Origin of the sequence: Nostoc sp. DedQUE09, assembly GCF_034530915.1 — a bacterium.
GTDB lineage: Bacteria > Cyanobacteriota > Cyanobacteriia > Cyanobacteriales > Nostocaceae > Nostoc.
The window spans coordinates 1-57671 of the sequence record NZ_JAVRCE010000029.1 but is presented as its reverse complement, the minus strand read 5'-3'; the positions used below and the strand labels follow the sequence as shown (position 1 = coordinate 57671).

General features: G+C 40.8%; 41 protein-coding genes and 1 tRNA gene. 27 read left to right on the top strand and 15 right to left on the bottom strand.

The window, feature by feature from the left end; genetic code table 11:
- Positions 1-40: 40 nt before the first annotated feature.
- The 3 genes from RMY27_RS19040 to RMY27_RS19030 form a co-directional block, all read right to left on the bottom strand.
- On the bottom strand, positions 41-829 hold the full coding sequence (locus RMY27_RS19040; RefSeq protein WP_322665843.1) for a Nif3-like dinuclear metal center hexameric protein: 789 nt from the start codon (positions 827-829) through the stop codon (positions 41-43).
- A gap of 32 nt (positions 830-861) precedes the next feature.
- Positions 862-1611, bottom strand: coding sequence for a hypothetical protein (locus RMY27_RS19035; protein ID WP_322665841.1), 750 nt, complete (start codon positions 1609-1611; stop codon positions 862-864).
- Between the two features lie 291 nt (positions 1612-1902).
- Positions 1903-2316 (bottom strand): secondary thiamine-phosphate synthase enzyme YjbQ, encoded by a 414-nt coding sequence (locus RMY27_RS19030; protein ID WP_322665839.1) that lies wholly within the window; start codon positions 2314-2316, stop codon positions 1903-1905.
- A 435-nt stretch (positions 2317-2751) separates the two neighbouring features.
- Here RMY27_RS19030 and RMY27_RS19025 point away from each other — a divergent pair, with 435 nt between their 5' ends.
- Positions 2752-3498, top strand: a complete 747-nt coding sequence (locus tag RMY27_RS19025) for a class I SAM-dependent methyltransferase (protein WP_322665837.1) — start codon at positions 2752-2754, stop codon at positions 3496-3498.
- Between the two features lie 367 nt (positions 3499-3865).
- Here RMY27_RS19025 and RMY27_RS19020 read toward each other — a convergent pair whose 3' ends face one another.
- From RMY27_RS19020 to RMY27_RS19010, 3 genes are all read right to left on the bottom strand, one after another.
- Complete coding sequence (locus RMY27_RS19020; RefSeq protein ID WP_322665835.1) at positions 3866-4951, bottom strand: glycosyl transferase; 1086 nt, start codon at positions 4949-4951, stop codon at positions 3866-3868.
- Positions 4952-5030: 79 nt separating this feature from the next.
- Positions 5031-6218 carry an aminotransferase class V-fold PLP-dependent enzyme gene (locus tag RMY27_RS19015; protein WP_322665833.1) on the bottom strand — a complete coding sequence of 396 codons (1188 nt, stop codon included), beginning with the start codon at positions 6216-6218 and terminating at the stop codon, positions 5031-5033.
- A 352-nt stretch (positions 6219-6570) separates the two neighbouring features.
- Complete coding sequence (locus tag RMY27_RS19010; RefSeq protein WP_322665831.1) at positions 6571-6717, bottom strand: hypothetical protein; 147 nt, start codon at positions 6715-6717, stop codon at positions 6571-6573.
- Between the two features lie 118 nt (positions 6718-6835).
- On the opposite strand from RMY27_RS19010, the gene RMY27_RS19005 reads away from it, so the two are divergent.
- The 8 genes from RMY27_RS19005 to ftsH2 all read left to right on the top strand — a co-directional run bounded on the left by RMY27_RS19005 (position 6836) and on the right by ftsH2 (position 18064).
- Complete coding sequence (locus RMY27_RS19005) at positions 6836-8296, top strand: TM0106 family RecB-like putative nuclease (RefSeq protein WP_322665829.1); 1461 nt, start codon at positions 6836-6838, stop codon at positions 8294-8296.
- Positions 8297-8518: 222 nt separating this feature from the next.
- On the top strand, positions 8519-9703 hold the full coding sequence (locus RMY27_RS19000; protein ID WP_322665827.1) for an esterase-like activity of phytase family protein: 1185 nt from the start codon (positions 8519-8521) through the stop codon (positions 9701-9703).
- 306 nt (positions 9704-10009) lie between these two features.
- Positions 10010-11632, top strand: a complete 1623-nt coding sequence (locus tag RMY27_RS18995; RefSeq protein WP_322665825.1) for a serine/threonine-protein kinase — start codon at positions 10010-10012, stop codon at positions 11630-11632.
- A gap of 113 nt (positions 11633-11745) precedes the next feature.
- Positions 11746-13272: a serine/threonine-protein kinase gene (locus tag RMY27_RS18990; protein WP_322665823.1), complete on the top strand. Its 1527-nt coding sequence runs from the start codon at positions 11746-11748 to the stop codon at positions 13270-13272.
- A gap of 110 nt (positions 13273-13382) precedes the next feature.
- Positions 13383-13456 (top strand) — tRNA-Asp (locus tag RMY27_RS18985).
- A gap of 133 nt (positions 13457-13589) precedes the next feature.
- Positions 13590-15035, top strand: coding sequence for a glutamate--tRNA ligase (gene gltX, locus RMY27_RS18980; protein WP_322665821.1), 1446 nt, complete (start codon positions 13590-13592; stop codon positions 15033-15035).
- 223 nt (positions 15036-15258) lie between these two features.
- On the top strand, positions 15259-15753 hold the full coding sequence (locus RMY27_RS18975; protein WP_322665820.1) for a hypothetical protein: 495 nt from the start codon (positions 15259-15261) through the stop codon (positions 15751-15753).
- Between the two features lie 424 nt (positions 15754-16177).
- The gene (gene ftsH2 / locus RMY27_RS18970) at positions 16178-18064 is read left to right on the top strand and encodes an ATP-dependent zinc metalloprotease FtsH2 (protein ID WP_322665818.1); all 1887 of its coding nucleotides are present in this window, start codon (positions 16178-16180) and stop codon (positions 18062-18064) included.
- A 151-nt stretch (positions 18065-18215) separates the two neighbouring features.
- Here ftsH2 and rnc read toward each other — a convergent pair whose 3' ends face one another.
- The 4 genes from rnc to RMY27_RS18950 all read right to left on the bottom strand — a co-directional run bounded on the left by rnc (position 18216) and on the right by RMY27_RS18950 (position 21788).
- On the bottom strand, positions 18216-18902 hold the full coding sequence (gene rnc, locus RMY27_RS18965) for a ribonuclease III (protein WP_322665816.1): 687 nt from the start codon (positions 18900-18902) through the stop codon (positions 18216-18218).
- Positions 18903-19144: 242 nt separating this feature from the next.
- A protein-coding gene (locus RMY27_RS18960; RefSeq protein ID WP_416212354.1) for an IS5 family transposase occupies positions 19145-19905 on the bottom strand; the annotation gives its coding sequence in 2 pieces (ribosomal slippage) (positions 19145-19569 and positions 19569-19905; 762 coding nt in all).
- A gap of 34 nt (positions 19906-19939) precedes the next feature.
- Complete coding sequence (locus RMY27_RS18955) at positions 19940-20668, bottom strand: NYN domain-containing protein (RefSeq protein WP_322665812.1); 729 nt, start codon at positions 20666-20668, stop codon at positions 19940-19942.
- A 511-nt stretch (positions 20669-21179) separates the two neighbouring features.
- On the bottom strand, positions 21180-21788 hold the full coding sequence (locus RMY27_RS18950; protein WP_322665810.1) for a hypothetical protein: 609 nt from the start codon (positions 21786-21788) through the stop codon (positions 21180-21182).
- Between the two features lie 98 nt (positions 21789-21886).
- Here RMY27_RS18950 and bchD point away from each other — a divergent pair, with 98 nt between their 5' ends.
- On the top strand, positions 21887-23920 hold the full coding sequence (bchD, locus tag RMY27_RS18945) for a magnesium chelatase ATPase subunit D (protein WP_322665808.1): 2034 nt from the start codon (positions 21887-21889) through the stop codon (positions 23918-23920).
- A 50-nt stretch (positions 23921-23970) separates the two neighbouring features.
- Here the strand turns inward: bchD and RMY27_RS18940 are convergent, their stop codons facing one another.
- The gene (locus tag RMY27_RS18940; RefSeq protein WP_322665806.1) at positions 23971-24756 is read right to left on the bottom strand and encodes an RNA polymerase sigma factor SigF; all 786 of its coding nucleotides are present in this window, start codon (positions 24754-24756) and stop codon (positions 23971-23973) included.
- Positions 24757-25360: 604 nt separating this feature from the next.
- On the opposite strand from RMY27_RS18940, the gene RMY27_RS18935 reads away from it, so the two are divergent.
- From RMY27_RS18935 to RMY27_RS18885, 11 genes are all read left to right on the top strand, one after another.
- The gene (locus RMY27_RS18935) at positions 25361-26668 is read left to right on the top strand and encodes a Fis family transcriptional regulator (protein ID WP_322665804.1); all 1308 of its coding nucleotides are present in this window, start codon (positions 25361-25363) and stop codon (positions 26666-26668) included.
- Positions 26668-30144, top strand: coding sequence for a hypothetical protein (locus RMY27_RS18930; RefSeq protein ID WP_322665802.1), 3477 nt, complete (start codon positions 26668-26670; stop codon positions 30142-30144). Before RMY27_RS18935 ends, RMY27_RS18930 begins: the two co-directional genes overlap by 1 nt.
- The gene (locus RMY27_RS18925) at positions 30137-32911 is read left to right on the top strand and encodes a pPIWI_RE module domain-containing protein (RefSeq protein ID WP_322665800.1); all 2775 of its coding nucleotides are present in this window, start codon (positions 30137-30139) and stop codon (positions 32909-32911) included. The genes RMY27_RS18930 and RMY27_RS18925 overlap by 8 nt, the downstream gene beginning before the upstream one ends.
- 108 nt (positions 32912-33019) lie before the next feature.
- Positions 33020-33748, top strand: coding sequence for a Bax inhibitor-1 family protein (locus RMY27_RS18920; protein ID WP_322665798.1), 729 nt, complete (start codon positions 33020-33022; stop codon positions 33746-33748).
- 315 nt (positions 33749-34063) lie between these two features.
- Positions 34064-36814 carry a toll/interleukin-1 receptor domain-containing protein gene (locus RMY27_RS18915; protein WP_322665796.1) on the top strand — a complete coding sequence of 917 codons (2751 nt, stop codon included), beginning with the start codon at positions 34064-34066 and terminating at the stop codon, positions 36812-36814.
- Between the two features lie 132 nt (positions 36815-36946).
- Positions 36947-39811: a peptidoglycan-binding protein gene (locus RMY27_RS18910; protein ID WP_322665795.1), complete on the top strand. Its 2865-nt coding sequence runs from the start codon at positions 36947-36949 to the stop codon at positions 39809-39811.
- A gap of 455 nt (positions 39812-40266) precedes the next feature.
- Positions 40267-41389, top strand: a protein-coding gene (gene prfB, locus RMY27_RS18905) for a peptide chain release factor 2 (protein ID WP_322665793.1) whose coding sequence is annotated in 2 segments (ribosomal slippage) — positions 40267-40338 and positions 40340-41389 — 1122 coding nt in all. Because the reading frame shifts where the segments join, the coding sequence is not laid out codon by codon here.
- A 130-nt stretch (positions 41390-41519) separates the two neighbouring features.
- The gene (locus RMY27_RS18900; RefSeq protein ID WP_094350437.1) at positions 41520-41675 is read left to right on the top strand and encodes a DUF3285 domain-containing protein; all 156 of its coding nucleotides are present in this window, start codon (positions 41520-41522) and stop codon (positions 41673-41675) included.
- 78 nt (positions 41676-41753) lie between these two features.
- Positions 41754-42242: an rRNA maturation RNase YbeY gene (ybeY, locus tag RMY27_RS18895; protein WP_416212355.1), complete on the top strand. Its 489-nt coding sequence runs from the start codon at positions 41754-41756 to the stop codon at positions 42240-42242.
- A 153-nt stretch (positions 42243-42395) separates the two neighbouring features.
- Positions 42396-42851 carry a diacylglycerol kinase family protein gene (locus tag RMY27_RS18890; protein ID WP_322665791.1) on the top strand — a complete coding sequence of 152 codons (456 nt, stop codon included), beginning with the start codon at positions 42396-42398 and terminating at the stop codon, positions 42849-42851.
- 340 nt (positions 42852-43191) lie between these two features.
- A complete protein-coding gene (locus RMY27_RS18885; protein ID WP_322665789.1) occupies positions 43192-43605 on the top strand; it encodes a hypothetical protein in 414 nt (137 codons plus the stop codon).
- 184 nt (positions 43606-43789) lie between these two features.
- Here RMY27_RS18885 and RMY27_RS18880 read toward each other — a convergent pair whose 3' ends face one another.
- A complete protein-coding gene (locus tag RMY27_RS18880) occupies positions 43790-45100 on the bottom strand; it encodes an aminopeptidase P N-terminal domain-containing protein (RefSeq protein ID WP_322665787.1) in 1311 nt (436 codons plus the stop codon).
- Between the two features lie 305 nt (positions 45101-45405).
- Here RMY27_RS18880 and RMY27_RS18875 point away from each other — a divergent pair, with 305 nt between their 5' ends.
- Together RMY27_RS18875 and RMY27_RS18870 are read left to right on the top strand one after the other, a co-directional pair.
- Entirely contained in the window at positions 45406-45843 is a 438-nt protein-coding gene (locus tag RMY27_RS18875; protein ID WP_322665785.1) for an NUDIX hydrolase, read from the top strand.
- A gap of 435 nt (positions 45844-46278) precedes the next feature.
- A complete protein-coding gene (locus RMY27_RS18870) occupies positions 46279-47520 on the top strand; it encodes a VCBS repeat-containing protein (protein WP_322665783.1) in 1242 nt (413 codons plus the stop codon).
- Between the two features lie 142 nt (positions 47521-47662).
- Here RMY27_RS18870 and RMY27_RS18865 read toward each other — a convergent pair whose 3' ends face one another.
- The 3 genes from RMY27_RS18865 to RMY27_RS18855 form a co-directional block, all read right to left on the bottom strand.
- Positions 47663-48430, bottom strand: coding sequence for an MBL fold metallo-hydrolase (locus tag RMY27_RS18865; RefSeq protein ID WP_322665781.1), 768 nt, complete (start codon positions 48428-48430; stop codon positions 47663-47665).
- A 3-nt stretch (positions 48431-48433) separates the two neighbouring features.
- On the bottom strand, positions 48434-49033 hold the full coding sequence (locus RMY27_RS18860) for an aminodeoxychorismate/anthranilate synthase component II (RefSeq protein ID WP_322665779.1): 600 nt from the start codon (positions 49031-49033) through the stop codon (positions 48434-48436).
- Between the two features lie 220 nt (positions 49034-49253).
- Positions 49254-50195 (bottom strand): N-acetylmuramoyl-L-alanine amidase, encoded by a 942-nt coding sequence (locus RMY27_RS18855; protein ID WP_322665777.1) that lies wholly within the window; start codon positions 50193-50195, stop codon positions 49254-49256.
- Positions 50196-50778: 583 nt separating this feature from the next.
- Here RMY27_RS18855 and RMY27_RS18850 point away from each other — a divergent pair.
- The 4 genes from RMY27_RS18850 to RMY27_RS18835 all read left to right on the top strand — a co-directional run bounded on the left by RMY27_RS18850 (position 50779) and on the right by RMY27_RS18835 (position 57457).
- A complete protein-coding gene (locus tag RMY27_RS18850) occupies positions 50779-51933 on the top strand; it encodes an L-histidine N(alpha)-methyltransferase (RefSeq protein ID WP_322665775.1) in 1155 nt (384 codons plus the stop codon).
- A gap of 14 nt (positions 51934-51947) precedes the next feature.
- Positions 51948-52550, top strand: coding sequence for a hypothetical protein (locus tag RMY27_RS18845; RefSeq protein ID WP_322665773.1), 603 nt, complete (start codon positions 51948-51950; stop codon positions 52548-52550).
- 279 nt (positions 52551-52829) lie between these two features.
- Positions 52830-56480 carry a magnesium chelatase subunit H gene (gene bchH, locus RMY27_RS18840; protein ID WP_322665771.1) on the top strand — a complete coding sequence of 1217 codons (3651 nt, stop codon included), beginning with the start codon at positions 52830-52832 and terminating at the stop codon, positions 56478-56480.
- 536 nt (positions 56481-57016) lie between these two features.
- Positions 57017-57457: a hypothetical protein gene (locus RMY27_RS18835; RefSeq protein ID WP_322665769.1), complete on the top strand. Its 441-nt coding sequence runs from the start codon at positions 57017-57019 to the stop codon at positions 57455-57457.
- Positions 57458-57671: the final 214 nt, after the last annotated feature.

The window sequence follows — 57671 nt, the reverse complement described above, 5'->3', positions numbered from 1 at the left end:
TTTCGACAAGCATCCACAAAGTCCAATCAAACATCAGGAATCAAGCAAAAAACTGGCGGAAATCTTCATCTTTTTGACTTAATTGCACCCAGTCTAAGTTTAAAGACTGGAATTTTTGCGCCAAGCGATCGCAAGCCGGACGTTCGGTAGCATAATGTCCAGCATCGATTAAAATGAGATTGCGGTCGCGGCTTTCTTGAAACTGATGAAACTTACAGTCAGAAGTCAGATAAGCTTGGGCACCTGTTTTGGCAACGGCTGAAATGTAACTAGCCCCCGAACCACCCAAAACAGCAACTCGTGAAATTGTTTGCTGTAAATCAGCAGTCGGGGAAAAAATCAAATTAGGGGGAGCGAGTCGGGTTTGAATAGTTGCAAGTAATTCCTGTAATGTCATAAATGGCTCTAGCAAACCAACACGGCCATATCCTAATCCTCCTTGTGTAAGTACTATGGGAGCAACTTCTTTGAGTTCTAAAATCTGAGCCAAAACGTCAGCAGTCCCATCTTGCACTTGGTCAAAATTCGTGTGAGCAGTGTAAATACCAATATTGTGGGTAAAGGCTAACCGTACCATTTGTGCGATCGCTTCACCAGTGCGTAAAGATTTGAGGGGATTAAAAATTAAGGGGTGATGGGCGAATATCAGATTAGCATTTTCTGCGATCGCTTCCTCCATTACCGCTAAAGTCGGTGTCAAGCACACCAAAACTCGTGCTTTTTCCTGCAAGACTCCTGGTTCAATTTGCCACCCACAATTATCCCAGCTTTCACACCAAGCGGGATTCGCCCATGCTTCAAACCAAGTAATTAAATCAGCAATTTTCATAATTATTTTCTTCAGCAATTTTTCATTGCTTCTCAGCGTCTCTGTGGTTGAATATTTAATTTTAATGCTAATTGCTGGCGCATTTCTTGAAAAGGTTTGTTCCACACAGGGCTAGCATTCCAGTTCCATGCCGCTACTGGAATAAGTTCTTCTTCAGCAAGACAAGTTAGCAGACGGTATTCATCTTCTGGTTCACGAGAAAAGGTAAAGGGGTTGCGGTAGCCCGTCTCACACAGTTTATAAGATACGACCTGACCATGATTAATACGTTGTAAAAGTTCCTTACCTTTTACGAGCAAATAATCCAAAAATACCAGACTAAAAGGTTCTATATGTGCGCGTTTTTGCGGTTCTTTTTGTACCCATCTTGCCCAGTCAAATCCATAGATAAAATCATGAACATAACGGAAGCGTATTTCCGTGTGATTTCCGAACATCTCTGTTAGACAAACCATCTTTTCACCAAAAATCTTTAAAAATGCAATAGCACCCTCCTCTGCATTTAAAGCCTGCCTAAGCATACTACTTACTAAAAAATCGAAATCCCAGAAGATGTTTTCTGGGAAGTTTTGTAACTGAGTACGGACTATGCTTTCGAGAGTTGCTTGAATAGTTGTGAGGATTTGAATGTCGGTCTTTTGTTCCGCAATCAAATTTCCCAATTCTGCAAAGCTGGTAATTAATGTTTTTTGAGGACTAAGTGACAATAATTTAACAGACTGCTGGGCAAGGATTTCATCAATAAGTTGAAAAGTATTAGTTGGTGTTAATTCTTGCTTCATAGTAATAGTAATAGCCCAGACAGCTTACACTAAATATTAGTGTATATCGGTATAAGCGGATTATTTAATAATCACAAATAAACTTAACTTTTGGATTTACAAATATACACGAATTATCTAATGCATATCTGGTTAGTTTTGCATCAATAATTGTGATTAAAAATTTATCAAGGCGATATTCATTTAATGCATATTACCGTGACTTTAGGAGATTATATCCAAAAGGTAGACAGTATAACCAGAGTATTCAAACTCTACAAAACCACACCTTCAAGAAAACTTGAGAATCGGCTATGCAGAAATGTGAACAACCAATTCTCTGGAATGACTGTGCTGGCGGTGCTCCCAAACATAAATTCCCTGCCAAGTTCCCAGTACTAAGTGACCACGATTAATGGGGATATGTTCAGAAGTGTGGGTGAGTGCAGTACGGATATGTGCTGGCATATCATCGGGACCTTCTGCATCGTGGATGTATTTGCCTGATTCTGGGACGAGTTTTACCATAAAATTAGCTAGATCCACTAGAACATCAGGATCGGCATTTTCTTGGATAACTAAACTGGCTGAAGTATGGCGCAAAAATAAAGTACAAAGACCAGTTTCAACACCCGATTCGGCAACTATAGCTTCAATTTTCGTAGTGATGTTTTGAAAAGATTTGCCCCTAGTAGAAATTTTGAGTAACTTTTGATAGTGAGTCATCTGAAATACTGAGATTGAGGTTATTATAACCATATTAAACAACTTGTTCTTGCGATCGCCACACTACTCAACTATTATTAAAATTGGCATCTAATCAAAATATCGTGTCCACGCTCAAAATTAATAGCCCACCCAACGTTTAAATTTGATATCTCCTCTATACAAACAACGTTGGAAGTCAAAGCATCTTTTTACAAAAATAATACGTCCTTCTACGCTGTTATGCCAATAAGGATCCTTTTTAAAGAATTCTCGCTCAATCTAATATTTTTTCTGTAATACCTCAAGTCTGCTTTAGGATTGAGTATATTTTTCGCTATCTCAATCACTGTTAAGCTTTTGCGCTTCGCACCGCAGCCTAGTCTAAAGTCCAGTATAATTAATATCTACCTATAAGATTTTTTTGCTTCAAGCGCCGAGTTTGACGAGGGTTTTATGAATATATTTGCCGACAATCCAGCAAACTATTATGATTTATTATTTCAATATATTTACACTGAGTACCACGATGAGGTTGTTAGAGCTCTGTTTCCTATAATTAGAGACTCTAATAATATCCTAGAGATAGGAGTAGGTACAGGTCTAGTAGCAGAAAGAGTCTTAAAACTAAAACCGAATTGTAACTTAACAGGAATTGATATTTCTAAACAAATGTTAGATGTAGCAAAAAAACGACTGGGAAATAAAATTAAATTAGTCGAATCTGATGTTCTTAATATGCAACTAGAAGAGAGTTTTGATCTAGCTTATTCAAATAGTGGCGTTTGGTTTTTTTTAGATACAAATACCGACAATGAATACTTACTATGTAGTAGTATTAATAGTATTGAAAATAATGTAATAGCATTAAGGCGTGTCGCTGAACATCTCAAAATGAATGGTCTATTGGTTCTGAGCGCTCAAGGTATGCATATAGATAGGGTAGAGAAATTACCAGGAGATATAATCCATCAGGTCAAAGTTTCAAAAACAGATACAGGCGTTAAGAAGCAGTATCTCTGGATCAGAGAAAACAATGGTGAAATAATCAGCGATACAACTGCTGATTTGTTAATTCTTGATAGCAATAAAACAAAAGAATTGATGGAGCAGTCTGGATTTGAACAGATTGGCATAGAAGGGAATAAAAAACTTATGAAAAACTTTTTACTGTCAAAGTTTCATATTTACCAGAAACGTTAACAAATAATTGTTTTGTCAAAAACCTGCAAACACAGCAATTTGTGAAATTTATTCAGCGCTCAGAGCAAACTCACCTAAATAATGACGAATGGCTACGCATTAGTCATATCTTTTTTAATAAAAGAGTGAAAATTTATAAAGTAGATATAGCAGTAGTTTTAGTAATTGAAGTCAAGAATTGAGAAGTAGGTAATTTGGGTAAAAGCCAGGGCGAATGCATTTAAATATAGATTATAGCAACTTTTAGGATTATTTATATTCTTTTGAAATCTTTTTTAGTTTTTATTACTAAAAAAGATGCGTTTGCCCTGGGGATAAGTTTTGTTAGTAATTAGCCAATCTCATCTATTCTGAGGAATATTATCTACTATCTTTTAATCTGGCAATAATTGATAACAGCTTGAGCTATAGTTTCATTACCATCCTTAGCAATTGGTTGAGATTGCCTTGGAGGTTGGGGTAACTCATGGAGAAAATTCCAAGTTCCTTGAAAAAACTCAGATGGGGTGATGATTTGATGCTGATTATAATTAGTTATGCCTTCTACTATAAAAGTTGCTTCGGCAAAGTCTTCACGCGGTATGGTGACAATTGGTACTCCTAGTATCGTGGCTTCCGAAAAAGTACTATAACCAGGTTTAGAGACGACTCGCCCACAAATAGGCATAAAATCTACAGGGCGGTATTTGCGGTCATTAATTTTCACTAAATTAGGTAAATCAGGGGCAGATTGATCGAATACTATAAATTGCCAATCTGGAAATCGCTCTAGGTTATCATAAGGAATTTCCTGTAAACCCAACCCACCAAAGGTCAACAAAATAGTTTTTTCGACTGGTGCAGTTATTCCCCAAAGAAAACGTAAATCATTAATAGAATGACGGGGGGAACCGCCTGTTAAGCCGACATCGGTGATATTATTAAAAGCTGGCATTGATTCGTGGAAAGGGAGACGAAACAAGCGATCGCACTTTGAATACCAATCACTAATCCAATCTGCAACTGCTGTAAATTCACCTCCCCAATCTCGGTAAATAAAGTCCCAGCCAAAATTACTCATCATCCAGCAGGGAATATTTGCACCTTTGGCAAACCCAGGAGCGAGGAAGGGAATATCTGCCAAAATAAGATTAACGCGATTTTGACGGATAAAATTCACTTCTGAAGCTATCAGCGAATTTTGATGCTTTTTAATATCCAGCAACTTTTCTAAAGTCGCTACTTTATCCATAGTCAAACTATCCGTTTGCACCACACCCAAATCAAATGCACGAGGACGATAAATAAAATCGCCTTCTATATAGCACTCTAGCAACCAGCGTGGGGCAGTACTCACCACAATTAGCAGAACTTCTGGACATAATTTTTGAATTGTTGCAGCTACAGAAGCCGTGCGGGTAGCATGACCAAAGCCGTGGTTAGTTATCGCTAAGTATAAGATTGGGCGTTCCATTTTTAAATTAGGAGTTAGGAATTAGGAATTAGGAGTTAGAAGTTAAAATCATAATTTCCAGACTTCTAACTCCTAATTTTTAATTAATTTTGCAAAAACTTTGAATCGCCTCAATCAATAAGTCGATTTCCGATTCTAAAGTAAAGTAATGAACGGTAACACGTATACAGCTAGGATCGGCAATTGTCCGAGTTAATATCCTTTGTGAATCCAAAAATTTTACCAACTTCAAATTAGCTTGAGGTTGATTATTTTCAAGTTTAAAGGAGACTATACCGCTTTCAGGTGGGGAAGTTCGCAAACATTTAATATCGGGTAAGTCCGTCAATTGTCGCCAGAGATACTCACTGTTATGGCAAATTTGCTCGTAACGTTTCTGTGACGTTCCCCATTGTTGATGAATTGCGATCGCTTCCTTTAACCCAAGATACAACGGATAAGCTAATGTAGACACTTCGTATCGCCGCCCATCTGGAAGCCAATCCACAGGCTGAGATTGACTATCTACAACAACACCATTCAAGCCAATAAACGTAGGTTTCAGGCTTTCTCGTGCTTCTGGGCGGACATACAAGCCACCAGCACCCGCAGGCCCACATAACCATTTATGACCAGTGAAAGCATAAAAATCTACTCCCAATTCAGTCAAGTTTAAAGGTAATAAACCAGCAGATTGAGCAGCATCTATCAGTAAAAAAGAGTGATTACTTTTGCATATCTCGACAATTTTGTCAAGAGGTAAAACTTGACCAGTATTCCAGAAAACATGACTCAAGATCACAAGACGGGTATTGGGACGCAAATGCTGGACAATAACTTCTACCGGATCGCCCTCATTTAAAGTTGCTTTTAGAGGACAGGTAGTAACTTGCACAGCGAATCTCCGTGAGATTTCCTGGGCTGTGGCAATTACGCCTGGATGTTCGCAGTCTGAGAGTAGGAGATGGTCGCCAGCACGCCATTCAATGCCCCACATGGCGATATTACAGCCAATTGTGACATTTTGCGTGAGAGTAATTGTTTCAGATGGTGCATTTAACTCCGAAGCGATCGCAACTCTAGCAGCTTGAGTCTGAGGCGCTATCCAGCTAAACGCCTCATTACCAAAGGGGCCTATTTCCTGAACATAAGCTTGAGTTTGGGCGATGGCATCCATTGCCCTTTGGGGCATCGGCCCTTGTCCCCCATAATTGAAATAAGTCTTATTCGCTAAAGCCGGAAATTGCTCTCGATGCAGCTTGATTGATGATGCAGAAATACTAGTCATAAGTCACAAGGGATATCTGCTATTTGCAGGCTATTGATATTCAGAAGTATTTGCACTTTGTGGTAGAAGCAATGAAATTAATTTAAGCCTTCGCTGCTAAACTTCATCTCGTCATCACTAACGATAAATGTTCTGTAACTTTATGTGCTAAATGTTGGGCTGTTTGAGAAGTAATCAAATGGTGTTTGAACTCTGATACATGATGCCACGGATTAGCCTTACGATCTTGATCGGACTCGTAACGGGGGAAGAAATGCCATTATGCTGTTTACCCACTCAGTGCTGAGTACTGAGTGCTGAGTAAATTTAAGAAGTACTCAGTACTTCCGCACTACGGTAAAAGCCTTGCCCCTTATAGGCAGTCTTTCAACTCAGCACGGGCTAAACGCCCCGCTTCCGCTAACAGCACTTGGAACTCAGCACTCTTCATGCCAATAGCTAGCTGTTGACAGTATAAAATAAACAGCAAATTAAGCGTAAACGCGTTAGCGTAGCCCACCGTTTGCGTAGCGTCTGTCTATGACACGCTGCGCGAACGCAGAAAAGGTATCGCCACTTCCAGATTTTAATTGCCAGAGTTACTGCCAGATTGTGCTAATTCTTGTTAACTTAAAAGGATGCTAATTAATGCTGAACTCTTACTGCAATACCAACGCTGTAAACGCCGACCTTTTCTAGATATCCACGGTGACAAAAGTCAGCGCGATGCTCCCAATGAGTTGCTACGGAAACTGCAACAGGACAAAATCGCTCATCAGTTGAGTGTTTTAACAAACGTGACTTATCACCAACCAGATTATTCTTATGGAAACTGGGAAAAGGCAGAGAAAGCAACTTTAGAATTGATGCAGCGTGGGGTTGAGTACATCTATAAAGGAGTACTGTTAGCAAATTATTCTGAAGCAGATACCCTGCTAAGTCGTCCAGACTTACTCGTGAAACAACCGGGGCAATCCGATTTTGGAGATTGGATCTACATTCCGGCAAGTATTGAACTGGGTAAGCGTCCTAAGCAAGAATATCAGGTTGTCGCTGCATTTCATGTCCAAGTGTTGGCATCAGTACAGGGAGTTGCACCTGAAACAGCTTCGCTTATATTGCGAAGTAAAAATACAAATTATACAGTGGATCTGTTTAAATGGATGCCACGGATGCAGCAGATTCTAGAGGAGTTTATTCAAGTTTTAGAGTCGCCGAATCCGCCAGAGGTGTTTATTTCTCGCCAAAAGTGCAATTTTTGCCATTGGTATAGTGAATGTTATGCGATCGCTCAATCTGAAAAACATCTCTCCCTGCTACCAGGTGTAACACCACTGCGCTACACTCAACTCCAAGCCTTAGACATTACCACACTGGAATCTCTTGCTAACACCAGTCCCAGCAGCTTAGAAAATCTACTTGGTTTTGACAGCCAAGTAGCTCCCAAATTGGTAGTGCAAGCTCAATCTGCACTAGAAAAACGACCTCTAATTTTACCCTACCCGCTACCAACAGAAGATATTACATTTACAGCGCCCATAGAGCTTTATTTTGATATTGAAGCCCAGCCAGACTTAGATTTAGATTATCTCTTAGGGGTTTTGGTCGTTAATAGACAAGCTAATACAGAACAATTTTATTCCTTTTTAGCAGATAAACCAGAAGACGAAGAATTAGTTTGGCAGCAATTTTTGGATTTGGTTTGGCAATATCCCGAAGCGCCAATTTATCATTTTTGTGTCTACGAGTTTGATACAGTTAAACGGTTGGCAAAACTTTACGGCACTCCACATTCCTTAGTGCGTCCTGTACTGAATCGATTTGTGGATGTGTATGAGCAATTAACCCAAAGTGTAGCATTACCCGTAGAAAGCTATGCCTTGAAAGCGATCGCTCGTTGGATAGGATTTGAGTGGCGTGATAAAGAAGCCAGTGGTGCTAAGTGTATTTACTGGTATGATCAATGGTTAGAAACAGGCGATCACACCTTACTAGAAATTATCCAACGCTACAACGAAGATGACTGCCGCGCCACTCATAAAGTTAAAGATTGGCTTGTGAACTTTTTTCAAGATGAATATGATTTACAATCAGCTTAAGTAATTTCTTCTTTTTTAAAGGTTTTCAAATTCAAAATACGTCTTGGAAAGTCCAATTAAAAGGAACATTCACTCAAACTTTCTAGAGAATTAAAAATTAATAAAACCTGATTGAGTCAGGATTTACAGGTTTTTAGCTGTCAGATTGTTTATTTAATTGATATTATTTGTAGGGACGTAAAGTTATACGCCCCTACAAATATTGATTGAACGAAAAAATATATGCAGCTAATTAAAAAAATCTTCGTACTTCCACGAATATTTTTCTTTTTAATTACAATTACAATTATTAGCATTATATTCACAAACTTAGCATCAAATGGTATTGAAATAAGTAGCATAGAATTTATTGGCGAAGCTACCTTACCGAAAGGTTTAATCTTTCAAAATACTGAAGTAGGAGGCTTATCTGGAATTACATATAATTCCAAAAATAACCTTTATTACGCTATTTCCGATGAGCGTGGGCAAAAAGCTGCCACCCATTTATTCACTTTAAAAATCGATTTGAGTAAAGGTTTACTAGAAAAAGGCGGAATTATTCCACTCAGTGTTACTACGTTATTAAATGAAAATGGTAAAATATTCCGCCCTGGTGAAACTGATACAGAAGGTATTGCATTAACTAATAAAGCAACTGTGTTTGTTTCTTCTGAAGGCGATGCTGCAAAATTAATTAATCCTTTCATTAAAGAGTTCTCGCTATCTTCTGGAAGAGAAATTGCAAGACTCCCCATCCCAAATAAATTTTTGCCAGATAAAACTAGTCAACAAGGTATCCGCAACAATTTAGCTTTTGAAAGCCTCACCATCACACCCGATAACAAGCATCTATTCACAGCCACCGAAAATGCTCTAATTCAAGACGGTGTTGCAGCTAAACCTAATATCGGTAGTCCTTGCCGAATTTTGCAATACAACTTGCTCAACAAGCAACCCGAAAAGGAATTTCTTTACCAAACTGAATCAGTTACACCATTTTTGAATCTAATTGGCAAATTCGCTAGTGGATTACCTGATTTACTCGCTCTCGATAATCAAGGACACTTCTTAAGTTTAGAAAGGTCTTTTACTGGTTTAGGATTTGCTATTTCCCTGTTTCAGGTTTCCTTAGAGGGAGGCAATGATATTCATAATATTGATAGCCTTTTAGCAGTTGACTCCAAAAATATTAAACCAGTTAAGAAAAAGCTACTGTTAGATTTGAGAAAACTAGATGTACTGCTAGATAACATCGAAGGCTTAACTCTTGGCCCAAAACTACCGGATGGTCAACAATCATTAATTCTCATCAGCGATAATAATTTTAACTCCCTGCAACGCACCCAAATACTAGCCTTTAAAATTAAAATTGAAAATCCACTAATTAGATTATTACGCCGTTTACTGTCGAATATTAACTTTTAACTGTACAGAGTTAAAAGGGCATTCGCGGCTTGAGTGCTATTTAGTTATTTATGATTATTCCTGTGTATTCACGGAATCTGCTAAGTAAGTTTATCTAGCTTATTTATAGTTTACGTGTAATTTCTCAACCGTAGTCCTTAATAAATATGTTACACAATGTTTAGCAACTTTTGCAGAGAGCTTAAGCATATTTACAGTATATAATTAATTTTCTCCCAAGTCGGATATTTCTTAGATTTAAATTTAATAATTAGCTAGACTTAATTAAAGTATTTTGCCAATAACATTTTTTTATAAATGATTTTTATGCCAGAAAATAAAATTGAGAGTATGGTAGGGCAAAAAGCAGAATTAGACGATTACATCGGACAATTTTTAAACAATCGATATTTAATCAGAGATTTGATTGGCAAAGGGGGGATGGGTAGAGTTTATTTAGCAGAAGATACTGCTAAAGGCGGTATGCCAATCGCAATCAAAATCTTATCACTTAGTTTGGCAAACCAACAAATGTCCCAGCGTTTTGCCAGAGAGATTTTTATTGGCGCTCAATTGGGCCGTAAAAGTAAGCATATTGTTCGCATTTTAAGTTATGGGGTTACTGAGGATAAAACTCCATTTTATGTAATGGAATACCTCCAAGGGAAAAATCTCAAACAAATTCTGAAAATTCAGCCCTTAACAATATCGAAGTTTTTAGAAATTTGTAATCAAATTTGTTTAGGTTTACAATGTGCCCACCAAGGCATCAGTCTTAAAGGAGAGATTTATCCTATTGTTCACAGAGATATTAAACCAGAAAATATATTTATTGCTGAAGATAGTAAAAAAGGTGAAATTGTTAAAATCCTAGATTTTGGTATTGCCAAGTTTTTAACAGAACGAAGTGGGATGACCCTAACAGATTCTTTTATTGGCAGTTTGCCTTACTGTTCTCCAGAACATATGGAAGGACGTAAACTGCTAGATGTCCGCTCTGATATTTATAGTTTGGGAGTACTAATGTTTGAGATGCTAACAGGGAAACACCCATTTCAAACAAAAAGTAACTCCTTTGGTACTTGGTATCAAGCCCATCGCTTTCAAATGCCACCTACAGTTGAAGAAGTAAATCCGCAAGTTAAAATACCGGAAATATTAGAAAAAATATTGATGAGTTGTTTAGCTAAAGAAGTAAGCGATCGCCCTCAGAATATCAACCAAATATTAGAAGATTTAGAAAAAGTTAATAATCAAGTTAATAATGTTATTTATAACAATAGTACCGACATTGTTAAAGTCTCAGTTCCAGTCCAATTAGTACCAGCCACTTTATTATCAGAAAAAGAGTGTTTGCAGAAAACTTGGCCTAAGAATAAACCAATTGCACCAATTGGATTTCCTCATTTATTACAGACTCATCAAAGACCTATACCAACTTTTTGGGCAATGTTGCCCAAACAAGAGATTGCAAAATTTTTGGATAAAATATATGGTACTGAATTTATTACTAAAATGAGTGTATACCCAATGTTACTGTGGGTAACAGTACTATTTGATAGTCAACCTTCTACAACTAAGTGGCTACCTTATTTTCTGGATCTAAAAGATAAGAAAGGTGAAAATATAGCACGTAGTTTAGCAGAAGTAGGTTACTATCATTTACTATTTTTCACCCTAGAGGATCCAACTCATTGCTCTCATGTAACAACTTTAAACCTCACGGCTAAACAGCGCCAACAACTTGTAGATTGGTTAGATATGAGTCAACAGTCAAATGAATTAATTTTGCCTAGTCAAGCCAAAAATATTCTAAAAGCAGAGTACGAAAAGCTGAAGTTAGAGATATTACGAAACTTAGCCACACATCAAAAATCTGAGACAGAAGGTTTAAAAACTTGGATGAATAAATTCTTGGAAATGTTTTTAAAACTTCTATTACGTCATTGAAATTATACTATTAGAATCAAAATTATTGCTATCATTACCTAAATCTAATAATTAATATTTTTTTATGTGTGGATTACTAACTTTAAATGGACTCAGCACCAGAGGTGAACAAAGTGAATCAAAGCCCATTGACATCTCCAAGTAGTACGGGCTTGCTTGCCAATCGTTATCAACTCAAGCAATTAATTGGCAGCGGTGGCATGGGTGAAGTTTTTTTAGCAAATGATGTTTTGTTAGGAGGTATACCAGTTGCTATCAAGTTTTTGACTCAAACTGTAGTTAATACCAAGATGCAACAAGACTTTGCTCGTGAAGCTTTAATGAGTGCAGCCTTGAGTCAAAAAAGCGTACATATAGTGCGGGCGTATGATTATGGTGTGAATGATAAAGGAAAACCATACTACGTCATGGAATATCTATGTGGCAAGAGCTTAAAAGATTTAATTCCGCTACCTCTGCCCATGTTTTTGACTCTCACTCGCCAAATTTGTTTGGGCTTACAGTGTGCCCATCAAGGGATTAATATTGATGGCAAAATTTGTCCGTTAGTTCATCGAGATATCAAGCCTGCCAATATATTAGTTATTCCCGATCCAATATTGGGTCAGTTAGTTAAAATTCTCGATTTTGGTATTGCTAGATTTTTGAATTATGCATCAACAGCTAGTACAAGTAGCGGATTTAATGGCACTTTACCTTATTGTTCTCCAGAACAGCTAGATGGAGAAAAATTAGATAGTCGTTCTGATATTTACAGCCTGGGTGTGATGATGTTTGAGATGCTCACAGGTAAAAAACCTTGGCAACCGGAAACTGATTACTTTGGTGCTTGGTATAAAGCACATCACTTTGAAGCACCAAAAACGATTGCAGATGTTAAACCCACTCTTAAAATACCTCAAAAACTCAATAATCTAATTATGGCTTGTCTGGCTAAAAAAGTAAGCGATCGCCCGCAAAATATTGCTGAAATTTTGCAACTATTAAATAGTTTAGAACAGTCTAATTGCCCCAGTTTACCTACAAATATCGACTCTCACTCAGTTCTTAACCGTCCTTTAAACTCTGCATTACCAATCACAGTAGAACAAAGCTATCGGCAACTTTTGTGGCCTCCAAATAAACCAATTCAAGAAATTGTTTTTCCCCAGCTTCTAGACACCCCACAAGGCTCGATTACAGCGCTATGGTTGATGTTGTCTAAACAAGAAATCAAAAATTATGCAGTTTCTATCCGTTACAACCAGTTCATCTTTGTGACATCCCCTCACCCAATGTTGTTGTGGGTAACTGTACTCTACAATCGGCAATTCGCTCCTAAGTGGCTACCGTGCTACTTAGATATGCAAAATCCCCAAAACCTGAGGATGGTAAGTTTTCTGGCTGAAAATGAACAATATCCTTTGATTTTCTTTACTCTGGAAGCACCACATTCCTGCATCAAGGTTCTCAGCAGTCGCATTGAGTCAACTCAGCGGCAAATGTTAAAAACTTGGGTGCAACAAAGCCATAGGCTACCACCCACTTCTCAACCTCAATTGAGCAAACAGCTATTGAAACAGCAGTATAAACAAATGCAATCCCGAATATTGCAGCATCTGGAATCAGAGCCACAGGTTGTGTTATCACGGTCTTTTTAACGAATAATTCGCACCTGAGAGATACGTAACAAAAATCATTTTTAATTTCTAACTCCGAAACACTTGACAAGTAGAGAAAAAATAGTGATAATAGCAAAGTTGCCAAACAAGGGACTGTAGTTCAATTGGTTAGAGCACCGCCCTGTCACGGCGGAAGTTGCGGGTTCGAGCCCCGTCAGTCCCGTTATAAATTTATCAGTAGCAAATCACTTAACTTAGGTGATATTAGATTTTGAATTACCCAAAGAGGTTGACTCAGGATTCAAGATTTAAATATAAGCTACATTTATCATGCTTTGCGAAAGAGAGAATTAACTGTGACTGTTAGAGTCCGTATTGCGCCGAGTCCAACCGGAAATTTACATATTGGTACAGCTAGAACTGCTGTATTCAACTGGTTATTTGCCCGCCACCACGGTGGGAAATTTATCCTGCGAATAGAAGATACAGATTTAGAGCGATCGCGTCCCGAATACACCGACAATATTCTTGAAGGACTGCGCTGGCTAGGACTTAACTGGGATGAAGGGCCATTTTTCCAATCCCAACGCCTGGATCTTTATAAAGAAGCAGTAGAAAAACTACTAGATCGAGGATTAGCCTATCGCTGCTACACTACTTCCGAAGAACTAGAGGCGCTCCGGGAAGCTCAAAAAGCTAGAGGCGAAGCTCCTCGCTATGACAACCGTCACCGCAACCTTACCCCAGAACAACGCGCCGCCTTTGAAGCAGAAGGTCGTTCTTTTGTAATTCGCTTCAAAATCGAAGATGGGCGGGAAATTGTGTGGAATGACTTAGTAAGAGGCAAGATGTCTTGGCGAGGTAGCGATTTAGGTGGTGATATGGTGATCGCCCGCGCCTCAGAAGAGGGTAGCGGTCAACCTTTATACAACTTTGTCGTTGTCGTGGATGACATCGATATGCAAATCACCCATGTCATCCGCGGAGAAGACCACATCGCCAACACTGCCAAACAAATTCTGCTGTATGAAGCGATGGGTGCAAAAATTCCAGAGTTTTCCCATACGCCATTAATTTTGAATATGGAAGGGCGCAAGCTTTCTAAACGAGATGGCGTCACTTCCATTTCTGACTTTCAGAAAATGGGCTTTACTGCTGAAGGTTTGGTAAATTACATGACATTGCTGGGTTGGTCGCCACCAGATTCGACACAAGAAATATTTACCTTAGAAACAGCAGCCAAAGAATTTGGCTTTGAGCGCGTCAATAAAGCAGGTGCAAAATTTGACTGGGACAAGCTGGATTGGTTGAACAGTCAGTATATTCACAGCACGCCAGTAGATAAACTCACAGATTTACTCATCCCCTATTGGGAAGCGGCTGGTTATAAATTTGATGGTGGACGCGATCGCCCCTGGTTAGAACAGCTAGTAACTCTAATTAGCCAGAGTTTGACTCGCCTGGTAGATGGAGTAGCTCAAAGCCAACTGTTTTTTAGCGATACAGTTGAATTTAGCGATGAAGGCAGTACACAACTCAAGCAAGAAGGTTCGACTGCTGTTCTTGAAGCGATTGTCACAGCTTTAGAAAATCAGCCACAACTCTCGGAAGCCGCCGCCCAAGAGATTATTAAACAAGTGGTGAAAGAACAAAAAGTCAAAAAAGGCTTAGTGATGCGATCGCTTAGAGCAGCTTTAACTGGAGATGTTCATGGCCCAGACTTAATCCAATCTTGGTTACTACTAAATCAGATTGGTTTGGATAAACCGCGCTTGAGTCGGGCTATAACGGAAGCTAAGTAGCGATTACTGCCAGATTTTAGAAATATTTCAGATTTTAGGGGCGCACAAACGTGTGCCCCTATCCATAAGGGAAAGCAACTATGGGAACAAGAAATCATTGACTAATTACTAATGAATTATTCCCAGTTTCAAATCTAAAATAGGTAGTCAATTCTTCTCATATTGGGAACTTGGTGTGTAAAATTCATGTCTTCAAAAACACTTAGAAGCGAACGTAATTACAATGCCGACAAAAGCGCTCAATAGAGGGATGAGATTATCGTTTATGATAGTTACGCTCTTCATCACATCGACAGTTAATGCTGCGGTTGATGCTCAGGAAGCGCCAACGATATTTGGAGATGTCACCATTAGCCCTCAGTTTTCGCCAGACCCCTTGACAGTTCGCGGGATGAGTGGTGGCTCAATATCTGGGAGTCAAGTAGGTGGGAGAAGCGAAACAGCCACTGGCCCTTGTACCGGATTTGTGGATGAAACACCAGACCACACATTAGCGTTAACAAGTAAATTTGACTACCTAAAGCTGCAAGTGCAAAGTCCTGAAGACACCACCATGATTATTAAAGGGCCTGGTGGTACTTGGTGCAATGACGATTTTGATGGCAAAAATGCTGGCATTGTTGGTGAATGGCTACCTGGAAGTTACCAAATTTGGGTTGGTTCTTACGAAAAAGGCAAGTATCTTCCTTACACTCTAAAAATTACAGAAGTAAAGTAGGGAATTGGGCGTTAGGAGTGCTGAGTGCTGAGTGCTGAGTGCTGAGTTAAGAGTTAAGAGTTAGGAGTTTTGTTTATCTCCTTGTCCCCTTGTCCCCTCATCTCCCTCACTCCCCACTCTCCCAGAATCATGATTGAGAGCGGCTGGAACGATACAAGGAGCATTCTGAAGAAATTCTTCCTGTCTTTGCATCCCGTTGCGCTCCCTTTTCTCGTGCGATATTGTATTAAAATTAAGTTAACTTTGATTAAGATTCTTGTTGGCATCGCCATAATGCTCTAATCGGCTTATGGCACTGCATGTAAGAGATCAAATTAAACAAAATGGATTTATAAACATCCGTTTAGCAGCTTAAAGTAACAGAGTGATAAACATTCGGTTACTAGAGCTAACAAGTTGTATAGGCATCTAGAGGCAAATTAAAATGAAATTCTCTTGGAAAGTCGTAGCACTCTGGACATTGCCAGCTTTGGTAATTGGCTTTTTCTTCTGGCAAGGGGCCTTTGCAGGCGCTCCTACTGACATGAGCAAGAATGCAGCTAATACCCGCATGACTTACGGTCGCTTTCTAGAATACTTGGACAGCGATCGCGTCAACAGTGTGGATCTTTACGAAGGCGGTAGGACAGCAATTATAGAAGCCCGCGATCCAGACCTGGAAAATCGTGTCCAAAGGTGGCGTGTGGATTTGCCTGTTAATGCTCCTGAGTTAATTAGCAAGCTCAAAGAGAAAGCTATTAGTTTTGATGCTCACCCCATACGTAATGATGGCGCAATTTGGGGATTGTTGGGCAATCTCATCTTTCCAGTTTTATTGATTACTGGGTTGTTCTTTTTGTTCCGGCGTTCTAGCAACCTTCCTGGTGGCCCAGGTCAAGCTATGAACTTTGGCAAATCTAAAGCGCGTTTCCAAATGGAGGCAAAAACCGGCGTCAAATTTGACGACGTAGCTGGAATCGAAGAAGCTAAAGAAGAACTACAAGAAGTCGTCACCTTCCTGAAGCAGCCAGAAAGATTTACGGCTGTGGGCGCACGGATTCCCAAGGGAGTGTTGTTAGTTGGGCCTCCTGGAACTGGTAAAACTTTATTAGCAAAAGCGATCGCAGGCGAAGCAGGCGTACCTTTCTTCAGTATTTCCGGTTCGGAATTTGTGGAAATGTTCGTTGGTGTGGGTGCATCCCGCGTGCGCGACTTGTTCAAGAAAGCTAAAGATAACGCCCCCTGTATCATCTTCATCGATGAAATTGACGCCGTAGGACGGCAACGGGGCGCTGGTATCGGCGGCGGTAACGACGAGAGAGAGCAAACCCTCAACCAATTGCTCACCGAAATGGACGGGTTTGAAGGTAACACCGGCATCATTATTATTGCTGCTACCAACCGTCCCGATGTACTAGACTCAGCCTTGCTGCGTCCCGGTCGCTTTGACCGCCAAGTAACAGTCGATGCACCCGATATCAAAGGGCGTTTGGAAATCTTGCAAGTCCATGCGCGGAATAAGAAACTAGACCCTAGCGTATCTTTAGATGCGATCGCTCGCCGCACTCCTGGATTCACTGGTGCTGACTTAGCCAACTTGCTCAACGAAGCAGCAATTCTCACAGCTAGAAGACGCAAGGAAGCGATCACCCTCCGCGAAATTGATGATGCGGTAGATAGGGTAGTCGCTGGGATGGAAGGTACTCCTTTGGTAGATAGCAAGAGCAAGCGCTTAATTGCATACCACGAAATTGGACACGCTTTAGTTGGGACTTTGTTAAAAGACCATGACCCAGTACAGAAAGTTACCCTGATTCCACGAGGACAAGCACAAGGTTTAACTTGGTTTACACCCAACGAAGAACAGGGATTAATTTCTCGTTCTCAGTTGAAAGCCAGAATTACTGGTGCTTTGGGTGGTCGCGCCGCTGAAGAGGTAATTTTTGGGGCTGCGGAAGTCACAACTGGCGCTGGTGGAGACTTGCAGCAGTTATCGGGAATGGCCCGGCAAATGGTGACTCGTTTCGGGATGTCCGACTTAGGGCCATTGTCGTTAGAAAGCCAGCAGGGAGAAGTATTCTTGGGTCGTGACTGGACAACCCGATCTGAGTATTCTGAATCCATCGCTTCCCGCATTGATGGACAAGTCAGAGAAATTGTTGAGCAGTGCTACGACAATGCTAAGAAGATCATCCGTGACCATCGCACTGTCACCGATCGCTTAGTAGATTTGCTCATTGAAAAAGAAACCATTGATGGCGAAGAATTCCGCCAGATTGTAGCTGAGTACACTGAAGTACCTGAGAAGCAACAGTACGTACCGCAACTGTAATAGTTGACTCTTTTCTGGTTACTATCTGGAAATGAGTAAAGTAACAAAAAATAAAATGAGGGTGGCGTATACCATCCTCATTTTTTTGCGGTTTTTCAGTGTTAGGAAGCTCCTAATTTTAAAATTATCAAAATTTATAAACGCATAAACTCTACAATAAACCTTGTTTTTTCAATTTAGCTAGCGCATCTTCAGCCGCAGCTTTTTCAGCCTCTTTTTTATTGCGTCCCTTACCTTCTCCATAAATCTTTTCATCTACCAATACTTTGGCTATGAATTCTGGCGCATGAGAAGGGCCTCCTATTTGGTCTGTAAAGTATTTTGGGGGATTTGGAGTAACGTTGCGTTGCACCCATTCTTGAAAGCGGTTTTTTGAGTCTACATTAGAACGAGGCAAAATTATATGCTTAGGATCTACAGAATCAAATAGTGGTTCTATAATTGCGCGAACTGTTTCAATATTAGAATCATTATCCAAATAGTAAGCACCAAGAACTGCTTCAAAGGTACTACTGAGTAAATTGGGATTTTGGTAGCCTCCATCTCTAATTGCACCTTTTCCTAACCGCATCCTAAAGTCTAAGCCTACCTCCTCAGCGAACTTTGCCAATTGTTTCTCATCTACCAACGCCGAACGCCGCCGTGTTAATTCATCTTCTCCCATTTCTGGGTGACAACTATATAGATACTCGCCACTTAAGAAATTCAGTAAAGCATCACCGAGGAATTCTAGGCGTTCATTATGTTCGCCTTCTCCGGGGTTTTCATGGACGTAAGAACGATGCGTAAGCGCACGGCGTAGAAGTTTTTCATTATGGAATATTAGAAGTTTGTGCATTTTATCTTATATTTTGTTGCAGAAATTCACTGTTGGGGGAGTTTACAAGTGTTGTTTTGTTAAGACATGAAAAAACCGCAAATCGCGGTGTCTTGGGAAAACCCAGTTTTTTATTCAGCTGGGTTTTTCAAAGCTATTTTAGGCAGCCAGTATATCTAATTCAGTTAAAAATAACTGCTGATTTTGCTTTTTGACTTTGCCATCCTTTATAGCAACATCAATAAACTGACTAGGGCGTGTCATCAATTGAGCCAAATGACAGAAGCAGCCAGATAAATTGCACCTAGAAAATTTGTAGCGCGTTTGTCGTAGCGCGTTGCGATCGCTCGGTACTGCTTGAGTTTGGCAAAAAAGTTTTCAATCAGATGACGGGCTTTGTATAAATCTCGGTCATAGTCACGAGGTTTGGTACGGTTGCGTTTGGGAGGAATCACTGCGGTTTTGCCCAGAAACTCAAGTCGCTCAATCACTCGCTCATCGGCATCATACCCTTTATCTGCCAGTACTGTGTCAGCCATAATAGTGGGTAGCAATTGGTCGGCTCCATCCAAGTCACAGGCTTGTCCTGGTGTCAGGTAAAATCCTATCGGATTGCCTAAAGCATCTACTACTGCATGAATCTTGGTACTCAATCCGCCTTTGCTGCGACCAATAGCTTGTGTAGATGGCTCCCCCCTTTTGCACCCGCACTATGTTGATGGGCGCGGACAATTGTCGAGTCTATCATCGCATATTCGTTGTCGGCATCATCTGCCAAATGCTGAAACACCCTCTCCCACACACCTGTTTTTGACCATCTACTAAAGCGAGTGTGAATCACCCGAAAATCTCCAAATCTTCCCGGTAAGTCACGCCAGGGTATGCCTGCTCGGTAACGATATAACACTGCTTCGACAAACAACCGATTATCTTTCGCTGTGACTCCCACATACCCCTCTCGTCCAGGTAGTAGGTCTTTGATTCTCTCCCACTGGTCATCTCGCAGTGCATATCGGCGCGTCATCGTTTTCAAGAGCGTTTATTTCTTTCAGCAGTTCTCATTCCACTTTACCTAATTGATGACACGCCCTAAAACTCTTAAATTTTTTTCCATCATCAGTAGAAATAGATAAGTATCCTTGATAGTTATCACAACGTTGACGCATCAATTTATCAATGCGACCAAATACGGTAGGCTTACCTTGGCTTGAAGCAGTTTTGATAGCTTCAATTAGATACTCTATAGCCTCTTTGCAATTAATCTGAGACACAATGGAAACAATTTTAGGCTGATTTGTATCGCTAGTTAATTGGGGTAAATCATCTAAAAAGTAAAATTCATCAGCCAATTCTTTAAGCTTTTGTTTTACATTACCTTTTTGAGCAACAATAATGGCTTTTTTCCCTAATTTTTGCAAATTATGAACCAATTTTACAAAGTCTCCATCTCCTGATATGAGCATAATTTTATCTGGAGATATATTACTGTGAATCTCCTCTAAGCAGTCGGCTATTAATTGGTTATCTGCACTATTTTTTAAAGGACAGGGAACATTAACACAGTTAAAACCAAGATTGCCTAAATCATCTTTTACAGAAACTTGATCTTTACACTGTGCATTGTAGTAAACTTTTGCACTAATTATACGTCCTTTAGATTGTGCTAAATTGAACAATAATTTAGCCTGATATGGACTTAATTTAGCATTTTGGTAATCCCAAGAAATGGAAACTAGAGGTAGCTGCTGGCTTGTTTGTCTATTAGAAGATTGATTATCGTGTGGCATTGTAATATGTCCAGAATTCGTTGGTGAACTAGACAGCTTAAACAAATTACACATCTAGCAGTAACAAGGCTTTATACGAGGAATTTGTACTCAAAAAGTACTGTCCTCCAACAAAGCTCTCTACCGTCGCTTTTGTTTGGTTTAAGTCTCAGCAGTAGAACTCCCAGTTTCCTAGCAAGTTTCGCGTCATACCTTCCCCTGAATATTTATCCAAACATCTTGTGTTCCCATTGAAAGTCTAGCCAATCAGTTGACCTGACATTGGACTGAATATTCAGCCGAAGGAACAACACGAAGCTCGGCAGGAAACTAGGAATTCTGCTGCTGAGACAGCCACCAAAAACCTGCGTTTTAGAGTGCAGTTGTTTGTTCTGTCCTATGTACAGAGTTACATGGATGACCTTGGATTGTCAATACACTTATTCATGAAGATTCATTAAAGCGTTCACCCATATCCATGAACTTTAAAAATGCTTTATGGTATTTTTTTTTAAATATTTTAGTTAATAATTTATGGTTTATTTTGCGCGATCGCACCATACAAAATACCTAAAATCCTCTTAATATCCTTAATATAATATTCACTCAAATCAATCGAAACTACATTGCCTTCAAGCTTAAGAAATTGCCAGATAGTACCGATAGTAACAGCACCATATATAGCTTTGATTTGATTCCCACCTCTCTCATTAAATAACTGAGCCGCTACCATTTCGGCAATACATTGGGCTAAACCAGACCTCAAATTCTCATTTTTACTTTCTACTAAGACAATTACCGGACTGCGTACAAGCAACTGCTCCGAAGAAAGACTCAAAATAAAATCACAAAAGCCGTTTAATCCTCGCTGGCTATCAACAGTAAAATCAACTCCTGAAAAAAAGCTTATTTCATAATTAAATTTGCGTCTAATTTCTAATAAAATTGGACTGATTATCATTTCACTACGAGCTTTTTCAGAACTGATCGCTACTGCTAAATCAACATTTTCCCTCAAAATAGTAGATAATAAATCACTACAGTCTTGCTCCTGTACATTTGCAAATAGTCCAGACGACTCGTGGATAACTAACTGAAAAGAATCGATAACTTCAATAAGTTTAAAATCACTATAAGCCATAAAACTTACTCTTTTGTCTTATGACTGAATCCTATCTTATTTATAAATGTGTCAGAAATTGGTATGCTAAAGGCCGAGACTCGCTATGAAAGCAAACAATGCCTGCGCCTACTATCAACCCCACCATAACTGCCTTTCCCTTGACAGCTGTAGTCGGTCAAGAAGCAATTAAATTAGCCTTGCTATTAGCCGCAGTCGATCCTGGTTTGGGGGGAGTGGCGATCGCAGGTCGTCGCGGTACGGCAAAATCTGTAATGGCTCGTGCTATCCACGCTCTACTACCACCGATTGAAGTTGTTAAAGGTTCAATCAGTAATTGTGACCCCAACCACCCAGAAGAATGGGACGATCAACTTTTGACGGAGTACGCAGACAAAGACATTCAAGATGTGCCTGTCGAAATTATCCCTGCACCTTTTTTGCAAATTCCTCTAGGTATCACCGAAGACCGACTATTAGGTTCAGTAGATGTTGAAAAGTCGGTAAAACAAGGTGATACGATTTTTCAGCCTGGGTTACTCGCTACAGCAAACCGTGGTGTACTGTACGTAGACGAAATTAATTTATTAGATGACCAAATATCAAATCAACTTTTAACAGTATTATCTGAGGGACGCAACCAGATAGAACGGGAAGGAATTAGTTTTCAGCATCCGTGCAAATCCCTATTTATTGCTACTTACAATCCAGAAGAAGGGGGATTACGGGAGCATTTGCTAGATAGAATTGCGATCGCACTTTCTGCTGACGGTGTACTCGGCTTAGATCAAAGAGTAGAAGCAGTTGAAGTTGCGATCGCTTATTCTAAATCTCCCCAAGACTTTCTCCAACAGTACAACGAAGATTTAGACTCACTCAAAACCCAAATCATCTTGGCGCGGGAATGGTTAAAAGAAGTAATCATCACCCACGAACAAATTGCCTACTTAGTAGATGAGGCAATTCGCGGCGGAGTTCAGGGACATCGCGCCGAGTTATTCGCCACGCGGGTTGCCAAAGCGGCTGCGGCTTTAAAGGGACGAACAACAGTTAATGCCGAAGATTTGCGCCGTGCTGTGGAATTGGTAATTGTACCACGCGCCACAGTTGTGCAGACACCGCCACCAGATCAAGCACCACCTCCGCCTCCACCCCCACCACAACAGAATCAAGAAGAACCCCAGGACGAATCAGAAGAGGAACAAGAAGAACAAGAAGAACAGGAAGAAAATCAAGAGCAAGAACCCCCTAGTATCCCAGAAGAATTTATCTTTGATCCAGAAGGGGTAATTCTTGATGACAGCGTGCTTTACTTTACTCAAACAGCGAAGCGACAAGGTAAATCTGGTAGTCGCAGCGTCATATTCTCCGATGACAGGGGACGCTACATTAAACCAATGTTGCCCAAAGGAAAAGCGCGACGCATTGCAGTAGATGCCACGCTGAGAGCTGCGGCTCCTTATCAAAAAGCGCGAAGAGAAAGACAACCAGATAGAAAAGTTATTGTCGAACAGCCTGATATTCGCTCGAAACGCCTAGTACGCAAAGCTGGGGCGTTAGTAGTATTTGTGGTAGATGCTTCTGGCTCAATGGCCCTGAATCGAATGCAATCGGCTAAAGGTGCAGTGATGCAACTGTTGACGGAAGCTTATCAAAACCGCGACCAAATAGCATTAATTCCCTTCCGGGGAGAACAGGCAGAAGTGTTATTGCCTCCAACACGTTCTATTGCCTTAGCGCGTAACCGCTTGGAAAGGTTGCCTTGTGGTGGAGGTTCACCCTTAGCGCATGGTTTAACCCAAGCTGTGCGCGTCGGCTTAAATGCCCAAATGAGTGGAGATATTGGGCAAGTTGTCCTTGTAGCTATCACCGATGGACGGGGTAATATTCCCTTAGCGCGTTCTTTAGGTGAACCGATAGAACCAGGAGAAAAGCCAGATATCAAAGGAGAATTATTAGAAATTGCTGCCAGAATCCGTGGTTTGGGGATGCAACTATTAGTAATTGATACGGAAAGTAAATTTGTGTCTACTGGCTTTGCCAAAGAATTATCGCAAACAGCAGGCGGTAAATATTATCATTTGCCAAAAGCGACAGATCAAGCTATTGCTGCTATGACCAAAGGTGCGATCGCTGATTTAAAATCTAGATAATTAGTCATTAGTCATTAATCATTAGTCATTAAATTTTTGACTCAGTACGACTACGAGCCAGTGGGCATTACCTGTGGTTGTAAATAGCAAATCAAATCTTGAATTCCCTTTTGCAGATACCGTGTTACTGTCATTGGACTAGTACCAATGTTTTTAGCAGCATCCTTGCGAGAAAGTTCCTTTAGAAATACCATTTCAACTGCCATCCGAGGCTTTTCTTCCAACATATTGATTGCGCCTTGGAGTTGTTGGCGTTCTTCTTCTTGTTGCAGAAGCACATGAGAACGAGGACAAGGAAGTGCTTCGCCCAAGGTTATTTGGCAATCAACATAATTAACCGCGGTCGCATCTAAACTCAAAGGCATCCGATTTTGAGCAGCTAACTTGGTTTCTTGCCATTCTTGCACAGATACCCGGAGGTAGCTGGCAATTTCAGCATCCTTGGGCTGACGACCTAAAGACATTGCCAAGTCCTTGCGAATCTTTTGCCCTTCATTGTATAATTCTTGCCAACGACGGGGAATTTTTAATAGAGTACTGCGATCGCGCAAAAAGTGCAGCATCTCACCGCGAATGTATGGTACTGCAAAGGAACTAAAAGCATATCCTTGGCTAGGGTCGAAACGCTCAATTGCCCTAATTAAACCAAAATAACCTATTTGTTCTAAATCTTCATAAGGTTCATTACATTGATGGCTAAATTTATGAGCCATCTTCCGTACTAAACCAGTATGTAACTGTACAAGTTTATTACGAAGTTTAATAGATGGATTCTGGTGGTACAAGTGTAATAATTCTATACCATCAGTTCGTAAAGAGGACTCACTTGTTGCCATATACATTCCTTTGTTGTAACTCCTATTCCTGGGAAAATGGAGTTGCGTATATTTTCTTTTAAGCTGTCATTATTTTCCTTAGTCAAGCCTGAATAAGCCATCGTCGTTTCACTGAACTTGTCAGGGGTCACACTCCGCAATTCAGTATTTGTACGCATGATTTTGCTAACCTCTCTGTTGCAGGTTATGTTTGTTTTTCAGATAACTCTTGAATGGCATATAATCTTTAGCTTTTGCAACAAAAACTAGCTATTTATGCTGAACAATGCATTACTGATCTAATAGCCATCTGTCATACTGAGCGCAACGTGGAGCGGCACTGAATTCATTGCAAAAGAGACTGAAAAATTTTATCTCTTAATCCACACCGTCATTAATAAAAATCGAAAATCTAAATTTGAAGTTGGGTTGAGCAAGGAAACCCAAGCTATAAAAAACAGAATTCCGACTCATTTTTATGGGAATTTGTACTTAGTTGAGTATAGAGGGACATTTCAATTCATAGTAAAGTGGAAACTTTGGAAACTTAGTGGAAACATAGAAACAGTTTATTGACATGCAAGTTTGCTGGGTGTCACACTTCTGCTAAACACGAGGGTGAACAATGAAAATCACCAAACAGCGGCAGAAAATTCTCGATGCACTTCAGCAATGGTTTAGTATCCATAAACAAGGGCCAACTCTAGAAGAGTTGTGTCAAGAACTCGGAATGCAACCACGCCAGAAAGCAACAGTTCAACGCTGGTTGCAAACTATGCGCGGTATTGATGTGGAATGGGATGACCACAGCGCCCGCAGTCTTCGCCTCCTCACATCTGAACCGGAAAAACTCTCCTTACAGCTATCTGTGACGGACACTCTGCGGTATCTGGCTACTGGTGTGGTGCAGTGGGAAAAACTTGAGCTAGAAAAGCGAAGTCAAGTGCCAGAAGCCCTTCGCATTGGAATGTCTCGTATGTACTTAACTTCTTTACTACGGGGAGAACAAGCCCCAGAGAACCTACCACAATTTTTTGATTGGGCGGAAACATCAATTACTTCTTGGAAACCAGCCCAAGAGATTAAATATCTTTCGCCAGATGTCAGCGTTATAGAAGACGGAGTAGTTTCCGATTTTGCTAGAGAATGGCAAGTTTCGGGTAATGATGTGGTGGCGCAGGTACAAGAGTCAGTACTGAAAGATGTACTGGAATACTGTCGGGGAAATCAGCTAGAAGATGCCTATCGCGCTTTTCGACAACTGATTATTACTAAACCCACTCTTCATTACTCAGAATATCGCCAACAGCTACGTTTACCCGAACTCAGACCACTGCGCGAGTTATTGTCACGGTTAGAAATTTATGTCGATATGGATAAGTTGGCAGAGGATAGAGTCTATCATCTGTGTCCGCGCTGCAAGTATTTGCAACGCCAACGCCCTGATAGTACATATACCTGCCGTACCCCTTGGTGTGAAAGACTTTGTGCAACCAGCAACTTTCAACCATTACCACCTATTTCTAAAGAAAAAGCAGCAGACTGGAAAGCTGTTACTTCTGGCGTGCATTTGTACGGTACGCTTCCAGGAATTTGGGAAATTCAACTCAAAGAAGAACTTACAAAATTGGGTTTGCGCGTTACTCTCTGGCCTTTTGTCGATGAATTTGACTTACTCGTAGAGTTCCCGCGCAAAGTTCGCTGGGCAATTGATTTTAAAGATTGGGCATCCGTGGATGCAGAACGTTTGCGAAAGGTGCAGTATCGGCGTGATGCAACGGAAACCTTTGTAGTTTTTCCAGATGAACGTGAAGACTATTTGCGGATAAAGGTAGTGCGCGAACAACTAGAACCTGAACTTGAAGGGGTGCGTTTGCGCTTATTTAGCGAAATCATCACTCAGGCTCAAGCAATTTTAGGGAAGAAAAAATAATGCGTGACACCATTAGCTGGCGCAAGGATCTGTGTAAAAAACTCCGCAACTCGGATGAATTACAACAGCATATAGTATCTAGTTTAGTTAACGCAGATACTGAGGTACAACAGCGAGAACTTAAGCGTCTTGCCCAACTCATTGCTGATGTGGAATTGGGATTAACCCTACTTAAGGAAGTAGCACCTGAAGAACCTGCAACTTCTGTGGAAGCTTTGCTCAAAGGATATCGCTTTCCAGTTGAACAATTACAAAGCGATCGCAACTGGCAACTTATACAAAATGCTCGTTTCTATTTGATTAAGCGTAAAGGCAGACAATGGCTGCGAGTTCTTCAGGAGTACATCAACTTACCTAAAATTATTAGAATCTACAGCCTTGAAGAGGCAAGGAATGTTCCTCAACCTATTCCATCCAGTACCTACCCAACTCGTTTAGAGAAGATATATCTTCCAACTTTATTAAAAACTCCACAGCATAGACAACGAAAAGTCAAATTAGCAGATGAGGGACGGTGGTATGCCAAGATTTCCCAAAAGGGTAACTCTCCAGTTGAGGTTCCGATTGATATTCCCAAGGAAGTTGCTAACATAGCACCTTCATCTGTAGTATCCCTTCGTCGCACACGGACTAAGCAGAATCCACAGTGTAGCGTTACCCGTGAAGAATTAATACTAGCTGCCCAAGAAATGGACGATAAATTGTCCCAGTTTGGGCAACAAGAAAATTATCGTAACCGCTTGGAAAATATCCTCTTCCAGCTATACGATGCTGAATCAGATAATTTCCAGCACGGTAATCAGCTAACTTTAGATGGTCTTATCCACATTGTCGGGCTTTTGAATGTGGGCAAGTCTACCCTGTTGGAAATTATGATTTACTACTTTGCTAAACAGGGAAATCGCTGTGGGTTGATGGTGAATGATGTTGCTACAGCAGTGCGCCTCGCTTCTTTGTTCTGCCACAAATTAGGAATTCCTGCTGCACCAGTGTTGGGTAATAAGCGCCAAGAGCAACTGGCAAAAGTCTACGAACCTATTCTCAAAAGTGACGGTAAGGAAATTACTAAGGGAGGGATGCACCCTGCATGGCGTTGGTTTAGCCCAGTCTGCCCACTTTTAGCTTTAGTGCAATCAGAAGATAAGTGGGAATTTGGCAATGAACCTTGTCACAAGCTTTATCAAAAAGTTCTTATAGCTGATAATGATGATTCTGATGATGAAGACTGGCAGGAAAGTGATGAGAAATACACTTGTCCGTTTTATTACAAATGTCCACGTCACCATTTAGAACACGATATTGCTACAGCTTTAGTATGGATTTTCACCCCTGCTAGTTTCATTCATACTCGTGTACCCCGTCAGGGATTTGAACAAGACTTGACCTTTGCTGAGGCTGTTTATCGAGAATGTAAATATCTATTTGTTGACGAAGCTGATCGCGTACAGATTCAGTTTGACGAAGAGTTTGCCCCTGATGAAATCTTAGTCGATGCTTCTGAAAACTCATTTTTAAATAAACTCGGACTTAATCAGTCTACGATTTACAATTCCGATCGCAGTGATATGGCAGGCGATCGCTTTGTTGCTTGGACAAGCGCACATTACCATACCCAAAATGCTACTAACCGCATCTATCATCTACTCCTCACCCACTCTAAATTGGTTGCGTGGTTGGGGCCACTTCCCTTTACAGGTCGTTCTCTATTTGCTCGAATTATCCGTGACCTAGTTGATCCGCCTGAGATTCCTGTCTCAGCGAAACCAAAACTAACTCGCCAACAAATCATGGAAGAACGGCGTAAACGTATCATTGAAGCAGACTTGGCTCCCACAGAGCAACGTCGCCGCCGCAAACAAATGATGGATCAACTAGATGGATTTTTACAACATCCGCTCAATCCCCGACGTGGTGGTGAACTTTCAGATTTGGCGTTGACAATACTAACTGCGGAAGATGACCGTCAAGCCTTAGCTGAAATTGCTCCTTGGTGCAAAAGATGGATAGAAATCCATAATCTTTCCCTACCTGATGAGACTCAATTTGAGGAACTAACCCGAAATCTCCAGTTTGCGATTTTAGTCACCATACTCGATAACCGCCTGGGTTTTATAGTTGATAATCTGAGCGACCTCGGCCGGGTAATTAACTTGCACGACTCAAGCCAAGACCTGTTACATCGTCCACCCGATGACTTCCTCCCAGTTTTACCAGAATCGCCAGTGGGAAATATTTTAGGTTTTTTGTATAAGCAAGAACGTAGCGCTAGAAAAGCTGGCAAGTTGGACTATTTCCGCTATGTAGGTGTAGGTCGTGCGTTACTGTTAAATTTCCCAAAACTGTTTGCAGTTGACGATTGGCAGGGCCCACATACTGTTCTGATCTCAGGTACTAGCTACGCTCCAGGTTCGCCTGCCTATCACATCAACATAAAACCCACTATATTGTTGCAATCTAGAACTGGTGAGGCAGGTATAGCTGAAAGTCAGTTTTTCTTTAGTCCCAAACAGAATCCGCAAGCAAACTACATTGCTTTATCAGGATTACCACCAGCAAAACGCAAACTTGCTGCTAAAGAAATGATCGAGGCTATGTGCTACTCAGTAAGAGGTGGAGAGAGTTTTCTAGATGGAGTATTTCAAGATTTAGCACAGCGAAAACAACAGCAACCAGAATGGTGGAGCGATCGCGATCGCATCTTGATTGTCGTGGGTAGCTACGATGAATCCGAATGGGTCACGTCTATCTTACAATCGCGCTACCGTTTCGACGTAAACATCAACGATGACGGTATTGCTACCCTCCGTCGTGATAATGCTCCTACTCATCTTCATGGGATTCTGCGAAGCGAAATTAGGAATTTACAACACTTACCCACCCAGATTGTAGTTGCTCCTTTGATGGCTCTAGAGCGGGGTCACAACATCTTGAATGCTCAAGGCAAAGCTGCATTTGGTGCAGTGCTGTTCCTCAACAGACCTATGCCAATCCCTGATAACTGGCAATCTACTGTTCAGCAACTCAACGCTTGGGCGCTAAAGCACGAAAAAGACTCCACTCTTTATAAAGAAGCTCAATCAATATCGGGGAACCTAACCCTAACTCATGTTGCAGATATTTTCTACCAGAATGCTGTTGCCGAAATGGTCAATCTAAACTACACAGCATGGGCTTTTAAGCAACTAACACAAGGAGAGCGATCGGTACTTTGCTGGACTCAGTTAGTGAGTATCTGGCAAATCATCGGGCGTTTAGTGCGTGGTGGAGTACCAGCAGTAGTCCATTTTATAGATGTGAAATTCGCGCCAAATTCAGCCATTAGCGAACAAGACAGCCAAAGTACTTCACTTTTGGTTGCCATCATCAAGGTGCTGGAACCCTATGTAGAAGGTGAGGATGTGCTGGCGCGATCGCTCTATGGAGCTTTTTTAAATGCGTTGAAACAAATGAGAGAAAGAAACTTAAACTATGACTAAAATTATTCTTCCTGGTGCTTGGGAACTTACTGCAACGAATCCAACATGCGAACTTTATGCAATCTATGTCCCTACAAGATGGCGACAAGTCACCAACAACCTTGCTCAACAGCGTGCCAGACTCCAAGGTAAAAGTTATCGGGCTGTACCAGTTTATTCCCTCGATCCCCTGGTAGTTGGTAGTTTTCCTAAAATTATCAAGACTTTGCGTAATGGCTGGCAAAAAGACAATGTACCTTGGCTGTTAGCAACAGAAACTACAGAACTTTCTGACCTTTCTGATTTAGGTAATTTGATCAAAGATTGGTTAATAGAAGAATTTAGTTCCTTGGAAGATGTTGAGTCACAGCTTGCAAATTTGAATAATGATGATTGGCAATGGGGAAATTCACAAACCTATGAGTTACTCCATCCTCAAAACAAAGTCGAAACAAGCAACCTTTACCAAGCAATTCCAGATTACCTTGCCGAGAAGTTTCTCCAAAAACCAACAGTTTCTTTTGGCGTTGATGAGCAGTATCAACTGACCTTTTACCGAGTAGTAAGCCTCCAAGGTGCTGAGTTGATGTCATGGCCTCCCACTGAAGTTACCGTAACTAAAGGAAAGGAAACAACAGAAACAGCCTATATATCATTTGTTCTTGAGTTTGTTTTGCAAACAGTTCCCTGGCGCGAAAAACCTATTGTTTATCATCATTTATCAATTCGACGTTGGCTGACAAAACCTTTGAATTATGTACCTTATCCAGGCGTGAAAGCTCATATTGGTAATAACCGTCGCTGGTTAGATGGACAACGCCAAACCTTTTGCTTTATTCCACTGATGATTAACCGTTATGGAAAGGAAATGAAATGGCCTCAAGCCATCAGCAATCTTCTTTCTCTCAATGACTCTCAACTTCCTGACGCAAATAATCTCGTTTCTAACCCAAATCACAACTGGTCACGTGTTAACACAATTCCTAGTGGTATCCAAGCTGCGATCGCCTACACTTCTAAATTAGGAGAACCACCTTGTTTCCCTGGTGTCAGTCCACAAGATTTGGCTAGTTTAGATCAAGCTATTGAAGCACATCTCCCTGTTCAGAGAGTGGGTGAGGCTAAGAGGGTGACAGGTAACATTTTTATTTTCTGGCCTTTAGAAAAACCCAAACAGAAAATTGTTCCTCTCCTTGCTGACGAAGATATCCAATCTGCCAAGCCAAAAAAAGCCAAGAAATCTGACAATCCTAATCATTCACATACACCAATGCTGCGACCAAAATTAGCAGCGCCAGCAGTATTTCGTGAAGCTGAAAATTCCCTCCGTACCATACTTATTTTGTGGGAAACTCCACAATGTCGTAATGCGCTGATTGCTGAAATTTGCCAGTTACTCTATTTATCACCCACAAAAGTAGAAAATATCTATGAAGGTTCCTACGGTTCTCTATGTATCAAGACTCAACATGTTGGCGACCTTACACAAGACCTTGAAATTCAACATTTTTCTGAAGCAAGGAAAACTTATCAACAGCAACGTACTAATTTATTAGTAGAGCGCATTAATCAAATTATCGCGTTTATACCCCAAACTAAAAAACTAAGTGGGGCATTAATCGAAATTAGACTGAAACCTCGTATATCCGAGGCTGATACCAAGTTGGCGTGGCGAATTGGGGCAATGAAAGCAGGCTATCTCAACCAACATATTCATCGGATAACTTATATTACCAAAGCTGGTGAAGAAAAACCGAAAAAATCTGGTTTGGAGCCAGTAAAACGAGCAGTATCAGATTTACTAAGGCAATTTGGGCTTTTACCTGATACTCCTTTAATTAATTCCAAAAAAGATGGCATTGATCCTGATGTCTGGTTAACCTGCTTTTATGTTCTACGCCGTACCCGCAAAACCAATGCTGAAAATATTCCCAAAACTGTTGTTTTGATGATCAGAGTTAATCCAATAACAGCTCAAGTAGAATTAACAACTCCTGATTTATTTAAAGAACAAGGCTGGATATCATATCCTGTTGGACTCGCACATCTTCTTAATGAAGACTGGGATTCTAACTCTTATGATGAAAGTAATGAAGAGCTTGATGATGAACAAAAGCGCAAAGAGCAAACCAAAGAACAAAGGCTAATCAATAAGTTCGTTGCTGAATGTTTGCAAGAATGTTTAAATACTCAAATTACTGATAATAAATCCCCGCGTGTGCTGTTCATGGCAGAGGCACTAAATGCCCGCAAAATGCTGAACTGGCTACAAAACCAAAATCTACTTACTAATGACCCACTGCAAGCACTAAAACAGTACCTTTCACAAGAACAAATCAATCGTCTGTGGGTTGTGCGCTTACGAATTGCAGATACTGGTGAAGTACCAGTTGCTATTGTTAAAGATTCTCCTGGGAGTCGAACCAGTGGTGTTTACCTATGGCAGGGTGTGTGTGATCATGGGGAGCGATCGCTCTACCTGAGCGTTAGAAAGGCGTTGTATACTGAACGAGGCACAACAATATTACAAAAAACTCAGTCTCGCCTTGACAATGGCAGCAGGCAAGCTGGAAAAGCCAGAATCCTAGAAATAGCCTTGATTCATCACCCAGAAATCAAGGGCGACAAGCTAGCTCACTTTGTCCACTCTCTCCGAAGTCGCTGGCCTTATTTTGCAAATGACGTTTCCCTACCTTTGCCTTTTCCCTTTGCAATCAAGGCTAAAGAGTATGCTATCAGTACTAAAGATCCAGTGGAATCCTCAGAGACTGACGATTCCAATTTTTAACAACGAAGCTACCTTTCAGATTTTGCAACAATATTAAATCATTGGCTGTTAACCGCAAAGATTGGTAACAATAGGAATAAGCACAACGTTTTCCTAAAAAACAGTTTTATGAGCAATACCAGTAATTTTCGTGAAGCTTTCCGTGAGGCTAAATCTCACGCCCTCGTTGGTCCTAACGTAATCGCCAACGCCCTCCCCTACGTCGGTGGTGGATTGGTATTAACCGCATTAGGAACCTACGGCGGTTTGGGAGTTATCCGTACTAACCCCGGAATATTCTTTCCCACCTTCATTGGTGCGGTGATTTTGGAGTTGATTTTGTTCTTTGTTGCCCAAAATGTTGCCCAAAAAGGTAATAAGGGGCTTGCACTACCCCTGTTGGCAACCTACAGCCTCTTATCTGGATATACCCTCAGTGGCTTGGTGTATGTCGCCTTGAGATCCCAAGGTGTTGGCATTCAAGGTATTGGGTTGGCTGCCCTTGGTTGTGGCGTCACCTTTATTGCTGCTCGTCAAATTGGTTCAAATCTTTCTGAACAAGATGGGATGGCTTTGACAAAAACCATCAATCTCGGCGTTATCGCCTTGGTGGTTGTGTGCCTTGCCCAATTCGGCTTTGCCATGTTTGGTGTTTACACGCCAAATTGGTTAGAAATTGCCATCTCCGGTTTAGGAGTATTTTTGTTTGTTGGGGTTTCTGTTGTCGATTTTTACATCTTGCCCCGTACTTACAGCGATGACCAATATCTGCCTGCTGCTTTGTCAATGTATCTCACTTACATCAACTTGTTTGTCTTTATCTTGCGGTTGCTAATTGCCATCAATGGCCGCGATTAATTACCTGTAGACCCTAACAAAAGTAAAGTTCTATAAAGCAAAAACCGTGGTTGCTGAAAATGTAACCACGGTTTTTCATCGTTTTAATTTCTAACCGCCCTTTTAACCTTAGGTTGACGCCAATAACAGATGTATAGACCTACAGGAAATTGTGGCTCAAATAGATGAAAAAGTTGTAGTGAAAATTTGTGAAATAATTTATCATATATAAAATTTGCATTCAATTAATTCTTTTTCCGAAGGATATAGATTTTTTTCAAAAACAGGATAAAAGCAGTATTTTATCCAAGTGTTATTAAGTATTTATAGAAATATATGGCTGAGGCGTTTATTTCTTACTCCCGCAAAGATAAAGAGTTCGTCAAAAGGCTTTATGAAGCGCTGAAGGAACAGAAGCGAGATATCTGGGTGGACTGGGAGGGAATTCCGTTCACGGCAGATTGGCGCAAAGAAATTTATGCAGGAATTGAAGCCGCTGATAATTTTATCTTTATTGTTAGTACGAATTCAGTCGTTTCTGAAGTCTGCGGTGAAGAGATTGCACACGCCCTCAAGCATAATAAACGTTTAGTGCCAATCGTGTTGCAAGATGTTAAGGGCGTTCATCCCGAATTAGCCAAAATTAATTATATTTTCTTCCAAGAAAGTAATGATTTTGAGCAAGCCTTTCAATCATTACTCAAAGCACTCGATACTGACCTAGCTCATGTTAAACAGCATACCCGCTTACTCGTGCGAGCCTTGGAGTGGGATCAGAAAAAACGCAACAATAGTTGCTTGTTACAAGGTATTGAACTAGAAGAAGCAGAGCAATGGTTCACCCAAGGAGCAGGGAAAGAACCCTTGATTACACCACTCCAACAAGAGTATATCGGCGAAAGTCGCAAAGCCCAAAGGGCGCGTTACAGAACTAGATTTTTGGCGTTGACTTCAGGGTTGGCAATTTCAACGGGATTGGCTATTGTTGCAGCAATTGGGTGGAAGGAGGCGATTAACCAACGGATAGAAGCACAAAAATCGGAACTTGGAGCCTTGATTTCAGCGTCAGACGCACGTTTTACCTCAAATAAAAATACGATTGATGCCTTAATAGAAGGTTTAAAAGCCGGGAAGAAACTCAAAGAACTAGATACAGCCAAAGTTAACATTCCCAATCAGGAACGGGCAAAAGTTATGGCTGTGCTGGGACAGGCGGTTTACTGGATAAGAGAGCGCTCACGCCTCCAAGGGCACAGCGATTATATCAAAAGTGTTAGTTTTAGTCCCGATGGAGAAGCGATCGCTACTGCTAGTGGAGACAAGACAGTAAAACTTTGGAACAAACAGGGCCGTTTGTTGCATACTTTACAAGGGCATCTCGATCAAGTCGTTAGTGTGAGTTTCAGTCCCAATAGTCAAATTCTTGCTTCTGCTAGTTTAGACGGAACGGTGAAACTTTGGAAAAAAGATGGCAAGGAACTTAAAACCTTTAAAAAGCTGAATACTAAAATTCGATCTGTGAGTTTTAGTCATGATGGCAAGACCCTTGCTTCTGGCGGTGACGACAACATGGTGAGACTTTGGAACATACAGGGTCAAGAAGCCAAAATACTCAAGGGACATACACGCCCAGTCACTAGCGTGAGTTTCAGCCGCGACGATCAAATCCTTGCTTCTGCTAGCGCAGATAGGGCAGTGAAACTATGGAACAAAGACGGTAAAAAACTGAATACTCTAGAAGGACAAGAAGGACATAAGGATACAGTCACTAACGTAACTTTCAGTGATGAAAATATCCTTGCCTCTGCCAGTTATGACGGAACGGTGAAACTTTGGAATAGCTATGGGAAATTGCTTTCAACTATTAAGAGATTAAAGACACAAACTAGTCCCATCAACAGTGTCCATTTCAGTCCCAATGGTCAGACCCTTGCTACGGCTAATGAGGATAACAGCGTGACACTCTGGCAGAGAAATGGCCAGGAAATTACTACCTTTACAGCACATAGTGGTGAAGTCAAGAGCGTGAGTTTCAGCCCCAATGGCCGTACCCTTGCATCTACTAGTCAAGATACAACAGTGAAACTGTGGCAAATTGACCACCCTTGGCAGACCATTCTTATTGGACATCAGGCTGCTGTCAATCGCGTGAACTTCTCACCCGACGGTAAAGCGATCGCTACCGCCAGTAATAACGGGATAGTGAAACTCTGGAATCAGCAGGGCAAGCAGATCAAATCGCTGAAAAAGATCAATGACTACACAATTTGGGATGTGAATTTTAGTCCAGATGGTCAGATAATTGCCACTGCTAGTTATGACGGGGCGGCCAGACTGTGGAATCGGCAAGGTCAGCTGCTCAATACTTTAAAGCATAGCGATCGCATTCTCATTCATAGCGTGAGTTTCAGCCCAGACAGCAAAACTATTGCCACCGCTGGAAAAGATAGAACAGTAAAACTCTGGAATCGCCAAGGTCAGTTACTTAAAAGCCTAAAAGATAGCGCTACTGTCTATAGCGTCATTTTTAGTCCAGACGGCAAGATGATTGCCACTGGTAGTTATGACGGGACAGTGAAACTCTGGAATCAGCAAGGTCAGTTGCTTAACACCCTAAAGCATAGCACTGCTGTCTACAACCTCAGTTTTAGCCCTGATAGTCAGATCCTTGCCAGTGCTGGTGCAGATGATAAAGTACAACTTTGGCGGCTTGACGGTCGTGTGATCGGCAGTCTCGATGGGCATAGTGCTGCAATCTGGCAAGTAACTTTCAGTCCTAATGGTCAGATGATTGCCACTGCCAGTGATGACAAAACAGTAAAACTTTGGCACAAAGACGGGACTTTGATTATTACTCTTACTGGTCATAGCGGTGATGTCAATGGAATCAGTTTCAGCCCTGATGGTAAGACTCTCGTTTCTGGCAGTAAAGATGGGACGGCAATTTTGTGGAATGTGGAAAATCTTACCCTAGATAATTTCATGGGGCGTGGGTGCGATTGGCTGCATGATTATCTAGCAAATAATTCTCAGGGTCAAAGCGATCGCTATCTTTGTGATGGAGTTAAAACTCTGACTAAATCTTGATTCTGCCAACTTTCAGTATTATTTCACTGGTTAAATGCTTCAAGAAAAGTAATAAATTTTAAATATTTTTTTGCATAAAAAGAACCAGAACGATAGATAACCATAACAACATAAATCTGAGAGGAAAGTACCGTGGATAGAAAAGCAACAGGTTGGATACCAGACTACCCCGATTTTAGAGATTACCGTATGGACGAAATCAATCAGAAGTTAATGATGACTGTCCAAGATATACAGATAAGTAATGATAATGATTCGCAAAATAGTCTAGAAGAACTGTTTGAATTACTAAATTCAATAAAAAATGAACTAAAAGAACCTTCCAAAGATAAACTTGCCTCGAAGTTTGAAAAATTTGAGAAAAAGAGAAGCAAAGGTTTAAAATTAGTCAACGCTAAAGCTCTTAAAGAAGAAATATTTTTAGCTCCTGGTTGTACAGGTCAGGAAGTCTATAATCTTCAACAGAAGTTATTTAAATTTAAGGACTATCGCCAGAAGTTTGGAGATTATTGGAAAATACAGATTGACAAGTCTGAAGAAGCTGCTTTAAATTCAGAATATATAGAATATGGCTATTTTGGTAAAATTACAGAGGAGGCAGTCAAACTACTTAAGAGGATTTTTGGAATCTTAATTGTTTCAGATGAGAATATTGAAAGGGTTGGCTCAGATGAAAGTGTTGATAGTGTTGTAGATCAAGTTACATTATATACTTTGAACCAAGTTTTGGAAATCCTAGAAAGTCCAGAAACAAAAAAAACTTTTGAAGATGAAGACACGGAAAAAATAATTTATAAATTGGGGATGTTTGATCCAGAAATTAAAGAAATTCAAAAAAAACTGAATAAACTTGGTTATCTCAAAAACTTAGGAGAAAATAACGGAGCAATAAGAGGATTATTTGATTATCTCACACAGGATGCAGTTCAAGAATTCCAAACACAGAACGATTTAAGACTTGATTCTACTTATGGGTTAGTTTGCAAAAAGACTAGAGAAAGTTTAAATAAACTATGCAAAAACTATGATAGTTATTCACAAAAAATTGACGTTGGTGAGAAAGTTCAAGAGCTTAAAAATATACAGAATCTTTTACGTGAGTTAGGAGAATTTGATGGACAAGTAACAGGGTATTTTGGATCGCAGACAAAGGCAGTGATAACATCATTTAAGGCTAAATATCGACTAGCAGAAGATGGAGATAATTTCAAAAAAACCTTGGAAGTATTAAGAGACCTAGTGACGCTCAAAAAACAAGAACGGCGGGAAGTTTTACCTGTATCCTCAGCAATACCCATAAGTCTTTATGAAGCCATTTTCAGAGTTTTTGAAATTTCTGAATTTCAAGCTGAAGAGTTTGTGAGTGAAAAAGAATTACAAGCACCTACAAATACTAATCGTGAAAAAGGATTGCAACCATCTACAGACACTAACAACTGTGATATTGCTAACCACCAAAGTGCATTAAAGCGGTCAATTAATATGATAGTTAAGTTGATTGCTCAAATAATTTCTCCTTTAGCTCAACATATAAATCTTGAAAAAGCTGTAAGAGACGTATTAGAAAAGCTAGATCAATGGTTTGATAAATCTGAGTATGTTAACGAGATACGTAAAAAAAATAATCCACAAGAGAATCAGCAATTAATTACTAATCCTGCCAAATATGAATCTTCTCAGCAAAAACTGCGGGAAAAATCTAGTATTTTTTCTCAAACTGAACAGGAGATAAACTTATTTAAAGACTGGGAGTTAAATCCAGTTTCTTCATATATAGCTCTTTCAGCAATTTTAAATTTCAAAAAAGCCTTGATTAATATTTATCAAATAATTTCTGATCAAGGAGACAAGCACGAGGATAGAAAGAAGAGACTAGCTAGCTCTTTGAAAAAGATAGATGATATATTTAAGTTTATAAAAGATTTAAATATAATTATCGAAAATGTAGAATCGAGCTTGAGTTACAACCCTTATATTCAGGAAGGGAATCATTTAAAAAATCAACATAAAAATCTGAGAACAGTCATCCAAATACTACCAGAATTGCCAGATAAACTAAAGTATTTGGATAAAAGCCCAGAGTTTCAAAGTGATTTACTACTACCGATAGAAGGTAATTTACAAAAATCTATTAGAGAAAAACAAGAAGATTGTAAGAAGGTAACTGTATATTTATTAATGCCAGAATTTGTGGATTTAAGCTTCTGGTGTTCTCCAATTGAAGACCAAGGCTCACTGGATTCATGTACGGCACATGCTGGTGTTGCTTTAATGGAGTACTTTGAGAAAAGAAGTTTTGATAGGTATGTCGATGCTTCTCGGCTTTTCCTTTACAAAGCGACACGTAATCTCATGCATCGTCAAGGTGATGTAGGGGCATCTCTTCGGCAAACTATGCAGGCAATGGCATTATTTGGAGTGCCCCCGGAAGGCTACTGGCCCTATATAGAAGATAAGTTTGATGAGGAACCAACCCCTTTTTGCTACTCTTTCGGTCAAAGTTATCAAGCGTTGAAATACTTTCGCCTAAACCCCTCAGGCACTACAGAATATATACTGCTATTGCGAATTAAAGCAGCTTTAGCTGCTGGTTTTCCCTGCGCGTTTGGGTTTACTATGTATTATTCCATCGAGGATTTAAACCCAAGTGGTTATATTGCATACCCAGTTAAAAACGATAAGGTAAAGGGAGGTCACGCTGTTGTTGCAGTTGGCTACGACGATCATAAGGTAATAGACAACGCTGATGGTAGTAGACGGTCACAAGGAGCATTGCTAATCAGAAACTCTTGGGGAACCGATTGGGGTCAAGGGGGCTATGGTTGGCTTCCTTATGACTACGTATTAGAAGGGTTGACAAATGATTGGTGGTCGTTGCTGAAGTCTAAGTGGTTTGAGACAGGACACTTCGGGTTAGGAGCAAACGATTGGGCGTCTGATTTGGGGGGAGGACATACAGATGACAAACCGCCAGAGAACCCTAAACCTAAGCCGTAAATGGTTTATAGGTGCGGCGTTCTCGCGTGCAAATTACTCGCTATGATCGCACCTGCGAAATCTGTGATTCATGGCAATAGCAGGCGACATACTTGCCTAGCTAGTGTAGAAGTCAGCCCGATCTCAAATGAGTCTATTGATTTTGAGATTTTAGAGAAGGACTTGGAAATTACTTTGCGATGCTATCCTATCCTATCAGGGGAATGTCAACCGCCCAGAAATATGGGTGCGAGTGTTTCACGAGAAAGATTTACGTACTAATCTAAAAATAGAAACACCTTCTGCGGTAGCGGTCTTAAACGGTGAAATTGATTTGTTTATCAAAGCCTATCTGTAACAACTGACCAAGTGGTGCAGAGAGAATCTACCCAACTACAGCTAAAATTAATAAATACAAGTAGAATAAAGAGCGATTTTCCAATCCAAAGCGCTCTATTTATCATTCAGCAAGCATTATGGATGTCCTAGAACTAAAACGCGAAATCGAAACGTTGTCTGGCCGCCTGGGTAAAACCCAGGACTATCTTTGACGTACCTGCACTGACAGCCAAAATTCAAGACCTCGAAAAAATATCAGCACAGCCAGAATTCTGGAATGACCAAACCCAGGCCCAACAAACGCTGCAAGAACTCAACGATCTGAAAGCTCATCTTCAGCAATACGATCGCTGGCACGCCAATCTGGAAGATACTAAGGCAGTTGTTGAATTGTTGGAGTTAGAAACCGATGAGGCACTACTCGAAGAAGCAGAATCTACCATTACTAAACTGAATCGTGACCTGGACCAGTGGGAGTTACAACAGTTACTTTCTGGCCCCTATGATGCGGAAGGTGCTGTACTGACGATTAGTGCTGGTGCTGGTGGTACAGATGCTCAAGACTGGGCATTTATGCTGATGCGGATGTACACCCGTTGGGGCGAAGCACACGGCTATAAGGTAACTTTAGCTGAAGAGTCGGAGGGTGATGAAGCCGGAATTAAATCGGCAACCCTAGAAATTACCGGTCGCTATGCTTATGGTTACTTGCGATCGGAAATGGGTACACATCGCTTAGTGCGGATTTCACCTTTTAATGCCAACGGCAAACGACAAACCAGTTTTGCAGGCGTGGAAGTGATGCCGCAGATTGATAACTCTGTGCAATTGGACATTCCAGATAAGGATTTGGAAATCACCACAACTCGTTCTGGTGGTAAAGGTGGGCAAAACGTCAACAAAGTAGAAACTGCGGTGCGGATTGTTCACCTTCCCACGGGTCTTGCCGTGCGCTGTACAGAGGAGCGATCGCAGCTGCAAAATAAAGAAAAAGCCTTAAATCGCCTCAAAGCAAAGCTGTTGGTCATCGCCAAGGAGCAACGCGCCCAAGAAATTGCTGAAATTCGTGGTGATATGGTGGAAGCCTCTTGGGGAAACCAAATCCGTAACTATGTGTTTCACCCTTACCAAATGGTGAAAGATTTGCGTACAAACACGGAAACAACAGCGATTGGTGATGTGATGAATGGCGAACTTGATACATTCATCCAAGCTTATCTGCGCCAAGAAAATAAACTAGTAGAAAACACTCTGGCATAAAGCCATTTATTACATAACATCCCGATTGCTAAGGCGTTTCACTGAGAAACGCCTTAGCAATATATGGGCGATCGCAATTCTATCCCAGACCAACTGTTACAGTTATAAAAGAGTCTGTAGACAAATAACTATGAGCAACTCACCTTCAACAGAACCTCAACCTAGCTACGTCAAACTCGCCATGCGAAACATGGTGCGGAAGGGTGGAACTTCTTTAAAGCATTTTGGATTGACTGCTGTAGGGCTTTTAGCTCTGCTTGTTGGTCTTGCTTACCTCACTCATTAACGACAAATCGTAAACCTCAGACAAGGAGACTGTGTGCCCCTGAGAGTTGAACTATATGTGGAGGAGTATTTTTATGAGTTGTCCCCGATAACATCTCTAAAGAATGCCGAGACTAATGACCGAATTACCCCTGAAACTTGGGAAAACTGGTTTAATCACTGGTTGGAAATACTTCAGCCTCAGATTCCCCCAGCGCCAAGTTATGAAATCGGGCTGTGTTTGACAGATGATTCCCAAATTCAAGAACTGAATGCTCAATATCGTCAGCAAAATAAGCCGACAGATGTTTTAGCCTTTGCAGCTTTGGAGGTGGATTTTCCTCAAAGCAAAGAAATGCTTGCCTCTATCCCATTATACTTAGGTGATATTATTGTGTCTGTAGATACGGCACAACGCCAAGCTCAACAACAGGAACATAGCTTACCAACTGAGCTAGCCTGGTTAGCTGCTCACGGTTTATTGCATCTGTTGGGCTGGGATCATCCTGATGAAAAAAGTTTGGAGCGAATGTTAAAACAGCAAGTGATATTGCTGAATACAATCGGTATTGCTATTGACATGGAATAGCAGTAGCTTATGTATGCCTTAATGTCAATTTTGGGTAATACTTTTATAATACTTCTGTGGAAAATTGCCTAAAGATTGCCTCAAAGTTAATTCTGCCATTAAGATCGGCGAATATTCCCACTGTAGCAACCCTGTTCTTGTGTTTTTAAGTCTATGTCCCAAAAAATTTCTCCATCACCAACGCCTACCTCGTTACAAACACTGGTGTCTAACGAACGGGAATTCTCCTGGAAAGTAGCCTCTAATTTATTTGTTAGTTTTAAATATGCCTGGGCTGGAATCAGCTATAGTTTTCAAACTCAACGTAATTTTCGCATCCACGTAAGTGTTTGTGCAATGGCGATCGCTTTAAGCGTTTTTTTGCATCTGCAAGCGGTAGAGATCGCGGTAATTGGTATAACTAGTGGTTTAGTTTTGGCATTAGAGTTACTAAATACAGCGATCGAGTCCGTTGTGGACTTAAGCGTTAAGCAGACATACCATGATTTGGCAAAAATTGCTAAAGATTGTGCGGCTGGTGCAGTGCTTGTCTCTGCTTTCGTAGCGATGTTAGTGGCAGGTACGCTATTGCTTCCTCCTCTGGTAACGTTAATTATATCGGCTTTGTAGACGTGATTTGCGTAGGCGAGCATTTACCGCAGGCATTGCCAAGTGACTCACTAAGAGAATCACACTCTGTCCGAATCTCCTTTGCAGAATATATTTAAAAATTAAATCGTGCGATGTCTACGACGGGCTACGCCAAGGTGCCAAGCATCCTGGCTAAAGGATTACTTGGTAATCTTTAAAAAGTGGCCGCAGAGTAGCCGCTTTATACTTACGCGTCTACGTCAGCGTTATTTTTATACCTAATACCAATTCAAAAAATGTTTGCGACAGATAAGGCATTTAGGATGAAATCATAACCAGTCAAAGAAGCAGCAATTTTAGGAGTCAGTTCAGCTAGAAGTTGAGCAACCTTGGTTGGCAGAATGCCAATACCCTACAACCTCTCCAAGGTCATACAGCTTGGGTTATGAGAATAGCTTTTAGTCCCGACGGTAAAAGGCTTGCTTCTGGCAGTGGAGATGGAACCGTTAAGCTTTGGAAACTTGATGGTACGGAAATAACGACCCTGAGAGGACATACCGCAGCGATTAGGCAAATTGCAATCAGCCGCGATGGAAGTGTTTTAACTTCAGGGGGTGATGATAACACGCTCATTCTTTGGAGCTTGCCCCAAATTCTCAAGCTAGATGCACTGACTTATGGTTGCAAGTTGGTGCAGGATTATCTGAAAACTAACACAGCAGTTGAGAAAGGCGAAACTCCTGCACAGTCGCTGCGCGATCGCTCACTCTGCGATCGCTCTCAGAACTATTAGAAATTTTCTTAATAGAAATAAAGATTGCTTCCTCATATCATGTCCGCCAAATTACCCATAATAAAAGAACCCCACCCCCAACCCCTCCCCGCAGGCGGGGAGGGGAGACAAAGCACAGCTTTGGCGGGGTGGGGTTCTTCGGATTTAATAAGCAATCAAGCGGACATGATATCATCCCCATTTTTTATCTTTCTATTTCATCTATTTCTTTTGGAACCTCCGCAGTTAAAATCTCATGTCCCCCAGGTGTAACTAACACATCATCTTCAATACGAATACCAATGCCAACCCATCGAGGATCAGTCTCTGGCTGGTCTTCTGCTAGTTTGGTATCTGGCACAATATATAGTCCCGGTTCCACTGTCAAAATTTGACCTGGTTGTAAAATCTGTGGTTTGTCTTCACCATGCTGGTAAACACCTACATCATGGACATCCAAACCTAACCAATGACTGGTACGATGCATATAATATGGCTTGTATTTCTCTTCTTCAATTAACTTATCAATTTCACCTTTGAGAATGCCAAGTTCGACTAAACCTTCCGTGAGAACGCGCACTGCTGTATCGTGAACTAATTTGAAGGGATTACCTGGTTGCACTTGAGCGATCGCTTGTTTTTGTGCCTCTAAAACAATTTCATACAGCGTTTTTTGTTCTGGCGTAAACTTATTCCCCACAGGAAATGTCCGGGTAATATCAGAATTGTAATAACCGTAAGCACAACCGGCATCAATTAGCAGTAATTCTCCATCCTGCATTTGACGATTATTTTCAATGTAATGTAGTACGCAAGCATTTACACCAGAAGCCACAATCGAAGGATAAGCAGGCCCTAACCCACCCCGCACTCGAAAGATCCGTTCCATCTCCGCCTGTATTTCGTACTCATAACGTCCAGGTGCGGCGATTTCTTGGGCATAATTGTGTGCTTCAGTTGCGATCGCAGCTGCTTGACGCATCAATTCCACCTCAGCTTCGCTTTTGATCAATCTCATGCTGTTGAGGACAGGGCCGGTATCTTCAATAGCGATCGGTCCTGTTCCCCGCTTCGGATAAGTCCGCAGTAAACTTTGGTAATGTTTCAGGATTTGATCGTTAAAATTGCGATCGCGTCCTAAGTGATAATAAATCCGGCTAGCTTTTTCTAAATACTGCGGCAACTTTTCATCTAACTCACTAATCGGGTACGCTTCATCAGCACCATAAATTTCCTTGGCTGCATCTACTCCACAAAGATAACCAGTCCATACTTCCTTTTCGCGATCCTTCGGTTGGACAAACAGCACAAACCGATGTTCTGCATGATGCGGCGCTAACACTGCTACTGCTTGTGGTTCATTAAAACCAGTCAAGTAAAAAAAATCACTATCTTGCCGATAAACATACTCGACATCGTTGTGCATCACTGCCATTGGCGCACTGCGAAAAATGGCTGTTCCATCACCAATTTTTGCCATTAATTGTTCGCGACGCTGCCGATATTCTGCTTGCATAGTTGATGTACTTTTAAACAGTATTGTATTATTTTACACTTTTAACAAATAATAGATGCACAGATGATGCCTCTTAATAGTTGCTAATCTAAGTTATTCTAACCAATATTTGTTTCCACTCAAGGGATAAATTATTGGAGAATAATCAATTATCTCGAAAGACTCAGTTTTCCTAATTTTTAAACAATTCAGAAATCTTGTTTTTATCAAAAGATTTAGGATATTCATGAAGTTAAATAAGTTTTAAACGTTTATTTTATACAAATTTTGGTAGTTCATACATTTAACAACACATAGTAAAAAATATGTCTAATAAAACCATAATAAAAAAAGTTCTCGCTTATGTAACCAAGAAAAATAAATTAATGGTATTTACACATACTGATTTTCCTGAAGCTGGCATGCAAGTACCTGCTGGTACAGTTGAAGAAGGCGAGGAGCCATCTGAAGCTGTACTGCGAGAAATTTATGAAGAATCTGGTGTTAAGGGAGTTCAGATTATTGAGTTATTAGGTATTTATCAATACAACATGACTCCCTATCGGGATGAAGTTCAAGAACGTTATGTTTATCATCTCGAATTAACTCAGTCTACACCATCTACTTGGCGGCATTGGGAAATACATCCAAGTACCAGCAAAAACCCTATAGCCTTCGATTTTTATTGGGTTAAATTGGATAGCTCAAATTTAGGACTAGCCGATGTCAAGGTTATTTTTTATCTAAGCTTGTTGACAAAATAAAAAATAGTGGATCTTCAGCTAATACTTAAAAACGTGCCAAAAAAGTAAAGGTAATATTAGGCAAATTCATTAGGAATAATATAGCGATCGCTTCTATTTTAATTAAGTCTGTCTAATTCAACATAAAATAAATTTCTGATTCGTAGGTAGATTTTTGATACAAGCTTCAAATGTCAAAGAAAATCGATAAAGTAATCATTTTTATCTATAAATAACATATATAAATTACAAAACATATTTTGGAAATGCTTATATAGAACTTGAAAATTTTAGAATAATAGTTTAAAAAACAAATATTTATCTTCAAAGAGTGATGTTAATAAATAAAAAATGGTTATAAAGAAATATTGAAATCCGGATAAATGTTATTTCGTTACAGAAAGAGATTGCAAAAAAAAGTTAAAAAAATATGACAGCCAATAATAAAAATTCACCATGCCTGAAAATCAAAATTCCTCACCCTTAGCTTTGAATACATCTCGATTAGCATCAGATTCTTTTGCAAAATCAGAAATCTTGACAACTTCTCTTAAGAGTTTAAATTATGATTTGGGGTTTGGAAATAAGAGTTCTTCACTAGCACTAGAAAGTCAACCAGTGACTGCGCCTGTTAAAACGTCAGCAAATCCCAACCCTAATCCTTACTTAACTAGTGCGGCAATTACTCCTGACTTTAACGGTGATGGTAAAACAGACAAAGTTTGGGTCAATTCTACAACCGGTGAGATTATCATTCGGTTGATGGATGGAACAACAGTTGTCGAACAAGGTTCTTTAGGTCAATTTGACCTATCCGCCTATGATTACAAAATTGCTGACTTCAATGCTGATGGCAAAACCGACTTCTTATTACGCAATAAGACAACCGGTGAAAATAGCGTTGTCCTGATGGATGGCACCAGAGTTGGTAGTGCGGCTGCTCTAAGTAGCGTTGATCCAGCCTGGAGTCCTCAGATTGGAGATTTCAACGGCGATCGCAAAACCGATATCTTCTGGCACAATAGTCAAACCGGTGAGAACGCTATTTGGGAGATGGATGGCACCACAGTTCTGAATGCAACTGTTTTAGACACTACAGACGCAGCATATACTCCTACCATTGTTGATTTCGATGGCAATGGCAAGAGTGACATCTTCTGGCGCAATCAGACAACTGGCGATAACGTCGCTTGGTTTATGGATGGTACGCAAAAGACTGACTTTGCTCTACAATCACAAGATGCCGCTTGGACTTCTAGCCTTGGTGATTTCAACGGCGACTTTAAGACAGACATTCTGTGGAGAAACGCTCAAACAGGTGAGAACAAGGTTTGGACGATGAATGGTATCTTAGTCACCGAGGGTGCTTTGGGGACACTTGACTCATCCTGGACTTCCAAAATTGGTGACTTCAACGGTGATGGCAAGACCGATATCTTCTGGCACAATGGAACCACAGGCGCGAACACCGCTTGGTTGATGGATGGTACAACAGTTGCAACTGAAGCTTTCTTACCAGCTAATAACGCGGCCTTGACACCATCCCTTGGCGATTTCAACGGCGATGGCAAGACTGATATCTACTGGCGCGATCAGACAGCAGGTACAGACAACATTTGGACTATAAATGAAACGACAGCAGTTGAGACTCCGATCAGCGATGCAGATAAGCTAGGCCCAGAGTGGTATACGTTCTAAAATCTAGGGTCATTCGGCATAAGGCATGGAGAAGAGACAAAAAAGACAAGGAAAAGGGGGGAGATAAGGGAAAGATTTTCAATAATTCCCTCTTCTCCTCCTTACCCCTCTCATCTCTCTCATCTCCCTCATTCCCTACTGCTCAAAACTTGTAACTCAAAACCTGAATTTCTCCCTTTTCCGGCAATTTACCAGGGCTAATGGAAATACTATCGCCATTGCTACGCCGCACTGTCATCCCTTGCATCAAGGTCAGAAAATTATCCAATGGCGAAATATCGCACTTAGCAGCATCAGCAGCTTGTGTGCGGTAATGAGTCGGAATCACCAACTTGGGATTTAAAACTTGAACAGCCTGCTTTGCTTCCTCAGCATTGTAGGCTTTTGCACTGCCTCCCACTGGAATAAATGCTACATCGGGACGCCCCATCAAGATTTTTTGCTCAATAGAAATGGGTGCAGCAGCCCCGCCTAAGTGTAGGATATTAATTCCGCCTTGCTTCCAACTCCAAGCAGTATTTGAGCCAAACTGCTTACCACCTTTGCGATCGTGGTCTATGGCAACTCCTTGGAATTTAATGCTTTTAAATTCATAAACTCCTGGTTCATAGATGAGTTTTGCATTTCCCGGTAGTACATCCACAGCACCTTCATCCAGTAGTTGGCTGCTAATCAGTACCAAATCTGCTGCAACTTTTGGCGGACGATACCCAGCAGTACAGCCGACTGTCCGAAACGGATTGACGAGAACTTTTGCACCACCGCCAGTAAAAAGAAAGCAAGTATGACCCAACCACTGAACTGATAAACCGCTAGATTGTGCGTCAGCTTGAGATTCAGAACCCAAAGTAGTAACCAAAGCTGTGGCCAACCCCGCCCCAGCATAGCCCATCAACTGTCGTCGTTTCATTAATTATGCTCTTGACTGTAACTGTTCCAGAAAATTTCGCAATAACTGTTTTCCTGAAGATGTCAGGACACTCTCTGGGTGAAACTGGACGCCCTGAATGTGAGGATAGTTCCGGTGTCGCACTCCCATAATGGTGTTATCTTCAACCCAAGCGGTGATTTCTAACACATCTGGGCAAGTCTCACGTTCGATTACCAAACTATGATACCTGGTGGCAATTAGAGGATTTTCTAATCCCCGGAAAACCCCCACTCCAGTGTGAGACACCTGAGAGGTTTTGCCATGCATCAACTCTGGAGCAGGAATTATTTTACCACCGAACACTTGACCAATGCTTTGATGTCCCAAACAGACACCCAAAATTGGTAACTCTTGTCCTAGCTGTTCAATCAATTCTAAAGAAATGCCGGCATCTTCCGGGCGACCAGGCCCAGGAGAAATAACCACAGCTTCCGGCTTTAATGCCCGAATCTCATCTATGGATATCTTGTCGTTACGAAAAACTTTAATATCATCTGCCACTGGGAACTCTGATACCAATTCTCCCAGGTACTGCACTAAGTTATATGTAAAACTATCGTAATTGTCGATCACTATAATCAAAGCTTGTGACTCCTGGTTGTTACCACTCATCAGTTGCAAAAAGCATAAATAAGTATCTCATGCTATTTGTTCGTTATACCAATTTGAAAAAAGAATGCGAAGGCAAAAAAGTTCGTAGTGGTGCGTTTAGCCCATTTCCAGTTCTGAGTAAAGAAGTTAGATTCTCAACTTCTTTACTCAGCACTACTACCCCAGTCTCTAATCTCTAGTCCCCATCAGCCTAACCAATTAATTTCTGCCAGCTAGCAGGTCCGATAATTCCATCGGCATCTAAACCATTTTGCTTTTGAAAGTTCTTAACTACAACCTCTGTTTGCGGCCCGTAGACGCCATCATTCTCAACACCTAAACGGTATTGTAAGTATCTGACAACTGCACCACCAGCATGGTTTGGTCTGATAATTCGTTTTGCTAAAATTAGATTTATGGCATTCCATGTAGTTGCGTCAGCAATTCCAGTCGGCTTAAATCCGACAATAGTCTGAAATTTTTCTACAGCAGATTTGGTGTTAGCTCCTGTGAAGCCATCTTCCACTAAAGCCTTACCATTTTTATCAGTTATTTTTAGTCTATTTAAGGATTTTTGCAGTCTGAGAATAGTCTCATCTATATTCTCCTCTTCATCTGGTACAGGGTTAATAGGGGCACTTGGCAGTTTACCAGTTAAGCCTTTGACAATTGCATTAGCCATTGCTTCAGGATTAAAAAGATTCATATCTTTTTGCGAATCGAGGAAGCAACATTCTATCAAGATAGCAGGCATATCTGTATTTTTCAGAACATACAAGTGAGAACCACTCTTAACGCCACGATTAAAAAATCCTAACTTAATGATTTCATCCAATACAGGTTTAGCAATTTTTCTACCTCTATCACTAGTTGCAAATACTTCTGTGCCATTAGCTTGCTTGTTAAAAGCATTAAAATGAATCGAAACGAAAATATCTACTTTACTGGCATTAGCTGTAGAACATCTTTTTGAGAGTGAGTCACGGACTGTATTAGCACTACTTGGTCTACATACTACGACTTCATTTCCTAAAGCTCTTAACTTGGCTATAACTCTATTACCTACATCTAGAGTTAAATTATCCTCGAATTTAATACCTCTAGCTCCTGTATCTGGTGGACAATTGTGCCCGGTATCAATTCCAAATTTCATTATTTCATCCTCAATTTACTTGTTTTTACACTATTTCAAAACTCTTATAATTATATAGACAAAGTTTAGTTAATAGCTTTGTAAAAATACTTGTTAGCAATAACTGCATTATTTCCAGCATTCCTACGCTATTAAACCAAATAAGTTTTTCTGCGAAGCTGAACAGCAAATTTTATTTGGTAAAATTCACTAATTCAAAACTATATTGTAACCAAAAACACAACTATTATAAGTTATCAATATCGAGAATAACCAGTAAAATTTTGCAATAAATTGAAATCTAGCAATTGCCTCCATTATTTAGATAATAACGCTTTGTAAAAGTGGAAAGCCATAACAAATGTACTTAGTTAGATGCCCAAATCTCTAAACTGAACGCACCCCCTGATGTGAAGCTGGGTTGATCAGGTCGTAAACCCTTGACAGACTCTACCATTGGCTTCTTGTTAACCCTGAGCAGCTTAACACATAATGCTTTACAGTATTAATGAATACGCGTTCGCCCTTGGCGTTGGCGGAGCCATCGCTTCTAGACACCTTTGCGAGATTTATCAGATAAACTGCTCAAGAAACGAGGCTCAACATGGGATCTTTAAATTTTGTGAAGCTACTGGAGAATTCCATCAATGAACCCGGCTTAGGGTGGACTCTCTGCTTTATAGGGGAAGATCAATCTAGCAAACTTGCAGAACTCACGCAAGAATTGAGAGGAGAATTTTCGGCGACAGGTGATGGTAAAGAGATTTTATCTGGTTTTTCCTATTGGGGAATCGGCCCAACGATCGCCTGGGATCATGCCTGTAACGATCGCTTCTATCTCGTGATGAAAGAGAGTATAGAGTCTTTTAAATATCGATGGCATCAAATTAATACAAATAATATCAAAGATCAAAAATATCATTATGTAAGTTTAGGCGTAGGCACGGGTGAAAAAGATCAACACATTTTAAGTTTATTGATTAACACAAATCCCGATTTACTCTACTTTCCAGTTGATATGAGTTCGGAGATGTTAAGGCTAGGTGTGCAACAAGCAACGAGAGGATCGCAATTGCAAGGTAGCCATGTATTGCCAATTCAAGTTGATTTCTCAATTGAGAGAAATGTTGACGAGTTACGGAAACTATTAGATAGAGTTATCAATAACAGTCCGGTGCTATTTTCGTTATTGGGGAACACATTAGCTAATTTTCAACAAGACACAGACCTGTTGCAAACTCTTTCTAAACTAATGCGACGTGAAGATAGGTTACTCCTTGAAGTAGCGACTACCGAAGAATTAAGCGAAGAAGCGGCACAAAATGCAGCGAAAGAATACGCAAAAACTAGATCCTTTAAAGAGTTTGTTACCAGTGCATTGCTGCAAAATACTGACTTACATATCGATTTAAATAGTGTATTTTTTGATGGTGCCGTAGAAACTGATAGAGGAATTTTGATAAAAATCCTCTATCGTAACCTAAGTGGAAATAAAATTGAGGTCATGCTACCTGACCGATCAGTAATAAATTTTGAAGACCAAGATACGATTCGTTTATATCTGACTCGGAAATATACTTCTAATGGCATCGATCAAATTATATCAAACAGTAATTTGGTGCTTGTTGATAAGCTACACACAGTATTGGAACCACGTTTAAAGAATGGGTTTGGCATGGATTTAATCTTACTTGCCTCTGACTCTTCAGGAATTAAGAATAATTCTTCTGTAGCGAATGATATATGGTCTAAACGGTAAGATGTGAGATAAGTATGAAAAACCTAGTGACCTTGATCACGTTTTTCCCTCTACTTCTGGGATTTATTCTAGCCGGCGTCTGGTGGACTCAGGGAGGAAGTTTTGAGTCACTACTAACAGGTTTGGGATTATTAGCAACAATTACCGGTATTTTTGGCGAACGATGGGCATCAGCTAACGAAAAGAGGAAAGAATTTCTGCGTGCCTTACTGAATGAGTGCAGATCGAATGAGGTAATTCTATCTGATAGCCGCTTCAACCCCAACTCGCATAAGCCGGGACGACCGATAGTCTTTCCACGATTAATTATATCTGTCACCGAAACAGCGATCGCATCTAATGTCTTTGCAGAACGTCAAGATAGAGAGTTGTTTTCGCTTATACATCAATGGCGGCATACTGCCAATGAATTTAACCGGAGATTAGATATTACCGAGTTACGCACATTCACAAACCTGTCACCACAAGAAATTCGTTCACTATATGAAGCGCTACAGGAATCGAAAGAGTTCAATGATGCACTTAATTTGACTCAACACATCACAACTTTTTTGAAATCGAAATATTCACAAGGCAGCGGTGATAGTGAAGTCCTAACTCCTTCAAGGAACTACTGATATCATGTTCGCTTGATTACTTATTAAATCCGAAGAACCCCACCCCGCCAAAGCTACGCTTCGTCTCCCCTCCCGAAGAGCGGGGAGGGGATTAAGGGGAGCCAGTGCGGTCTTGGGGTCTCCCCAAGTGGAGCATCTGGCGTGTGGGGTGCAATGACTGTGGAAATCATAACTAATTATGCGAACATGATATGACCGGAATCTGTGGGTAGATATTTAACAATCAGCCTGAAAGCACGTTTAAGATCAAAGTGAAGAAATATTTCGTAGCTTACAGGCATGAAACGCATCGTCTTGGTTGCTGGGTTTGAATCGTTCAACGCTGACTTGTATAGAAAAGCAGCTTTTTTGGCTAACTCTCGCTGTCCTGAGTTGGATATTCGGGTATTTAGCGATCGCGATCTTACCAACAAACGCACTGAGGTAGAAGCAGCACTTGATGGCGCTGATGTGTTTTTCGGTAGCCTACTATTTGATTATGACCAGGTTGTGTGGTTGCGCGATCGCATTTCCCAAATTCCCATCCGTTTGGTGTTTGAGTCAGCCTTGGAATTGATGAGTTTAACCAAGCTGGGTATATTTGCCATTGGCGACAAACCCAAAGGAATGCCCAAACCAGTTAAATTCATCCTCGACAAATTTAGCAACGGACGAGAAGAAGATAAACTCGCTGGTTACATCAGCTTCTTAAAAATTGGCCCCAAACTACTGAAATACGTCCCAGTGCAAAAAGTCCAAGACTTACGCAACTGGTTAATTATCTATGGTTACTGGAATGCTGGCGGCCCAGAAAACGTCGCTTCATTATTCTGGACACTGGCAGAAAAATACTTAGATTTAAAAGTCGGTGACATTCCCCCGCTAATTGAAACCCCCAACATCGGATTACTGCACCCCGACTATCAAGGGTTTTTTGAATCGCCCCGCGACTATTTAGAATGGTATAAAACCCGTTGTAGAGACGCGATTCATCGCGTCTCTACAAAACCCATTATCGGAATTCTCCTCTACCGCAAACACGTCATCACCAAACAACCCTACATTCCCCAACTGATTCGCAGTTTGGAAGAAGCTGGATTAACTCCTTTACCCATCTTCATCAACGGTGTAGAAGGACACGTGGCGGTACGAGATTTAATGACAACCGATTATGAAATTCAGCAACGACAACTAGGTAATATAGAGACTCCCTCACTATCAAGTGAAGCAGTAAAAGTAGATGCGATCGTCTCTACAATTGGCTTTCCTCTGGTGGGTGGCCCGGCTGGTTCAATGGAAGCTGGCCGTCAGATAGAAGTAGCAAAGCGCATCCTCACTGCCAAAAATGTACCTTATATTGTTGCCGCACCATTATTAATTCAAGATATTTCCTCGTGGACGCGCCAAGGTGTCGGCGGGTTGCAAAGTGTGGTGTTGTACGCGTTACCAGAATTGGATGGCGCTATTGATACCGTTCCCCTCGGTGGTTTAGTGGGCGAAAATATTTATCTGGTTCCCGAACGGGTGCAGCGATTAATAGGTAGGGTAAAAACTTGGGTGGCTTTGCGGCAAAAACCTGCATCGGAACGCAAGATTGCCATCATTTTATATGGGTTTCCTCCAGGTTATGGGGCTGTAGGTACTGCTGCATTATTAAATGTACCGCGTAGCTTGCTGAAGTTTCTCCATGCACTCAAAGAACAAGGTTACACCGTGGGAGATTTACCAGAAGATGGGGAAGAATTGATTCGCTGGGTGAAAGAAGCGGATGAATCTTTAGATGATACAAAAAATATCCCCGCGTCCGTTAGCGCCCGTACTCTAGAAAAATGGCTGGGATATCTGCAAACCTCCCGCATCGAAAAACAATGGAAATCTCTCACGGGCACTGGAATTAAAACATCCGGCGATGAATTTCAGATTGGCGGTGTGCAATTAGGAAATGTATGGATAGGTGTACAACCACCATTAGGGATACAAGGTGATCCCATGCGCTTAATGTTTGAGCGAGATTTAACACCACATCCCCAATATGCTGCTTATTATAAATGGCTGCAAAATGAGTTTGAAGCTGATGCTATCGTTCACTTTGGGATGCATGGAACGGTGGAATGGTTGCCTGGTTCTCCTTTGGGTAATACGGGTTATTCTTGGTCGGATATTCTGTTAGGAAACTTGCCTAATCTATATATATATGCGGCGAATAATCCTTCTGAATCAATGTTGGCAAAACGTCGCGGTTATGGTGTATTAATTTCCCATAATGTACCGCCTTATGGTCGCGCAGGTTTATATAAAGAATTGGTAGCATTGCGCGATTTGATTTCGGAGTATCGTGAAGGTCCGCAAAAGAATTATGTTTTGAAAGAAGGCATTTGTAAAAAAATTGTAGACTCTGGTTTAGATGCAGATTGTCCGTTTGAGGATGCTAAACGGTTGGGTATTGCGTTTACTCCCGAAAATATTCGGATGTTTAGCAGTCATGCTTTTGATGATTATTTGGTGGAGTTGTACGAATATTTACAAGTTTTAGAAAATCGGTTGTTTTCTTCTGGGTTGCATACGTTGGGGGAAGCACCTAATGAAGAGGAATTGGCTTCTTATTTGGAAGCTTATTTTGGGGAGAATCAAGAAGAAAGAGAAGGAGAAATAATCAAAGACTTGTTGATGCAATCTACAGATGAGTTAACAAATTTGTTGAGGGGATTGAATGGAGAATATATTCCGCCTGCGCCTGGTGGTGATTTGTTGCGGGATGGGGCTGGTGTTTTGCCGACTGGGAGAAATATTCATGCTTTAGATCCTTATCGGATGCCTTCACCTGCTGCTTATGAACGGGGACGAGAAATTGCTCAAAAAATTATCGCGCAGCATTTGGATGAACATGGCACATATCCAGAAACGGTGGCGGTGATGTTGTGGGGATTGGATGCGATTAAAACTAAGGGTGAATCTTTGGGGATTCTGTTGGAATTGGTGGGGGCTGAACCTGTTAAGGAAGGAACTGGCAGAATTGTTCGTTATGAATTAAAGTCGTTGGCGGAAGTTGGACATCCCCGAATTGATGTGTTGGGTAATTTGTCTGGAATTTTCCGAGATAGTTTTGTCAATATCATCGAATTGTTGGATGATTTATTTCAACGGGCGGCTGATGCTGATGAACCGGATGATCAGAATTTTATTAAAAGACACGCCTTAGCTTTGAAAGCCCAAGGGGTGGAAAATGCATCAGCGAGATTGTTTTCTAATCCGGCGGGTGATTTTGGTTCTTTGGTAAATGATAGAGTGGTTGATGGGAACTGGGAATCTGGCGAGGAGTTAGGCAATACTTGGCAAAGTCGCAATGTATTTAGCTACGGGAGAGAAGATAAAGGTCAAGCTAGACCGGAAATTTTGAATACATTATTAAAAACTAGCGATCGCATTGTTCAAGAAATCGATTCGGTAGAATACGGTTTAACTGATATTCAAGAATATTACGCCAATACGGGCGGTTTGAAAAAGGCAGCAGAAAAACAAAGCGGTAAGAAGGTTACAACCAGCTTTGTGGAAAGTTTCTCGAAAGATACTACACCGCGCAATTTAGATGATTTGCTGCGAATGGAGTATCGCACCAAGTTGGTAAATCCCAAATGGGCGCAAGCGATGGCGAATCAAGGTTCTGGTGGTGCGTTTGAAATTTCTCAACGGATGACAGCGTTGATTGGTTGGGGTGGTACTGCCGATTTTACCGATGATTGGGTTTATGACCAAGCCGCAGATACTTATGCGTTAGATGCAGAGATGGCGGAGAAATTACGCAAAGCAAATCCTGAAGCTTTCCGCAATATTTTAGGGAGAATGTTGGAGGCGCATGGGCGGGGTTTCTGGGAAGCTGATGGTGATAAGTTAGATAAGTTGCGTCAGTTGTATGAGTTAACGGATGAAGAGTTGGAAGGTGTGACGGTTTAGAAGGTAGATGCGTTAAAAGTTCAAATAAAAATTATTGTAGAGACGGCGGTTTATCGCGTCTTCACTTAACCGAACCGTATTGAAAGCGATGTCTACGACGGGCTACGCCTACGCTATTACGCTTGAAGCTGTAAAAATTTAAACCTTTGCAGCTAAGATTACTTCATGTATAAGAAAGGCTTAAGTTTTTCTGGCAAATGTATAAGCCCTTGCTGGAAAGGCTTAATACTTTGCAACAAATGTTCGTCCATGTATAAGAAAGGCTTAAGTTTCTCTGGCAAATATATCAGTCGTTGCTGCAATTGTTTAATGCTGTGCAACAAATGTTCTTCCATGTATAAGAAAGGCTTAAATCATTGCAGCAATTGTTGTAATGAAATTATGACTCTATTTAATACCTGAAATTAAATATATTCTAAGTGAAATTAACTAAATTTTGAGAAATGTAATTGCAACTGATTTGCTATATTTTCCCATGACAAGTAGAAATGTTTTGGTATAAAACAGTACTAATAACCTAGTAGCAGAGATGCATTATGGCACGTCGTAAAAGAAATTCCACCGCTTTAGAAAGAGCCGATCGCCGGATTGAAAGTTTACAATCTATCAGTATACAACTTGACTTTGGTGAAGGATTGACTATACAAGCTTACACGGTGGCAATTAACGATCTCCGGTCTAAGCTTGCTGCTTACAACACTGCATTATCTACCATTGACAAACTTACAGATGACGTGAATAACGCCGAAAAAGTTGTAATAGCGATGTCAGAACAAATGTTACTAGGAGTTGGCAGCCGTTACGGTAAAACCAGCTCAGAATACGAGATGGCGGGTGGTGCTAGACGAGGTAATACCAAGAAGAAGCGAAGCGTACTAGACAATTCCAAACCCACCAATTCTTTAGCAGCCGATTCTATGAAGCCTTCTTCTGCAAATGGATCTATGAATGGGGTGTCGGGTGCGATCGGGAGTTGAGTAAAATCCAATAGGGTTTAGTGTCAACTTAAGCTCAAACACTCAATTTAACTTGGTTTGAGATCCCCCAACCCCCTGAAAAAGGGGACACTAGTTTCCACCTTTTTAAGGCAAGGGTGTATACACAAGTCGAATTACCCCCCTTAATCCCCCCTTGTAAAGGCAGGGCTGTTTCATTCCCCAAAGAGCTTTAAAAATCAAGGGTTATAGCAAT

Bases quoted from the DNA above. Each gene is read 5' to 3' on its own strand.
- RMY27_RS19040 (WP_322665843.1), bottom strand. From the start codon at position 829: ATGAAAATTGCTGATTTAATTACTTGGTTTGAAGCATGGGCGAATCCC.
- RMY27_RS19035 (WP_322665841.1), bottom strand. From the start codon at position 1,611: ATGAAGCAAGAATTAACACCAACTAATACTTTTCAACTTATTGATGAA.
- RMY27_RS19030 (WP_322665839.1), bottom strand. From the start codon at position 2,316: ATGACTCACTATCAAAAGTTACTCAAAATTTCTACTAGGGGCAAATCT.
- RMY27_RS19025 (WP_322665837.1), top strand. From the start codon at position 2,752: ATGAATATATTTGCCGACAATCCAGCAAACTATTATGATTTATTATTT.
- RMY27_RS19020 (WP_322665835.1), bottom strand. From the start codon at position 4,951: ATGGAACGCCCAATCTTATACTTAGCGATAACTAACCACGGCTTTGGT.
- RMY27_RS19015 (WP_322665833.1), bottom strand. From the start codon at position 6,218: ATGACTAGTATTTCTGCATCATCAATCAAGCTGCATCGAGAGCAATTT.
- RMY27_RS19005 (WP_322665829.1), top strand. From the start codon at position 6,836: ATGCTAATTAATGCTGAACTCTTACTGCAATACCAACGCTGTAAACGC.
- RMY27_RS19000 (WP_322665827.1), top strand. From the start codon at position 8,519: ATGCAGCTAATTAAAAAAATCTTCGTACTTCCACGAATATTTTTCTTT.
- RMY27_RS18995 (WP_322665825.1), top strand. From the start codon at position 10,010: ATGCCAGAAAATAAAATTGAGAGTATGGTAGGGCAAAAAGCAGAATTA.
- RMY27_RS18975 (WP_322665820.1), top strand. From the start codon at position 15,259: ATGCCGACAAAAGCGCTCAATAGAGGGATGAGATTATCGTTTATGATA.
- ftsH2 (WP_322665818.1), top strand. From the start codon at position 16,178: ATGAAATTCTCTTGGAAAGTCGTAGCACTCTGGACATTGCCAGCTTTG.
- rnc (WP_322665816.1), bottom strand. From the start codon at position 18,902: ATGCACAAACTTCTAATATTCCATAATGAAAAACTTCTACGCCGTGCG.
- RMY27_RS18955 (WP_322665812.1), bottom strand. From the start codon at position 20,668: ATGCCACACGATAATCAATCTTCTAATAGACAAACAAGCCAGCAGCTA.
- RMY27_RS18950 (WP_322665810.1), bottom strand. From the start codon at position 21,788: ATGGCTTATAGTGATTTTAAACTTATTGAAGTTATCGATTCTTTTCAG.
- bchD (WP_322665808.1), top strand. From the start codon at position 21,887: ATGCCTGCGCCTACTATCAACCCCACCATAACTGCCTTTCCCTTGACA.
- RMY27_RS18940 (WP_322665806.1), bottom strand. From the start codon at position 24,756: ATGGCAACAAGTGAGTCCTCTTTACGAACTGATGGTATAGAATTATTA.
- RMY27_RS18935 (WP_322665804.1), top strand. From the start codon at position 25,361: ATGAAAATCACCAAACAGCGGCAGAAAATTCTCGATGCACTTCAGCAA.
- RMY27_RS18930 (WP_322665802.1), top strand. From the start codon at position 26,668: ATGCGTGACACCATTAGCTGGCGCAAGGATCTGTGTAAAAAACTCCGC.
- RMY27_RS18925 (WP_322665800.1), top strand. From the start codon at position 30,137: ATGACTAAAATTATTCTTCCTGGTGCTTGGGAACTTACTGCAACGAAT.
- RMY27_RS18920 (WP_322665798.1), top strand. From the start codon at position 33,020: ATGAGCAATACCAGTAATTTTCGTGAAGCTTTCCGTGAGGCTAAATCT.
- RMY27_RS18915 (WP_322665796.1), top strand. From the start codon at position 34,064: ATGGCTGAGGCGTTTATTTCTTACTCCCGCAAAGATAAAGAGTTCGTC.
- RMY27_RS18900 (WP_094350437.1), top strand. From the start codon at position 41,520: ATGAGCAACTCACCTTCAACAGAACCTCAACCTAGCTACGTCAAACTC.
- RMY27_RS18890 (WP_322665791.1), top strand. From the start codon at position 42,396: ATGTCCCAAAAAATTTCTCCATCACCAACGCCTACCTCGTTACAAACA.
- RMY27_RS18880 (WP_322665787.1), bottom strand. From the start codon at position 45,100: ATGCAAGCAGAATATCGGCAGCGTCGCGAACAATTAATGGCAAAAATT.
- RMY27_RS18875 (WP_322665785.1), top strand. From the start codon at position 45,406: ATGTCTAATAAAACCATAATAAAAAAAGTTCTCGCTTATGTAACCAAG.
- RMY27_RS18870 (WP_322665783.1), top strand. From the start codon at position 46,279: ATGCCTGAAAATCAAAATTCCTCACCCTTAGCTTTGAATACATCTCGA.
- RMY27_RS18865 (WP_322665781.1), bottom strand. From the start codon at position 48,430: ATGAAACGACGACAGTTGATGGGCTATGCTGGGGCGGGGTTGGCCACA.
- RMY27_RS18855 (WP_322665777.1), bottom strand. From the start codon at position 50,195: ATGAAATTTGGAATTGATACCGGGCACAATTGTCCACCAGATACAGGA.
- RMY27_RS18850 (WP_322665775.1), top strand. From the start codon at position 50,779: ATGGGATCTTTAAATTTTGTGAAGCTACTGGAGAATTCCATCAATGAA.
- RMY27_RS18845 (WP_322665773.1), top strand. From the start codon at position 51,948: ATGAAAAACCTAGTGACCTTGATCACGTTTTTCCCTCTACTTCTGGGA.
- bchH (WP_322665771.1), top strand. From the start codon at position 52,830: ATGAAACGCATCGTCTTGGTTGCTGGGTTTGAATCGTTCAACGCTGAC.
- RMY27_RS18835 (WP_322665769.1), top strand. From the start codon at position 57,017: ATGGCACGTCGTAAAAGAAATTCCACCGCTTTAGAAAGAGCCGATCGC.